We start from the raw sequence: 57,671 nt of genomic DNA, 5'->3' as shown, positions 1-57,671 counted from the left end.
GGACGCGTGAAGCTGCAAGCCGAGGAAGAAGGGCTTGACCGGATCTTCGAGGATGCCGGATTCGAATGGCGGGATGCTGGTTGCAGCATGTGCCTCGCGATGAATCCCGATGTGCTGACTCCGGGACAGCGCTGTGCATCCACCTCGAACCGCAATTTTGAAGGCCGTCAGGGACGGGGCGGACGCACCCATCTCGTCTCTCCGGAAATGGCGGCAGCGGCGGCAATTTCCGGACATTTCACCGATGTTCGCGAATGGCAGTTCCAATAAGGGAAGGGGTAACACGAACATGGAAGCATTTAATAGCCACACCGGTCTTGCCGTTCCCGTGGATCGGGTGAATATCGATACGGATGCCATCATCCCGAAGCAATTTCTAAAGCGAATCGAACGAACGGGCTTTGGACAGTTTCTGTTCTTTGAATGGCGTTGGGATGAAGACGGCCAAGTGATCGAGCAGTTCCCGCTCAATCAGCCTCGCTACCAAGGAGCTTCGGTCCTTCTTGCCCGTGCCAACTTCGGTTGCGGTTCTTCCCGCGAACATGCTCCTTGGGCGATTCAGGATTACGGCTTCAAGGTCGTCATCGCACCTTCCTTTGCCGATATCTTCTATAACAACTGCTTCAAGAACAGCATTCTGCCGATTCGACTCTCGGAAGAGGAAGTCGAGGAATTGTTCAAGCGCACGGACAAGGAAGTCGGCTACCAGCTTACCGTCAATCTCGAAGCGAAGACGATCACCGACGAGCACGGCCTTGTGATTCCGTTTGAGCTTGATGAACACCGCCGGCAATTTCTTCTGCTCGGTCTGGACGACATCGGACTGACGTTGCAGCATGAGGATGCCATTGCAGCCTATGAGGCAACCCATCGATAAGCGGATCAAGACAAAGAGGCAAGTGCTAGTAACACAACCAAAAAAGATGCAAGTCCTGCCGAACAGGACTTGCATCTTTTCATTAAGAAGCGAATAAGAAGGGGCATCTACAGGCTGCGGCAATCCGCATTCAAGCTTTCATGACCGTTTCCGCAAAATCGGCCCAACTGAGGAGTTTTCGATACTCCTCGGAAGGGGTCACGTCTTCGACGCTCCAACACATCCCCATTGCCGTTTCCACATAAAGGCATTTCTTAAGAATATCCGGCGGAATGACGAGTTCTTTTGCCAAAAAGGTAATGATGCCTAGAATCTTCTCGTGTAAGTCCTCCGTGATTTCATCGCCGAATTCGTTAAGGATGAACCGCGCAACATCAAAAATGGGATCGCCAACAACCCCTTTGGGGTCGATGATTCGATACTCTCCCTCTTTGCCCAGCAGAATATTATCATGATGAAGGTCGCCGTGCAGGAGCATTTGCCGCGAATACGAGCCGGCTACCGAGCCGCAGATCTCATTCGCCTGCCGCATATGGTGATATAATTCGGGGCAGTCCTGCCGGGTGCTCATGTAGTCGGTTATCCGGCCTACCCATTCCGTGTAAGTGGGAAAGCAGTCAGCATGTGTCGGGTTGATGTGCAGCCCCTTGTACAGAGAACAGAACACGGTGAGCCTCTGTTCAAGCGAGTTCTCGTCCCTTAAGGGAGTCCCGGGTTGAATCCATTCTTCTAGGATGACCCCGTTCTCACGATCATCGGCAAAGACTTGGCAATAGCGTCCGCCTCCGTATTGACACAAAGCATGAATCTCTGTTTTAATCTCCGGGTACGCGAGATTGCCGAGTTTGAGTACGGCGTCCCCAAAGGCTTCCGAATGGCAGCGAAAAACAAGGTTAGCCGAATAGGAGGGAATGAAGCGAATGGAGGATAATTTCCATTTTGCCGTATACTCTTCAATATCTCTCTTCACCTTATCGTAAAAATCGGTACCGAATCGATTTTGAATCGCATCGGCTTCATGTTGATGGAAATAAAAGGGTTCCTTCATCGTCAGGATCAACCTCCTCTTCCATGAAAGTAAAGGAGCCGCTTCGATTTGGCAAGTGTTCGGTTTCACTTTCTTCTCAAGCGGTCAATAACGGACATGTGGAAGTCCAATCCTGGAGGAAACTTGACCAATAAAAGAAGAGGCTCCAACCGTCGGTTGGATTTGAACCAGCCTTGTCAAACCATAACGTTATTGCGTCATGGAGATCGGATGGTCTACCATAAGGATGCGGCCGCAAATCCAATGGAATGGAGCTTAATCGCTATGTCCGAGCTTCGAATTCATGAACAGATCGCCTTTCTGCGCAAGCAAAAGGGGATCACGCAAGAGGAATTAGCCAAAGCACTCGGGGTCACGAACCAATCCGTATCCAAATGGGAATCGGCGATCTGCTGCCCCGATCTTCAGCTCTTGCCCAATATCGCGACTTATTTCGGCATTACGGTCGATGAGCTTCTCGGGTATAAGCCCGCCGATACTTTTGGCAGCGTATATCTAGGTATTAAAGGATTATTTGAAGCTTCGCCCGCTGAAGAATCATTCGCCATCGCCTACAGGCTGGCTGCGCTATTGCACGAAGGAGCTGTTTCAAGGGGCTATAAAGGGTTTGTGCCTTGGGAGACCGGCAAAAATCATGGAATGTCGGGAGTCGATCATGAATGGAACTATTCCGCCTGCTCCGAGCCGGAGGGGGCAACGATTCACATCGGCAGAGCTGTGTTTATTGCTGATCATTCGCTTGCCGCTCCAATCACTCCCGTAAAGATTCGAGAGATCTACAACACTATGGCTGTGTATCAAGAGAAAGACGTACTGACTGTCCTGTTCGGGCTCTATGAGTTAACCAAAAAGGACTTTGATCGGTTTGTCAGTTTAAAGGAGCTTGAGATCCAATGCAAGCTGCCGGAAACGGTCGTAGAATCGGCATTAAGTCACCTGCCTGTGCAAGTTAAGATCGAAGAGGACGGGCAGTGCTACTATCGGATCGAAGGATCCTCGATGCATATCCCGGACATTCTCCTGATGCTGAGGGACAAGTAGGAGAAGTACACAGCGAACACGCCTGCGATGGCGTGTTTTTTTGTTGGAAAGGTAGGAATATCGCAGTACCATGTCGAATCTCTGAGGGAGGCAAGAAAGGCGGCGATTCGCAACTTTTTTCCAAATCCCGCGTCTATTCTTGTATGTTCTTATCCCAATTCTTCGAGGTGGAAGATGAAAAAGCTTGTTTGCTCGCTGCTCTCCTTACTGTTGCTCTTCCTCATCCTGCCGCAAGTGTCGCATGCCGCCACGAGCAGCAGCGTATCGCTCGTTCTGAACGGCCAGACGTTGAAATCGGATGTTCCCGCTCAAAAAGTTAACGATTACGTCATGGTTCCGCTCAGGCTGATCTCCCAAAATTTCGGCGCTTCTGTCGAATACCGCGGAGTCGAGCAGAAGGTGATAGTGAAGAAGGATGGCAAGCTGATCGAGCTTTTCATTGGGAAAAAGACAGCTTTGATCAACGCAGAGCCGTTTGCACTGGATGCGGCCCCGGTTGTGATTGATGGCCGAGCGCTGGTGCCGGTTCGATTCGTTGCGAATGGAATGGGGATCAGCGTACAATGGATCAACAAGACCCAGACGGTGATTCTGACGACCGCTCAGGCGCCTGTACCGGTTCCCTCGCCTACTCCCTCGGCTACACCAACGCCGACACCGACACCAACAGCTACACCAAGCCCGACGGCTACGCCAACGCCGGCTTCGACGCCGACAGCTACTCCCAGCCCCACAAGCCCGACAGGGACGACCACCCCTGATCCCAACCTGTATGAACCGGGAACAACGCCCCCTCCATCCCAAGCAAATTCGGAGGCTGGCTACACGAAGCTGATGGGCATTGAAGTGACGGATAGCAGCTTGACTCTTTATGCCGACGGTCCCTTGGCTCCGAAGGTGAGCTATGTCAGCAGCCCGGATCGGCTTGTCATCGATGTGCCGGCTGTGACGTTCAGCGATTCGGTCCCGAGACCGATTTCGACCTCGGAGGGCCTGGTCGCCGTTGATCATCCGCTTGTGGCGAAGGTGCGATACTCCAATTTTGACCCGGTTACCCGAACCATTCGCATCGTGGCTGATTTGAAGGCGAAGACCAGCTATCATGTGGGAATGAACGGCACCGATGGGGCCTTCTCTCTGTTATTCTCGGACGCAAAGTACAAGATTGTGATCGATGCCGGTCACGGCGATACGGACCCGGGAGCGATCTCCATCACCAAGCGCAATGAAAAGGACTTTAATCTGGCGATCGCGCTTAAAGTGAATGAGCTTCTCGGCAATGTTAAGCAAGTGGAAACGTATATGACCCGTTCTGACGATACTTTTGTTTCCTTGGACGGAAGGGCGGACTTTGCGAACTCGCTCGGCGCTGATGCGTTCATCTCCATTCACGGCAACAACTTTACAGCATCGAGCCGCGGAACGGAGACCTATTACTGGAATTCGTACAGCAAGACTTTGGCTGATATCGTGCACAAGCATGTGCTGGCGGCAACAGGATTCCCCGACCGCAAAGTTCAGAAGAATGATTTTCGCGTTGTAAAAGCAACCAAGATGCCCGGCATTCTCATCGAAGTCGGATTTTTGAGCAATGCAGTGGAAGAAGCGCTCATGTACACTCCGGATTTTCAGTATAAAGTAGCGGCTTCCATTGTCGACGGTATCAAGGAGTATTTCAACATTCAATAAGGAGAGTGTTCCATGCGTATACGTACCATCCTGACGGTAATTCTTCTCGGTTCCATGCTCGCGGCTGCAGGGTGTTCGGCGAAAAACACTCCGAGCTCGGCCGACCCGAAACCGACCGAAGCCGCTTCACCTGCGGCGACCTCAACGATCAGCGAAGCGCCGACGGCAACACCCGAACAGAAAACAGAGACGATTAAAGCCTATTATGCGAATGCAGACGGCACCGAGCTTGTCGAGAAGACGGTGACGATTCAAGCGGACAAAGCCGATGATAAATATCTCAACACCTTGAAGGTTTTGACCAGCACCGATGACAGCAATCTCTTTCCTCTGGCCAAAGGGCTGCAATTCAAATCTGCTGAGCTGGAAGACGGAACCTTGACCGTGGATCTTTCGATATTGGATGAAGGAAGATTAGGCTCCGGCGGCGAAGTACTCCTCATGGATGCTCTCCAAAAAACGGTCTTTCAATTTGCAGAGATCAACGCTCTCGAGATCCTGGTGGACGGGAAGCAAATTGAAAGCCTCATGGGGCATGTGGAATTGGAGCATCCCATCAAACGACAATAAGGATAGGGAGCTTGCCTAGTAGAAGCGGCCTAAAATCGATTTGAAGACACGCTCTAATTGATACGATGATCCGGGAGGAAAAGAAGATGAAACGCATGACCCATTGGACGGCGAAGACAGCCTTGACCCTGGCTGTTCTTACCGGCTCCGTTATACCTGCGACCGCATTTGCTGACACTGCGGCGGGAACGGCGGCCGTGAGCTGGAAGATTCAAGCGGCAAACCAATTCTTGGATGTCAAAAGCACCTATTGGGGAGCGAAGGACATCGCCAAGCTTTCCATGTTGGGGATCGTCCAGGGCTATAACGGCAGCTTTACACCCGAAAAGGAAGTATCTCATCAGGACGCTATCGTCATGGCCGTGCGGATGATGGGGTATGAGGAGGAAGCTCTTACTATCAAGAATAGCAGCATTCCCCTTGTGTTCTCTTTTGGGTTAAGCGATTACGCCAAGCCTTACGTGAAAGTCGCCCTGGATCATAATCTGATCGGACTTGCGGAAATCCCGGAACACGATGCGAACTGGGGGATCTCCTCTGCGAGTCGGGAATGGATCGCAAGGGTGATTATCCGGTTGGCTGACAAGGATTCGGAAGCTTTGAGCAAAACGCTGGCTCCTACCGCCTTCAAGGATGGGGACAGCATCACGGATGAGCTCGTCGGATATGTCAATGAAGCCGTCGACCTGGGAATCGTCAATGGCTTTGAAGATGGGACGTTCCGTCCCGCCGTTGCGGTTACCCGCTCCCAGGCAGCCGCACTTTTGAACCGGGCTTCGGTTTTCCTCGCTGTCAAGCCGGGGAATGCCATTACCGGTACAGTCACTTATTTGGATTCATCCAAGCTTTCGCTTATGACGGATGAGGGGGTTGTCATTCAAGCCGATCTTACCGGACAAACGTTAATTTACAAGGATAAAACCCTTTTGTCGGCTTCCACCCTTAAGGTCGGAAATCTGGTTGATGTGATCGTCTCGGGTACGACGGCTTATTTCGTAGATTGGAAGAGCGATCAAGGGCCGGTGGTTGCGAACGGCGAAGGCATTGCCGTGTCGCTCAATGCGACGGATAAGAAAATATCACTTGCTGCTTCCACCGGACAAGTTGATTATTCCTTGACGGAATTGGCTTACGAATCCGTGAAGAACCTCGTCGCGGGCGACAAGATCCGTTATCAGCTGTACGGCACGAAGATGGTATCCGCCCAAATCGTTCCGGTCGTCAAGGGCGAGATCGTCACGATTGATCCGAAAGGGACGGATCCGCTGATCACGTTGAAAAAGTCGGACGGCAAGCTTGCATCCTTCTACTTAACTTCTCAGCCGAAGGTCACCAGTCCGCTGAAATCGAGTGCGACCCTCAGTGATCTGTATAAGGGGGATCAGGTTGCGATTGAACTCGATGCGAGTGGCAATCCGGTCAGCATCTCCGTTGTGATCAGTACGATGACGAATTATTACCAGGCCCGCATCGAAAGCTTCAATGCGACTTCCAAATACTTGACCGTTACCGTCAATGGAACGCCGAAGGTGTTCAAGCTGGATGATAAAACCGTCTTAATCAGCTCGGATGGGAAGGAATCGGTCTTTTATACGGCCCTTTACCCCATCCTTGTAGAAGGACGCAAGCTGGACCTGGTTGCTGCAGGCGATAAGCTCTTGAAGCTTAAGATCGCAAGCCAATATACTGCCACAGTGACATCCGTTGATCTGAATAGCGGAGACTACACGGTTAAGCTCGACGATGGTCAAACGCTCAGCTTCACTTGGAAGACGAATACGAAGGTACTCGACTCGGCGGGCAAAACCATCACCTTCGATCAAGTGGCGATTGGCAAAAAGGTCAAGTTGACCTATGAACAAAGCGTAGATCAAGTCACTCAAATCCAACTTGTGAATTAAACAGGATCAAGCGTCAAAAGTGTCGTTGAGACCGGTTTGGTTGAAGCCAGCCGGTCTTTTCCTATCTTCGAAACCGATTAACCCGAATAAAAGGGAAAATATAGGGGGCAGGTTCGAAAAATGTTCGGATTTTCTTGGCATGGGCCATTGATTATTACCCCTGGGTTCGATAGACTGAAATCTATTGGGATTCTCCGGTTGTTCAGGGAGGTGAGGAATATCCGGTGAATGAAAAGAAAATCCGCCGAATCCTCGATACCATGGGCATGATGTTTCCGGACGCTCATTGCGAACTGATGCACAGGAACCCCTTCGAACTTCTTGTCGCCGTGATGCTGTCAGCTCAAGCAACGGACGAATCGGTAAATCGGCTGACCCCATCCCTCTTCCACAAGTATCGTACTCCCGAGGATTACCTCAAGGTACCGCTTGCGGAGCTGGAACAGGATATTCGAACCATAGGCTTGTTCCGCAACAAGGCCAAAAATATTCAGAGCATGTGTCGGATATTGGTAGAAGAATGGAATAGCCAGGTACCGGAGGCACACGAAGCGCTTGTGGCGCTTCCCGGTGTAGGGCGCAAAACAGCTAATGTTGTCGTATCCAACGCTTTTGGTGTTCCGGCTTTCGCTGTTGACACTCATGTGGAACGGGTCAGCAAACGGCTTGGTCTTGCAAAACCTGATGATTCCGTGCTTGAAGTCGAGAAAAAGCTAAACCGGGTCGTACCGCGGGAAGAATGGACGCTTTCGCATCACCGATTCATCTTCTTTGGGCGGTATCACTGCAAGGCTCAAAGCCCCCGCTGCGCAAGCTGTCCGCTGCTTGATTTTTGCCCGGAGGGGAAGCGAAGAATGAAAGCTCCGGCAAGTATGAAAGCCGGTTCAAACAGGAAGAATGAGAGCTAAGCGAATGGCTGTGATGCTTCTTCATCGCATCGCTGAAGGCTCGAGGGAACGGGCAATAGAGGTAAATCGAACCAGTAGATATTGATAAAAGGATGGGATAGTGGATGAAATGCATCGCCGTTTACACGAAAAACTTTGAACAATTTTCCGATATTTACGAACAAGTGTTGAATACACCGCTTGCGGACAATGAAGAAAAAGAAGTCGAAGGCGTCATGATCAGCGAATCCGGTCAGGTTCCGGAAAACTACTTGAGCCGGATGAAGGCAAAGCCCGAAGTTGTCGTCATGAAAGTGAAGGGCCAGCCAATCACGATTCTCCAGCATGGAGATGTGTTCGAAATCTTGATTCCTGAAGAAGAAGAGCACGCTGTCCTGCAGTAATCCAGCAAGCTTGGTTTAGAAGACAACAGCCGATCGAATATGGCGTATACGATAGAACAAGGGAGGCCCCTGCAAGCGTTAGATGCTTGCAGGGGCCTCCCTATTCGATTTGGAGCGAGAAGATGGCGGTTAGTCCAGGACCACGGAAGGCTGGACCGCCTCCGCTTGTTCCTCTGGTTTGGCTGCGGAATGGTTGCTTGTGCGCAGCGGAAGCTCCTTCAGGAAGAAGACGAGGACGAAGGCGACGACCAGAACGAGAGTGCCGGTTAAGAAAACGGTCGATAGCGTCTGACCGAGCGCATCGCGGATGCTGGCAATCATATCCTTGAATATCGGTTGAACGTCAGCCGGAAGCGCCTTTTGCGTTTCGTCCAGAAGAGGCTTGTTCATCAGCGTTCTCGGATTCGCGAAGGCTGCCATCTTCTTGGCAATCTCCGGATCGAGCTGGGCAAAGCTGCCTGCCTTGGCTTGCAGGGCTTCCTTCAAATGCCGGGTAAGGTTGTTCGACATGACCGTCCCCATCACGGCGATGCCGATGGTACCGCCGAGGTTGCGGAACAGCTGGATGGATGCAGTGACGACGCCGAGCTCTTTATGGGAGACGGCATTCTGAGAAGCGATCGAAAAGACCGGCATGCCGAGTCCGAGACCGAGGCCAAACACGATCATGCTGATGACAGCTGTAGCCGTATTATCCATGAAAACCATAATCCCCATGCCGGCGATCATGATCGGAATGCCGATCAGGGCATACCGTTTGTATTTTCCTTTGCGCGATATCAATTGGCCGGTCATGGCACTCGAAATGACCATGACGATCGACATCGGCATCGTCACATATCCGGCATAAGTGGCGGATATCCCGAGTACGCCTTGGACGAAGAAGGACAGATAGATCAAGGCACCCATCATGCCGAAGTTCATGATGAAGCCGATAATGTTCGAGATGGTAACGACGCCGTTCTTAAACAGGCTGAGCGGCAGGATCGGATTGCTGGCCTTCGATTCGATGAAAACGAAGAGGATACCCGCAACGATGGAACCGGCGAGCAGTCCAATGATCTGCCAGGAATCCCAGGCATATTCGGTGCCGGCCCAGGAGAAGGCCAGGAGCATCGGAACGATGCAGAGGGTGAGCAATAGCGAGCCGATGTAGTCAATGCTCGCAGACGGACCGCGCTTGCCTTTGGGGAAAAGCGCTACAATCAAGGCAAAGGCAACAACGCCGAGCGGCAGGAAGATCCAGAACAGCCAGTGCCAGTCGAGGTGATCGACCAGGTAGCCGCCGAGTGTCGGGCCAAGCACGCTGGAAAAGCCGAAGACGGCGGTCAATAACCCCATCCATTTGCCGCGCTCACGCGGCGGGAACAAATCGCCGACGGCGGTGAAGGAGGTCGATTGAATGATCCCGGCTCCTACCCCTTGAATCCCCCGGTAAGTGATGAATTGAAAGACATCTGTCGAGGTACCGGTCAAGAAAGCGCCGACCATGAAGAGAAGAATACCCGCTAGTAGGAAGGGCTTGCGACCGAACATATCGGACAGCTTGCCGACAAGGACCGTCGCGATGGTGGAGGTCAGCATGTAGATGTTGATCGTCCATGTATAGTAGTCCATTCCATCCAGAATGGAGATAATGCGCGGCATAGCGGTGCTGACGATGGTCTGATTGATTGCAGCGAACAGCATGGCGGCCATGATCGCGATCATGATCGTGAGCTTTCGCTTTTGAGTTAAATGTTCCATATGGTTCTTTCTCCATCCGTTCTTTTAAATTTTCTCTAATTCTGCGTTCAGGATGCCAAAGATGCGCTTCAAATGCTGAATGTCCTCTTCGGACAGCACTTTGAAATGCGCCTCGATAACCTCACGCTGATTCTCTAAAAATTCCTTCACCAGCTTCTCGCCTTTATCGGAAAGGCTGATGGTGACGACTCGCCGGTCATCTTCATCGCGAGTTTTCTCTACATATCCTCCCGACAGCAGATAATCCGTCGCACCTGTGATGGCGGCTGAGGTGAGGGTGAGGCAGCAAGCGAGTTGGGATACATTTTGCGGACCGTGCTTATGCAGCATGTAAAGCACTCGAAATTGCGTTTGATTCATGGAATAGCCATGCTTGTTCCATTCTTGGGAGACCCCCTTCAGAAAGGTTCGAAACATGGAAGACAGTTCAATCAAATGATCATTATTGGACAACTGGGCACCTCCCCCCCTAACGAATTCCTAAAGCCGTGCAAACGTGCTTGTTCGAATCGTTAACTTCTAAATGATTTAGCTCTTAATGATTAAGCACTAAAATAATATAGCACCGTTCCCTTACCCCGTCAAGGTTTGGACACAATCTGAAAGCGCTCTTTTCTAGAAATGGTTGACATGCTACGATAAAGCTGTTATCACCCATTTCGGCAGACGGAGGAGAGAGATGGCAAACGAACAATGGACGGAACTCATGGAACTCGTACAGGAAGCGGGAGACGCCCGGTGCGCTCGGCAAATCGGGGAAGCAGCGGCCAAGAACGGAGCCTCTCCTCTTATGGTGGCCTTTTGCGGACATTTCTCGGCGGGCAAATCGACTCTGATCAACCGATTATGCGGAGGAGATTGGGTGCCCTCCGGCCCTGTTCCGATTAGCGCGAATACGGTCATTCTTCGGTATGGAAAAGAGGGGCAGGCCCGAGTCTACTGGAAGGCGACCGGGACAAAGGAAGAAGCGCTTGAGATGAAACAGGCGGACAATACCCGAAATAGGCTAAACGTCGGTGAAGCCGCTGCTGAGGTGTCGCCTGAGCAGGCAAGCATGCTTTGTGCAGACGGCGGAGTGGAGCGAGTGGAAATTGATGTGCCGATGCTCCGTTGGGGGAGTTCGGTTGCCTTCCTCGATACTCCGGGTATCGATTCGACGGATGATGCGCACCGGGAAGCGACGGAAGCGGCCCTGCATCTGGCCGATCTGGTGTTCTATGTGACGGATTACAATCATGTGCTGTCCGAAATGAATGCCCGTTTCACGAAACGGCTTGTAGAAGAAGGGAAGCCCTTTTACTTGATCGTGAACCAGGTGGATAAGCACCGCGAGGATGAGCTATCGTTTGAGCAGTTTCGGCAAAAGGCGGAAGACACATTCGCTGACTGGGGAGTGCGGTCGGACGGCTTTCTTTTCCTCTCTCTAAAGGAAGAGGGACATCCCTTACATGAAGGAGAACGCCTCTTCCGCTTGATCGATGAGCTTGCGGAGCATAAAGATTCTTGGATTCGGTGGAGCATGCGGCAGTCGGTGGAGGCCCTGGTCAATCGGCATGTGACGGAGCTTGAAGAGAGAGAAGCGGTCCGGGATGGGGAGCTGCTTGTGGCTCTTGCGGATTGGGAAGAGGAGGGGGAGCCGCTGATGGAGCGGATCGCCGCTCTGGAGTCCGAGGATCGAGCCTGGACCGAACGAACGGACAAGAAGCGGCAGGAGGGGAGAAAGACAGCGGATTCTCTCATCGCAAACACAAATTTTATTCCCGCCGATACCCGGGAGCTTGCCCGACTGTATCTCGAAAGCCGCGATTCCCGCTATCGAAAAGGGTGGTTTCGGAGAGCGGAAAGCACGGAAAAGGAACGAAGCGTCCGACTGGATGAGTGGCAGCGTGCTTTTCGTGAGAATGCGCAAGTCGAGCTGGAAGGGCATCTGACGGCATTGCTTCAGGAAGCCGCGGCCGAGGTTGGATTCTCCGCGGAGGAGAGCCGCTCGATTGCCGCCGACGTGGAGGGTGTGGGGGCTGGCCTCACCAGCCTGTGGCTGGCGGAGCAGGTCCAGGCAGGCGCGGTCTACTCGCCCGAGTACGCGCAGACCTATGCCCGCCAAGCCGCTGATGCGGCGAGGGCGGCTTATCGGCGCCGCGCGCACGACTGGCTCGAGCGCGCGGCTCCTCGCGGGCGTGCCCGGCATGGGCGGCGCTGTCGCCGCTATGCGCGGCAAGGCGGCCCGGCTCGCGGCGAGCCGATTTACGGTGGCGCTGTTCGGAGCCTTCAGCGCCGGGAAATCGTCGCTCGCGAACGCGCTTCTCGGCGAACGGCTGCTGCCCGTCTCGCCGAACCCGACTACGGCGGCGATCTGCCGCATCTCGCCGCCGGACGAAGCCCATCCGCACGGCACCGTTACGGTGCGCGTGAAAGCATCCGCCTTCCTCCTGGAGGAGGTGAACGCTTCACTCTCCCGCCTCGATCTTGAAGGCGGTGATTGGGCCACTTGCCTTAGAGCCATTGACCAGGGCGAAGTGATTTTTCAAAAGCATCCAGCCAAAACTCATTCCTCCTTCCTTCGCTCGGTGCGCCAAGGATTTAGCCGGATGGGAGAGCGGCTCGACAGTGAATTTACCGCTCGGCTTGATGATTTCGCCGATTATGCGGCGGATGAACGGCTCGCCTGTTATGTGGAGAGTCTGGAGGTCCATTACGACAATCCGCTCGCTCGCAGGGGAGCCATCCTGGTGGATACGCCGGGAGCCGATTCCGTATACGGAAGGCACACCGGCTTGGCCTTTCATTATATGAAGAATGCCGACGTCATCTTGTTCGTTACGTATTACAACCATGCTTTTTCCCAGGCGGACCGCGAGTTTTTGCTTCAGCTGGGGCGGGTGAAAGACTCCCTGACGCTCGACAATATGTTTTTTCTCGTCAATGCGGCCGATCTGGCTGGCTCCAAGCAGGAGCAGGCAGAGGTCCTTGCCCATGCGGAGAGCAGCCTCGCCAAGCTTGGCATCCGAAAGCCGCGCATGTACGCCATCTCCAGTCGGGAAGCACTCGCCGCGAAGCGGGAGGGGGATGAAGAAGCCCTTGAACGCTCCGGCTTCGGGCATCTTGAGCGCGACTTCACGGCATTCCTCTTCGAAGAGCTGGCGGGTCAAACCCAATCCGCCGCTGCCCGCGATATCGCACGGGCGCGAGGCAGCCTGGAGCAGCGATTGCGCATGGCGGAAGCGGCTGCGGAGGAACGGGAAGCAGTTGCCGCCCAAAGGGAGCTGGACGCGACAACGATCCTTCGTCTGATCGCCAATCTCCCGCAAGCCGAAGCACTCCTCGAGGCGCTGAACCGAGAAGTTCAGGAGCAATTCTACTACATTCGCCAGCGGTTCGATTACCGGTTCGGCGAATGGTATCAAGCCTGTTTCAATCCTGCGGCATTGCGCCGGGAGAACGGAGCGAACGAACGCCTCATCCTGCGGGCGGCTTGGCAGGAATGGACGGCGCTCGTATCCAGAAGCTTGTCTCAGGAAGCGCTAGCCGCTTCCTTAAGGATCGAGAAAGCGGCGCTTCTCCTACGGGACGATGCGCTTCGGGAGGTTCAGCGGAGTATGGAAGCGGGCTTTCCCGATTTTCCGTTTGAGGAGGCCGAAGAAGCCCGCCTTCCAACTCCTTCGGTCAAAGAAGACATCTCCTTCACGGACCGGCCGGTGCGCTGGCTGATCGGCTTCTATAAGAACAGCAAGCATTTTTTCGAAGGCGGAGGAAGCGATGAGCTTCGCAAGGAGCTAGCTGTCCAGGTTCGGGACGAAATCGGAGCTTATCTGAGTGAATGCCGTGAAACCATGACAAGCCATTACGTTTCCCTGCTTCGCAATCAGCTTCAAGAGGCATCGATTTGGCTGCGAGAGAATTTCGTCCGCTATCGCGAGGAGCAAGCCTCAAGCCCGCCAGCACAGGAGAAAAAGGCAGAGTGGAGCGCAGTTGTGCAAAAGCTTCGCGAGCTGGAGGAGGGCCTGGAGGGAGAAGTCAGGTCGGTATATGGTTGTGGTGAAGGGACAGGTTCACTTCAGGAGTAATCCCTCTGTTCGTCCACCGTGGCTCGTCTGGGCCGCTGAAGCAAGGATTGCGAATAATGGAAATCATTTCCTTCGATCAAGAAAGAGCCCGAGCCCGAAATTGACTCGGGCTCCCGTTTTTGGCATCCCATTCGCTTCACAGCCGCGGTTGAAAGCGCTCCTCCACTTGCGCTTTTTTTCGAGGGGGATGACTTCCTAAAGCCTGCCACTGCGAAACGTGAGCGGTTGCAAAACGGCAACCAAAGTTTTACTCTAAGAAGAGCGATTTTACGGCCGAAACGGGAGGGACAAGCATTGTTGTCGACAAAAGCCTTATGGAGAATCGCAGGAACGGCGGCGCTGGCGGCCACTCTTCTCTTGATTGCCGGTTTCGGCTACGCCGTACGGACCGTCGTGTTTCCGGGTCAAGCAAGCTCACCTTCAACGGCTCCTGTTCCATCGGAAACGCCAGTGTCGAGTGCCGCCAGCGGCGATCTCGACGCTGCGAGCCATATCAACATCCTGGCGGTAGGCGATTCGCTGACCCGAGGACTCGGTGACACGTCCGGGAAGGGTGGATACGTGGACCGGGTGAAGGATGGTCTCAAAACGGAGCTGGGCAAGGACGTCTATGTCTGGAATCTGGCTGTGTCCGGGGCGAAGACAGCCGATCTGCTTGAGCAGCTGCAAGGGAAGAGCGATGCCATCCCAGATGCGGCAAAAAAAGCAAATGTTATTCTCTTGACGATCGGCGGGAATGATCTTTTTCAGATGGGGATCACTGATCCGGAGGCTGCTGCAAATGCAGGCAAGCTGACCGTGGATTACGATTCCGTTCAGAAGAATCTACCCGATGCTTTAAAGCGTCTGGAAGCTGGTCTGACCCGGTTGTCGGAGTTGAATCCGAACGCCAAGATCGTCTACGTCATGTTTTATCATCCATTCCTTGATTACGACAAAGAGCGGATCGGCGCTCTGCTCGTGCAGCAGTGGTATGCGAAAGCGTTCGAGACGGCCAACCGGCTCGGCAATGTGACGGTCGTTCCGACATTCGATCTCTTTGATCAGACCCCGCAAAAATACTTGTATACCGATCACTTCCATCCGAATGCGGAAGGCTACGAGCGGATCGCCGAGCGGGTGCTTCAGACGCTGTATTGATGACCGGATTGTCTGTTAGAGCTAGCACGCTGTCAACTTGACTCGTATGGATATGATGTGGCGTCAATCGGTAAGAAAAGTAGTACGATAATCAAGGCTTTTGAGTTGACAGCGTACGAGACCGGGTATGCAAGCACGCGCTTGAAGGAGGCGGATGCGATGGGAGACAAGCCGACCGTTCTGGCGGTTCAAGGATTGAAGAAATCGATACGCGGCAAAGAAATCATTAAGGGGATTACCTTTGATGTGCAGGAGGGAGAGGTCTTTGGTTTCCTCGGGCCGAACGGAGCCGGGAAAACGACGACCATCCGCATGCTGGTGAATTTAATCCGACCGACGGAGGGAACGATAACCGTCTGTGGGCTGTCCGTTCAGAGAGAGCCGGAGAAGGCGCTGAGCCATATCGGCTGCATCGTGGAGAATCCGGAAATGTACGGGTACATGAGCGGCCTCGAAAACCTGGAGCACTTCGCCCGGATGTTCTCGGACGTAGGGGAGGACCGCATCCGCGAAGTGGTGAAGATCGTCGGACTCGACGCACGTATTCGCGATAAAGTGAAAACCTACTCGCTCGGTATGCGCCAGCGGCTTGGAATCGCGCAGGCTCTGCTTGGAAGGCCAAAGCTGCTCATTCTGGATGAGCCCACGAATGGTCTTGATCCGCAAGGAATCAAGGAGATGCGGGAATTCATTCGGGAGCTAGCCTCCACCGGGCTCAGCGTGTTCGTCTCCAGCCATCTCCTGAGCGAAATTCAACTGATGTGCGACCGGGTGGCGATTATCTCTCATGGAGAAGTGATCGCAGTGGGGGATGTCGACGAGCTCCTGCACGAAAACGGCAATCGCGTCGTCTGGCAGGCCGAGCCGCTGGAACGGGCGCTCCCGTTCTTTTCGGCTTATCTGGAGGATTCGAGTGGGCACTCAGTAGGACAAGCTTCGGGAGAAGATGGCAGCGCTAGAGAGATCGCGGTGCGAATGCCATTCGACCAAATCCCGGAGATGACCCGCAGGCTGGTGGCGGCGGGAGTGGACGTGTTCTCCATCACGGTGAAGACCCCGACTTTGGAAGAGCTGTTCTTGCAGCTGACGGAGGGTGAAACGATTGGTTAGTCTATATCCTCTCGTAAAGAACGAGACGATCAAAATGCTCCGGAAGCGCCGGTTTCAAGTGATCGTGCTCATCGTGGCGGCGCTCATTCCGATTTTTGTTTATGCGCAGGTGAAAGTAACCGAGAACAGCCGCAAGCAGCTGGGCGATGCGGATTGGCGCATACGCGCCGAAAAGCGGATCTCCGATATGAGCAACACCATGAACAGCAACATTCCCGAGGATTGGAAGGTGTACCGGAAGGTCGAGATTCAGCGGCTGCAGTATTCGCTGGAGCGGAATGTGGATCCCGAATCCCCGAATTCTGTCACGTTTACAAGCACCTTCATCCGCAACTCCATCGGCTTGTTCCTACCTTTACTTGTGGCGGTTATTGCATCGGATATCGTATCGTCGGAGCAATCGACCGGTACCATCAAGCTGCTGCTCACCCGTCCGGTGAGGCGATGGAAGATCCTGATGAGCAAGCTCTTGACGCTCGTGCTGTTCGTCTCGCTGATCGTCGTTACCACTGCGATCTTAACGTATTTGATCTCCGGGCTTGCCTTCGGCTATGGAGGCTGGCAAGCGCCCGTCTTGACGGGCTTTCAGGTGAGCGGCGATCAGCTCGATACTTCTCATGTGCAGATTGTGGAACAATGGCGCTTTTTGCTGATGGAGCTGGGGCTCGCTTGGTTTTCCTGTCTGGTGGTTGCCTGTCTCTCTCTGATGATCTCGGTGCTTGTGCGGAGCACGGCGGCGGGGATGGGGATCATGCTCGCAGTTCTCATCGCCGGGATGATTCTCACGAACATGGTGTCTTCCTGGGAGAGCGCCAAATATTTGTTTATGATCAATCTCGATACGATCTCGTTTCTCGCCGGATCGATACCGCCTGTTCCCGGATTGAGTCTTGATTTTTCCTTGACGGTTCTGGCGATTTGGGCACTAGCCAGCCTGGTTGTGTCCTTTGGAGTCTTTACGAGGCGCGATGTATTGGGGTAAAATAGAAGATATGCGCAAGAACGTTTGTTCTTATTTGATTTGATTAACGGTTTTGAATAACGATTTTGATTAGCGGAGGATTTCCATTGAACGAGCAGTTGGATAGGTTTAGAAGCGAACAAGCGCCGCTTGATAGCAGCTACGGAGCGGATGATATACAGGTGCTGGAAGGCCTTGTCGCGGTGCGTAAGCGCCCTGGGATGTACATCGGCAGCACGAGCTCCTCGGGGCTTCATCACCTCGTGTGGGAAATCGTCGATAATGCCGTGGACGAGCACCTCGCCGGACGCTGTTCGGAGATTCTGGTCACGCTGCACGCCGATCAGTCGATCACTGTCCTCGATAACGGGCACGGCATTCCTACCGGCATGCACAAAACCGGCATTCCCACCCCGCAGGTGGTGTTCACCAAGCTGCATGCAGGCGGCAAATTCGGCGGCGGGGGATACAAGAAGTCCGGCGGCCTGCACGGCGTTGGCGCTTCGGTGACGAACGCCTTATCCGAGTGGCTTGAGGTCGAGATCTACCAGGAGGGCAAAATTCATCGGATGAAGTTTTCCTACTGGGCTGATCCGGACGGGACCGAGCATGTCGGAGAGCCGGTGACCGGCCTGGAAGTTACGGGGAATACCCGCAAGACGGGCACGAAGGTCACATTCAAGCCGGACAAGCGCGTATTCCACGGCGGGATCGCCGTGAACTACGATACGCTGTCGGAACGCCTGCAAGAGATCGCGTTCCTCAACTCCGGCCTGAAGATGGCGATCAAGGATGAACGCAGCGGCAAAGAAGACATTTACCTGTACGAAGGAGGCGCCAGCCAATTCGTCCAGTTTCTCAACGAAGAGAAGACGGTCCTGAGCGACGTCATTCATTTCGTCGCCGAGAAGGAAGAGATCGAAGTCGAGATCGCTTTGCAGTACAACGACGGTTATACCGAAACGATTGCCTCCTTCGTCAACTCCATCCCGACCCGTGGCGGCGGAACGCATGAAACCGGCTTTAAAACCGCTTTTACGCGGGTGATGAATGATTATGCCCGTAAAGCGGGCATTTTGAAGGAGAAGGAGAAGAATCTGGAGGGCTCGGATCTGCGCGAAGGGCTGATGGCCGTCATCAACATCAAGATGTCGGAGGTTGAGTTCGTCGGGCAGACCAAGGACCAGCTCGGCAGCGCTTCGGCGCGAAGTGCGGTGGATGCGGTCGTCTCCGAGAAGATGACGGTATTCCTTGAAGAGAATCCGTCCGTCGGCCAAAGCCTGCTGAAGAAGGCGGTTCAATCCGCCAAAGCCCGCGAAGCGGCGCGGAAGGCTCGCGACGAGGTGCGCAGCGGCAGGAAGGGCAAGAGCGAAAGCTCCAACCTGAACGGCAAGCTGAGCCCGGCGCAGTCCAAGGATTACGCGATGAACGAGCTGTTCATCGTGGAAGGCGATTCCGCCGGCGGTTCGGCCAAGCAAGGGCGCGATTCCAAGCACCAGGCGATCCTGCCGCTGAAGGGCAAGCCGATGAATCCCGAGAAAGCGAAGCTCGGGGACATCCTCAAGAACGACGAGTACCGAGCGATCATCTCGGCAATCGGAGCGGGCATCGGTTCTGAATTTGAGCAAGCGGAGAGCAATTACGGCAAGATCATCATCATGACGGATGCCGATACGGACGGCGCGCATATTCAGGTGTTGCTGCTCACCTTCTTTTACCGGTACATGAAGCCTCTCATCGACGCCGGTAAAGTCTTCATCGCCCAACCACCCCTGTACAAGGTTACCAAGAAGGGCTCCCGGACGGCTGCTGCGCGCTATGTCTACTCGGATGAAGAGCTTCAGTCGGTCATCAAGGAGCTCGGCCGGAATGTCGAGCTGCAGCGCTACAAAGGGCTCGGCGAGATGAATCCGGAGCAGCTGTGGGCGACGACGATGGATCCGCAGGAACGCAAGCTGTTCCAGGTGCAGATCGAAGATGCGGCCAAGGCGGAGCGGCGCGTCACGACGCTGATGGGCGACAAGGTCGACCCTCGCAAGCGCTGGATCATCGAGAATGTCGATTTTACGGAGTATGAAGAATAAGGAGAACGTGTCTGATGGGGATTTCTGAGCAATTTTTGCCGGCTTTTCTGGAGGAAGTGGTCAGCGACCGCTTCGGCCGGTATTCCAAATACATTATTCAAGACCGGGCCATTCCCGATGTCCGCGACGGCCTCAAGCCGGTTCAGCGGCGCATTCTCTATTCCATGTACGAGGCGGGCAATACACCGGACAAGCCGTACCGCAAATCGGCGAAGACCGTCGGCGACGTGATGGCGAACTATCACCCGCACGGCGATTCCTCCATCTACGAGGGCATGGTGCGGATGGCGCAGCCCTGGAAAATGGGGCATGTGCTCGTCGACGGCCATGGCAACTGGGGATCGATGGACGATGACCCTGCGGCGGCGATGCGGTATACGGAAGCCCGGCTGTCGCCGATCGCCATGGAGCTGCTCCGGGATATCGAGAAGCGGACAGTCCTCTTCAAGGATAACTTCGACAATACGGTGAAGGAGCCGGTCGTGCTTCCTTCCCGTTATCCGAATCTGCTAGTAAACGGCGTTAGCGGGATCTCCTCCGGCTTCGCGACGGAAATTCCGCCGCATAACCTGATGGAGATCGTCGATGCCTGCATCCAGCTGATGGATAACCCAGATTTGACGCTCGATGAGATCATGAAGACGGTCATCGGACCGGACTTTCCCACCGGCGGCATCATCATGGGAGGCGACGGCATCCGCGAGGCATTCCAAACCGGCAAAGGGCGGATCTACATCCGTTCGCGGACGGCGATCGAAGACCTGCGCGGCGGCAAGCAGCAGATCGTCGTTACAGAGATTCCTTACGGCGTGGTCAAGAGCCGGATGGTCACCGCCATGGAGAACATCCGCTTGGAGAAAAAGGTGGAGGGCATCGCCGAAGTGCGCGATGAAAGCGGGCGCGATGGCCTGCGCATCGTCGTCGAGCTGAAGAAGGACGCAGATGCGGCCGGCATTCTCGCTTATTTGCTGAAGAAGACCGATCTGCAGGTCGCTTACAGCTACAACATGGTCTCCATTGTGGACCGCGCTCCGCAGCAGCTTGGGCTGCGCCCCATGCTGACCGCCTATATCGAGCATCAGAAAGAGGTTGTCACGCGCCGGACTGAGTTCGAGCTGGAGAAGGCACGCGATCGCGCCCATGTGCTCGAAGGGCTCGTCAAAGCGCTCAACATTCTCGACGAGGTCATCGCCGAGATCAAGGCGTCGAAGAACCGTCAAGACGCGCAGAAGAATCTGTGCGATCGCTTCGGATTCACGGAGCGGCAAGCGGATGCGATCCTGACGCTGCAGTTATACCGGCTGACGAATCTCGAAATCACGACGCTGGAAAAGGAACTGAAGGAAACCCGGCGAACGATCGATTATCTCGAAGGGATTCTGTCGAGCAATGCTCGTCTTCTTAAAGTGATCAAGGACGAGATGTCCGAAATCCGCGACAAGTACGGTGTGGAACGCCGTTCAGAGATTCAAGGTGAAATCGAGGAGCTGAAGGTCAATCTGGAGGTGCTGGTACCGGCGGAAGAGGTGCTGGTAGCCATCAGCCATCAAGGCTACATCAAGCGGACGAGCCGCCTCTCGTTCACCCGCTCAGGTGGTGAGCTGGCGGCATCGGGCACCAAGGAAGGGGATTACCTCCGGTTCCTGTACGAGATCAACACCATCGAGAATCTGTTGGTCTTTACCCAGCGGGGGCAGTACTTCCTGCTGCCGGTTCATCAGATTCCCGAGTACAAGTGGAAGGAGAACGGGACGGCCATCGTCAACGTCATTCCGCTCGCGAAGGAAGACCGAATTGTCACCGCCCTACCGGTGAAGGATTTCGAACAGCCGGAACGGTCCCTTCTGTTTGTAACCCGCAAGGGACAGGTGAAGCGGACCGAGCTGAAGGAGTACCATACAAACCGGTCCGGCGCGATCGTCGCCTGCAAAGTGGGGGATGGCGACGAGGTGATCCGGGTTCTGGAGACGCCGGGCGGAGCCGATCTGCTTCTGATCACCAAACTGGGGTTCAGCATCCGCTTCAAGGAAGACGAAGTGAGCCAGATGGGACGGGCTGCAGGCGGAGTCAAAGGAATAACCCTCAAGGACGGCGACGAGCTGGTCGCGGCGGAACGGGTATCCAGCGATGAAGGAGAGCTCTTGGTTGTGTCGGATCATGGCTATGTGAAGCGATCGCTGCTCTGCGATTATCCTGCGCAAGGGCGGGGAGGAAAGGGCATCGCCACCTTCGAATTTAAAGAAGGCAAGCGCGTTAAGCCGAACGGGACTGTATTGTCCGGAGCTTATGTCGTCCGAGAGCCCTTCGACGTAACGACGGTTACCGCCGGGGGAGCTCGGTATGACTTCCATACCGAGAAAGCGCCGATTGAGGAACGGAGATCGACGGGACGGCAGCTCCTGCCGCTGACCAAAGGCGAGACGGTGCGGGAGGTATTCCCGGCCTTATCGCTGCAACTGCCTCAATCATAAGTTTCCGACGGCGGATCAATCCGCTCCAATAGCTTTAAGGCGATATCCAGAACGACCCAGGCCGGCAATGGTTCCTCAAGAGAATCTTTCCAGCTTGGGTCGTTTTCTACAAGCCCCTCTTTTATCGCCAGACGAAGCAGCTCCGAACCGACATGTTGTCCCATCGTTTTGCCTCCTTCGGGATGTGCACGCTAACGGTGCTAGTATATGCGAATTGTCGCCTATGGTGACGAATGGGGGATGGCGAAACTTATCGATTAATGAATTAAAATATTAATCTGATTAACCTTTTATGTGCGGGAAACGGGTGCTATAATACGGGTAACCCGCAAGAATCCGGCAAAACAGGCTGAATAGAGGAGAGGTTTGATTTGTATTCTGCCGATTTTATCCGCCTGTGGCACAAGCTGTCCAAGGATATGAAACAGCATTTGGAAGACGAATTGGCGCCGCTGACCGAGGGACAGCTTCAGGTGCTGGAGCTTCTGCTTGGCGCCGAGAACCGAATGAAGCCGTCCGATCTCGTCGAGATTCTGGAGACGACTCCGGCTGCCGTCACGACGCTGCTCGACCGGATGGAGAAGGGCAGCCTCATCCAGCGGGAACGAGATGAGAAGGACCGTCGGCTGGTCTGGATCACGGTTACCGACAAGGGAAAATCCGAATGTGACCGCGGCATCGATGTGCGCAAGCGGTATGTCGAAGCTCACCTGGGAAATATCTCCAGCCACAATCAACAGCTGCTCGTCTATCTGCTTGGGAAAGTGGCAAATTAGCAAGGTTACTTACGACAGAAGAGTAAGGCCAAGGGAAGAGGAAAGCCCAAGGGAAGAAGAATGCCCAGGGAAGAATACCCAAGGAAGAGATAGGACGTTGAAGAGGGCTGGCCTAGACCTTTCGATCTTCAAGATTCCAACTATAGGGAAAGAGAACGCCTCAAATCCAAAAGGAGTCAATTGGATTTGAGGCGTTTTCAGCTATAAGCATAAGAAGGTTTTTGGAAAAATTCTCTTGATATGTGCAGGTCGAATGCGTTAGACTCATAATAGGTCTAACGCATTCGACTTTACAGGAGGATTTCAAATGGAACAATTGAAAATATTTGACGCCGAATACCGCTTCATGTGCTTGGTCTGGGAAAAAGAGCCGGTCAACTCGACGGAGCTTGTTAAGCTGTGTCAGGGCGAATTTGGGTGGAAGAAATCCACGACCTATTCGGTGATCAAGCGACTGTCAGAGCGAGGCGTGTTAAAAAACGAAAACGCGTTTGTAACAGCCCTCGTCAAACGCAAACAGGTACAGAAATTTGAGAGCGAGCAAGTGCTGGAAAAGACCTTTGACAACTCTCTGCCCAGCTTCGTCGCCGCCTTTTTGCAGGATAAGAAAATCACCCAGGACGAGGCTGAACAAATCAAGAAAATGATTGAGGAGGCGACGAAATGAGGGGCTTTTTTATCGAACTCTTGAACATGAGCCTGAGCGCCAGCTTCGTCGCGCTGATCGTCATGCTGATTCGATTGCCCCTGAGAAAAGCTCCGAAGATCTACTCCTATGTTCTGTGGGCTGTTGTCCTCTTCCGGCTCGTTTGCCCGTTTACATTCCAGTTGCCTGTGAGTGCCGTTCCCGTGCAGCCGCAGGCCATCCCGCATAACATCGTTTATTCGGAGAGTCCATCTATCCAAAGCGGATTGCCCGTTGTTGATCAGGCCGTAAATACTGCGATTGAAAGGTCTTTGCCCCCTGCGAGTCCCTCAAAGAGCGTCAATCCAATTCAAATCGCGCTGGAGATCGGGAGTTATCTTTGGCTGGCGGGTTTTCTCGCGCTTCTGATCTATGGAATGACCAGCTATCTGCATATAAAAAAGCGGGTTATGACCGCAATCCGCGTTCATGACAATATCTATGAAACCGATCTTATCCAAACGCCGTTCGTGCTGGGATTGATCCGACCCAAGATCTATATCCCCACAGGGCTTGGGGAACAAGAGCTGGAATACGTGATCGAGCATGAGCGGACGCATATCAAGCGCTTTGACTATCTGATTAAGCCGATTGCTTTCCTGGTCGCCTGCTTCCATTGGTTCAATCCCCTTGTCTGGATTTCATATGCCCTTATGGCAAGGGATATGGAGTTATCGGCAGACGAGAGTGTCATGAAGCGGTATGACGAGGATATCCGAGGCCGTTATTCCCATTCTCTTCTTGCGCTGTCGGTTAAAAAAAGCGGGCTGCTCAGCCCCCTCGCTTTTGGCGAAACGGGAGTTAAGAAGAGGGTGAAGAATGTTTTGCAATACAAAAAGCCCGCGTTTTGGGTAAGTGTAGTATCGGTTGTGCTCGTTGCTGCGGTCAGTCTTTCTCTTGTCGTTAGCAAGCAGAGGGAAGAGACGCCCGGCAGCATGCCCAATCAAGGCGCCACGCAAACCCCGTCCACAGACCAAACTCCAGCCAATCAAACCCCATCAGCCGAGCAAAGCGCAAACTCAGACAGTCCTACAAGTACACCGGAAGCGTCTAATCAAACGATGTATTCGAGTGTGAGTATTGAATTTCTTTCCGAGATGATCGGATTTAAAGCGACAACCGGATTTAGTACAACGGATCCCAGAACAATCGCATACATAGACACAATACTGAAAACCAGCCAAACGCCAACGGAAGAAAAAGACCTGAACAACTATTATACCAATCAGTATGCGGTAAAATTAGCTAATGATCATGGAGGCTATAGCTGTAAGCTTTACTACGATACGCTGTATGATAAAGCTTATCTTGTAAAAGACGGCGGTCTTTACGAAACAGATACCGATTTTGCGCGTTATATTGATTCATTTTTGGAGAACTCACACATAACCTTACCAATCGATAACCCGGACGCCGTCGCGCTGTTCAAGTCCTATGGATGGACGCTCGATTACCGGATAAACGCGATCACCAGCAAGCTGAGCGATATCAACGTCCTCTCCTCCTTTCAGCCAAATGCGTATTATTTCGCCTATAACAATGAGCTTTCGAAGGATATTGGCCTGGACATGAGCGAATACTCGAATACCTCAGACGTTAGGGTAGAGATTTACCGAATCCATGAGAGAATGCCGCAGGAATTTAATCCGATCAAGGACAGCAGAGGCATTGTACTGAGAAAAGGCGGTAAAATCATAGGCGCGTATATCAGCGCCGGACGGCATAGCGCGTTTAATGCGATCAGCTTGAAGGGAAATCGCTTCGAAAAGGTAACGGGCCGAACGGTAAATGAGTGGATGGCAGACAGGGTGAAAGCGGACGGAATGGAAGAGAGGCTGGCCAAGCTAAAACCGGAACAGGTGATCGAGGAATATTTCACGGCGCTGGAAAATAAAGATGCTGAGATGGCTGGAGCTTGTATCTCGAAGAAAACCCTGTTGGAGAATTTGACAGCAAATATGCAAAATGAGAATTTATATAACGAGCGGGTCGCATTGCCTTTAACGGATTCCGATCCTCAATCGAAATCAAGTTTTGATAACTTAAAGCTAGCAAAGCTGTCCAAGGTTGAACCGATTGACGAACGCGATAACAACGGGATAACCTACAGGGTAACCGTGAACCTTCAGTATAAGAATTTGTTGTCCGTCTTCAGCGGAGAGCAGTCATGGGATTGCAGCATGGTCTATGAATCTCCTCAAACCGGGTGGAAGATCGTTGGCTTTGGCCACTAGAGAGGATTGAATGAATGGACTTGCGGCAGCCGATACGGTATGATTTGGGATACCAGAGTCGTTCTGCCGCAAGCAAAAGTTGACGGGATGAAGAAAACTTACTTAAGCGGTGTGGGCATCCGGTCCGTCCACAGAGTCCACGGATAGTCGGCTGGTGGTGACGATTCAAAAGATAACCGCTCTGCACGGGTCGGATGATCAAAGGAGACCAAGACGGACCAGAGGGCGATCTGTTGGCCCGTTTTATTTCTTCCCGCACCATAACGCTGATCGCCGTAGAGCGGGCAGCCGATGGTAGCGAACTGGACGCGGATTTGATGCGAACGGCCGGTCAGGAGCATGACCTTTACCAGCGTGAGGCCGTCCGCTTGACCGATCACCTCGTAATCGAGAATCGCTTCTTTGGCTCCGGCTGTTCCCGCCGGAACAGCCGTGACCGTATTGGTCCGGCTGTCCTTGAGGAGATGGTGGACAAGCCTTCCGGCGGAGTGCTTCGGGCTGCCGTGGACGACGGCCAGATAGCTTTTGCCAAAGGTTCGGGTCCTGACCGCATCCGCCAGCCGAGAGGCCGCCTTGCTCGTCTTCGCGAAGACCATCGCGCCTCCAACGGGTCGGTCGAGCCGATGCACCAGGCCGAGAAAGACGTTGCCCGGCTTGTTGTGCCGGACTTTCAGATCGTCCTTCAAGGCGGTGAGGAGATCGCGGTCTCCGGATTCGTCCTCCTGAGTCGGCATATTGACCGGCTTGACCACGACGAGGACATGGTTGTCCTCATAGAGGACCGGAATGGCCGATTTCGGTTGGGTTGGCGCCATCGGCTTCAAGCCTCCCAGCGGCCCAAAATCCCGCATGGTAGCCTCAGGCCGCTCGCTGTAATCGGCAGGCCGATTTCATCGCTCATCAGCGATCCGCCGAAGCGGTCCTTGAGCGAAAGGGAGAGGATGTTCGTGAGGACGGTCGCCGAGATTCCGGTGGTGTACGAATTGATCAGGAAGAAGAGCGGATTGTCGCTCAGAATCCGCGATGCGCTCTCCACGAATCGGTAGAGGTCGGTTTCCAGCTTCCACATTTCGCCGTTCGGTCCGCGTCCATAAGAAGGCGGGTCCATGATGATCGCATCGTATTTGCTGCCTCTGCGCTCCTCGCGGGCGACGAATTTGAACACATCATCCGTGATGTAACGGATCGGCCGCTCCGCAAGCCCGGACAGAGCCGCGTTCTCCTTGGCCCACTGAACCATTCCTTTCGCAGCGTCGACATGAACCACCTCCGCTCCGGCGGCCGAGCAAGCGACGGTGGCGCCGCCCGTATACGCAAACAGATTGAGCACACGGATGGGACGGTTAGCGCTACGGATCTTGTCCATCATCCAGTCCCAGTTGGCCGCTTGTTCGGGAAACAGTCCCGTATGCTTGAAGCTCGTCGGCTTGATATGAAAGCGGAGCTCCTTGTAAGAGATCGTCCAGCGTTCGGGAAGCTTGACCTTTTCTTCCCATTGACCTCCGCCGCTAGAGCTGCGGTGATAGTGGGCGCTCACCTTGGTCCAAATTTCGGTTTCCTTCGTAAGAGGCCAGATGATCTGCGGATCGGGCCGGCGCAAAACAAACCCTCCCCAGCGCTCCAGCTTCTCGCCGCCGCCTGTGTCCATCAATTCATAGTCTTTCCAATTTTCCGCTACCTGCATGGTTCCCTTCCTTTCCGATATCTTCCCTATTCTACAACACCAAGTGCGAGAATATCCACCGCCCGTTTCTGTTTTGAATTGAACCGCAAAGTTTACTATCATTAGAGATACAAGACCGAAGGAGAGTTCGCCTTTGACATCTACCCTTATCTCTGAGCATGATCAATATCTGTTCCACCAGGGGAGCCTTTACCAAAGCTATCGGCAATTGGGCGCTCATCTCTGTCGCGAGAACGGCGTAGAAGGAGTTCGCTTCACCGTATGGGCGCCTCATGCCGTCACGGTGAGGGCAGCCGGAGATTTCAACGGTTGGGAAGCTTCCGGACACGAATTGGAACGGATTAGCGGCAATGGTCTTTGGTCCGGCTTTTTTCCGGGAATTGGGCCGGGTTCCTTGTATAAATATGAGATGGTCTCCAGGCACGGTCAAACCTTTCTGAAGGCCGATCCTTACGCCTTCCGCTCCGAGCTGAGACCGAATACGGCATCCGTCGTCATGAGCGGAACCTCCTTCAAGTGGACCGACCGGAAGTGGCTGCAAGCTAAGAAACGAAAGCCGATCTACGGAAAGCCAATGAACATCTATGAGGTGCATCTGGGCTCCTGGAAGTTCTATGGGCCGGAAAATTTTTATACATATGAAGAGTTAGCCGAGCACTTGGTTAATTATGTGGTGGAGATGGGTTACACGCATATCGAATTGCTTCCGCTTGCCGAGCACCCCTTCGACGGCTCCTGGGGGTATCAAACGACGGGGTATTATGCGGTGACAAGCCGGTATGGCACTCCCGAGCAGTTCAAAGCCTTCGTCAACCGCTGTCACGAGTCGGGAATCGGTGTCATCCTCGATTGGGTTCCGGGTCATTTTTGCAAGGATGCTCACGGGCTCCGGCTGTTTGACGGGGACCCCTGCTACGAATATGCAGATCCCAAACGGGCCGAAAAACCGCTCTGGGGTACGTTATCCTTTGATTTTGGCCGGCCCGAGGTGCTGTCCTTTCTCATCTCCAATGCGCTCTTCTGGTTCGATGAGTACCATGTTGACGGCATTCGCGTCGATGCAGTGGCAAGCATGATGAGCTACAACTTCGACAAACCGCGCTCCATGTGGACCTATAATCCCGATGGAGGCTCTGAGAATCGGGAAGCCGTCGCTTTCTTGAAAAAGCTCAATGAAGCCGTCTTCGCCTACTATCCGGAAGCACTCATGATCGCCGAGGATTCTTCGGATCGTCCGGGCGTAACCGCACCTACCACAAGCGGCGGACTAGGCTTTAATTACAAGTGGAACATGGGCTGGATGAATGATATTCTTCGGTATATACAGAAGGAACCGGGCGAGCGGAAGCATCATCACAACCTGATCACCTTCTCGATCATGTATGCGTTCAACGAGAACTTCATCCTGCCGTTCTCGCATGACGAGGTGGTTCATGGCAAGCGCTCGCTGCTGAACAAGATGCCCGGAGATTACTGGCAGAAATTCGCCAACTATCGCACCCTTCTCGCTTACCTGATGACTCACCCCGGCAAGAAGCTTCTGTTTATGGGCGGGGAATTCGCCCAGTTCATCGAATGGAAGGACCGGGACCAGCTCGATTGGCTCCTGTTCGATTACGACATGCACCGCCGTTTCCATGCTTTCGCGAAGCGATTGAACGCGTTGTACCGCGAGGAGAACGCGCTCTGGGAGGACGATCACCGGTACGAGGGCTTCGAATGGATTGATCCGGACAATGCGGAGCAGAGCATCATTTCCTTTATCCGCCGCGGCAAGAAACGCAAGGAGGAGCTGGTCGTCGTCATCAACTTTACCCCGGCTACGTATCATCAGTACCGGATCGGCCTGCCGGCTAAGGGAGAATACCGCGAGCTGCTCAATACGGATGACCGCGAATTTGGCGGCTCCGGTCAACTCAATGCATGGCCCATCTTGGCTGAGGCTACTCCGTTTCATGGCAAAAAGCATAGCGCCGAGATCACCGTACCGCCGCTCGGCACCGTGATTCTGAAGAGACTACCTACAGCGGTGCGAGAGAAAAGTCCAGAGAATGAAGCCGAGAAGGGTGTCAAAGAGGAAGCTGTGAACGAAGCCGAACATGAAGGAAGAGACGAAGTAGGGGAGGCCCGAGATGGAGTCCGGAATGGAGAGAGTGACGGGTACAGGGATATAGCGGAGCGCGAAGCAAGAATAGACAGCGAAGAATCGAACGCTACCCCCCCTCCACGCGGCGCCTCCCTAGCCAGAAAACGGCCTTCCGGCGGTTTGCTCGGAAACCGACGCCCGACCCGAAAATCGCCCGGCCTGCCCGACCCCAAACTGTAGCGAAGGGATGAATCCGTCATGCGCAGAAAAGAATGCGTGGCTATGCTGTTGGCCGGAGGTCAAGGAACCCGGCTCGGAGCGTTGACCAGCAACTTGGCAAAACCAGCCGTCCACTTCGGCGGGAAGTATCGTATCATCGATTTTCCGCTTAGCAATTGCGCAAATTCCGGCATCGATACCGTCGGGGTGCTCACCCAATATCAGCATCTCGTGCTTCATGCCTATCTGGGCATCGGAACTCCCTGGGATCTGGACCGCCAGGAGGGCGGAGTGATGGTGCTGCCTCCCTTCGTCGGGCAGGAGGGCGGGTCGTGGTACTCCGGAACGGCCAATGCCATCTATCAGAACCTCTCATTCATCGATCAATATGACCCCGACTATGTCCTCGTTCTCTCCGGCGACCACATCTACAAGATGGATTACGACAAAATGCTCTCCTATCACAAGAAAAAGCAGGCGGATGTCACCATCGCCGTCATCCCGGTTCCGTGGGAGGAAGCAAGCCGCTTCGGCATCATGAATACGGATGATGAGTATCGGATCGAGGAATTCGCCGAGAAACCGAAGGAACCGAGGAGCAATCTCGCTTCGATGGGGATCTATATTTTCAATAAGAAGGTATTGAAGGACTATTTACAGGCGGATGCACGGAAGGCAGGTTCCTCTCATGACTTCGGGAAGGATGTCATTCCGGCGATGCTGGGCGATGGGTTGAATTTGCAAGCCTATCCGTTTAAAGGCTATTGGAAGGACGTCGGCACGATCAAGAGCTTGTGGGAGGCCAGCATGGACCTTCTCGAGACCGAGCCGGACATGAACCTGAACGACCGCGATTGGCGGATCTATTCCGTCAACCCGGTTCAGCCTCCTCAGTTCATCTCGCCGGAGGCCAAGGTGAAAAGCTCGATTGTCAATGAAGGTTGCGTCCTGCTTGGCGAGGTGGAGCATTCCGTCATCTCGTACGGAGTCCGCATCGGTCGGAACAGCACGATCAAGGACTCGGTGCTGATGCCTGGCGCCAAAGTAGGAGATAACGTCACCATTTACCGCGCGATCGTCGGAGAGGGCTGCGTGATCGAAGACGGGCAGAAGGTCGGCAGTCCCGATTCGGATGACATCGCGCTCGTCGGCAGCTATGAAACGCTGATGTAACGACGGCGGATGCTTTCGCGTGAAACCCCTTATGGTTATCGAAGCAAGAGCCAATATACCGGTATAGGTGGGAAAACGATGAAGGACGTAATGGGTGTGATCAATTTAATCAATGAGCCGGACGATCTTGAGGAATTGACGTATCATCGCGCCGTCGCTTCTGTGCCCTTTGGCGGAAGGTACCGTTTGATTGACTTCATGCTGTCGAGCATGGTGAACTCCGGGATTCGTAATGTCGCCCTGTTCACTCATGCCAAGTACCGTTCGCTGATGGACCATGTCGGCTCGGGCAAAAGCTGGGATCTCGCGCGCAAGCGCAACGGCCTATTCTTCCTGCCGCCGTCCATCGAAGAAGTTCAGGAATCACTCAAAGGCGACCTCTTTCATTTTCATAAGAACAAGGACTATTTCCTGCGCAGCTCCTGCGATTATGTCGTACTAGCCCGAAGCCATATGGTGTGCAACATCGATCTGGCCGAAGTGGTGGAGGCTCACAAAGAAACGAAGGCGGACATCACCTTGGTGTACAAGGAAGATAAGACACAGGACACGGCCCGCTGCCGCCGGATTCAAACGAACGCCGAAGGAAGGATCACCGTGCTTCAGGATCATTTCGGCCGTTCGGAGAGCGATAAGGTCTCGATGGAGATCTATGTCTTGCGAAAAGACCTGCTGCTCGATCTCGTAGAGACGTCGCTTGCGCAGGGCTATGATCATTTCGTGCGCAATGCGGTGATGAAGAACCTCGAACGGTTGGATGTCCGCGGCTATCCATTTAAAGGGTATCTGGCTGTAGTCAACTCCATTCCGGCTTACTTCCGACACAGCATGAATTTGCTCGATCCGGAGGTTTACCAGCAGCTCTTCTTCCAGCCGGCTCCTATCCTGACGAAGGTAAAGGATGAGCCGCCGACAAAATATTCGCAGCGAGCGCGCGTGAAGAACAGCCTGATCGCCAACGGCTGCGTCATCGACGGCAGCATTGAGAACTGCATTCTGTTCCGGGGCGTGAAGGTCCACGCGGGTGCGCAGCTGAAGAACTGCATCATTCTGCAAAACGGACAAGTGATGGAGCGGGCGGTCCTGCAGAATGTCATTCTGGATAAGGACGTTCGCATCACCAACGACACGACGCTGATCGGCGATCCGAAAGCGCCTTATATTGCGGAGAAATCGAAGATCATATAATGAACAAAAGTGGAGGAGGAGCCTTGCATGAATGTGTTATTCGCCGCATCGGAAGCCGTACCTTTTGTCAAATCTGGAGGTCTTGCCGATGTCATCGGCTCCTTGCCGCGAGCCTTACAGGCATCCGGAGTGGACGTCCGCATCGTTCTGCCCAAGTATGAGGAGATTCCGGCCAACATTCGCGACCAGATGGTCACGGTCAAGGAATTCAGCGTTTACGTGGGATGGAGACAGCAGTACTGCGGTCTGCAGGAGCTGGTGCATGACGGCATCCATTATTATTTTATCGACAACGAGTATTACTTTAAGCGGCAAGGCATCTATGGGTATGGAGACGATGCGGAGCGATTTGTCTTCTTCTCCCGAGCCGTATGCGAAGCGATTCAACATATGGAATTCCAGCCGGATGTGATTCATTGCCACGATTGGCAGACGGGGCTGGTTCCGTTTATTCTGAAGGCCCACTATCATCACATCGAGTCGTATCGCAGCTTCAAGACAGTCTTCACCATCCATAATCTCAAATACCAGGGGCGATTCTCAAGGGAGCTGCTGCAGGATCTACTGGGAGTGGGCGACAGCTATTTCCACAAGGAAGGGCTGGAGTTTTACGGAGATGGAAGCTGCATGAAGGGGGCTTTGGTTTACTCTGACCTGATCACGACGGTGAGCGAGACCTATGCGGAAGAAATCAAAACCCCGTATTACGGGGAAGGGCTGGATGGCATTCTCCGGGCGCGCTCCGGAGATCTGATCGGCATCGTGAATGGACTCGACAATGATTTCTACGATCCGATGAAGGACCCGGCGATTGCGGTGAACTATCGCAACTCCCTCTCCAAGAAACGGTTGAACAAGACCGCCTTTCAGGAGGAATTCGGACTTCCCGTGCGGCCGGAGATTCCGGTCATCGGGCTTGTCTCCCGGCTAGTCGAGCAGAAGGGGCTCGATCTCATCGAGCATATCCTTCATGAGCTGCTGCAGGAGGACATCCAATTCCTGCTGCTTGGCACCGGCGAGTGGAAGTATGAACAGCTGTTCAAGGATGCGGCGGGGCGTTACCCGAATAAGGTATCGGCTCACATCCGCTTTCAGGAATCGCTGGCGCACAAGATTTATGCTGCATCCGATCTGTTCCTCATGCCCTCGCAATTCGAGCCGTGTGGGTTGGGGCAGCTGATTGCCTTCCGCTACCGGACGGTTCCCGTTGTACGAGAAACCGGCGGATTGAAGGATACGGTCATTCCTTACAACGAATTCACGGGAGAAGGCACCGGCTTCAGCTTCGCCAATTACAATGCGCACGAGCTGCTGTTCACGCTGAAGCAGGCGCTCGCGGTCTATGCCGAGCCAGAGAAATGGGGAAAGCTCGTCGGCACGATCACCAAGACCGATTTCGGCTGGGGGCAAGCAGCCAAGCCGTACAAGCAGCTGTATAGCCGGCTCGTTCAGCAGTGAAGAGATAATCGGCCGTTGGCTTCGGTTTGATCGCAATAAGGATCGCTGTCCTCTCCGAGGGAGTCGGAGGGAAGCGATCCTTTCTTGTGCTTGAACGTGGCTGAGCCGAACGTTATCAAGTACATCGTAGAGGCTAACCTCGGGTAAGCGCTGTATGCGCTCCGGGGATAGCCTCTTTTTCATCCCGCCGCCTATTCTTCCGCGAATGCCGTGCCGGGCATGAACCCATTGCGGGGATTCGCATATGCTGACAGTACGAACCAGCGAAAGGAGATTCCCGAGTGACCGATCAACGAAAAACGAAGTCAAACGTGATCTATCAGGCGAATCCTGACGTGATGAAGGCCGTTCGGACCATGCAGGATCAGCTCGCGGAGATTGGCCAGAAGCATCTGAATAAACCGGTGCGAGTCCAGACGGTCAAGGGTGAGGTCTATGACGGAATCATTGCCCACGTCGATGAAACCCACTTGTATTTGAATGCAGTTCAACCTTTGAAGATGGACCGGGCTTATTATCCTCCGTTTGGACCAAATCCGAATGTCATATTGCCGCTTGCCTTGTATAACCTGCTTGTTCTTACTCTCCTTATTTAACCTATAAAGAAAGCATGGTGAATCGAATGGCGTACGTTTATCCGGAGCATTTACCTGAGGAAGGAGAAACCCGGACCGTGACGGTTCCTTCCGCAGCGGGCAGCACATCTGGCTTCATGCCGCCTCCCCGCCCGGGCTGGAATCCGTGGAACCCATGGAATCCATGGAATCCATGGAACCCGTGGAATCCCTGGCAGCAGTGGAATCCTTGGCATCCGTGGAACCCCTGGCATCCTTGGCCAGGCGGCGGTCATGGCGGCCCCTGGGGTCCTGGAGGACCCGGCGGTCCCGGAGGTCCCGGAGGTCCTGGAGGACCTGGCGGTCCCGGTGGTCCTTGGGGTCCGGGCGGTCCTGGTGGACCGGGTGGTCCTTGGGGTCCGGGCGGTCCCGGTGGACCAGGAGGCCCTGGCGGGCCGGGCGGAGTACCTCGTCCTCCAATGGGAGGACCGCGCGAATAAGGCAGCCGAGAACCCTGTTATTCCCTTCCCTTGCGGAAGCTGGAATGACAGGGTTTTCGGTTTGAGATGCATCTCCGTTTCCTTTGATGTAAACTGGAAGAAGCTTCTGTGAGACGAGTTGGCGTAGAAGCGATCAATTGGCTGGAAGAAGAGGATTGCGAATGAACTTTGCCTATGTGGAGAAATTGTTCGAAATCTATGGATACGGTGTGTTGTTCGCCGGGCTGTTTCTGGAATTTATTGCCTTGCCCTTTCCCGGAGAAACGACGCTTACCTATTCCGGTTACTTGTCCTACAAAGGGATTCTTCATCTCGCCCCTGTGATCGGGATCGGCTTCATCGGGACAAGCCTGGGCATGACCTTAACTTATTGGATCGGGCGAAGCGCCGGCATGCCCTTTCTTAATAAGTATGGAAAATGGATACTCCTCACCCCCGCCAAACTGTTGAAAACCCGAAGATGGTTTTTGCGGTATGGCCCCAAGCTGCTGTTTATCGGTTATTTCATTCCGGGAGTGCGCCATTTCACCGGGTATCTGTCCGGAATTATGGGCATACCGTTTCGAACCTTCATCCTGTATACCTATTTAGGCGCCTTGTTTTGGGTTGCCAGCTTTGCGTTCTTGGGGTTTGGTTTTGGCCCGCGCTGGGAAAGCGTGTTTCACTTGATTGAGCTTCACGGCTGGAAAGTCTTTGTCGTACTCGGCACACTCGGGCTGCTGGTCGTTGTCTATCGAATGCTGCGGATGAAGAGAGCGGGGGGCAGCGCCTGAACCGGGATGAATCCCTTCCGCATCGAGATGGAAAGTCTCCCGATGAACAAGCGTGGATCGTGAATCATCAAGCGAAATCGATTAGAACAAGGCGCTATCCAGCATGAAATGGAAAGCGCCTTGTTCGTTGTCTGCTTCGGGATTATTGTTCGTTAAGCCGCTCGTCCTCCGGTATCCGAATGAAGGTTGGGAAGAAAGGTGCAATCGGGTATCCGAAAAAGAGAAAACCGTGATCTACACGACAAGCGTGTTCATCACGGTTATACATGGGCTTAAGCAGACAACAACCTGGAACCTGTCCGAATCGAGTAACAGCTTAGAAGGATAGCTTCTCGATCGCCGCTTTCTTCGTGTTGACGGAATGGAGCCAGGCCACGTCGAATTTGGGCTGCCGGTCGAAGTCATAGAGGCCGTTCTGTTCTTGCATGACATCGGTGAGCTGCGTATAGCAGAATGCGCAGATCTTCGAGTTATCCAGCAGGGCGTTGATCATTCCTTCATAGCGGTAGATGAATTCCTCCTTGTCCGCTGGCTTTTGGCCATACCCCCAACCACCGTCATCCCGGGTTTCGTTCCAATAGATTCCCCCGAATTCCGAGACGAAATAGGGCTGTCCCTCATAGGTTTCATGCTCAGGGAAGTTTTGGAACACCTCGCCGCCATTCACCAGCGCCTCATACCTCTTCGCGAACGTCACCGGGTCCTGATCATAATCGTGAACGTCATAAATGTCCGTGATCGCATGGACATAGCCGCTGGTGTCGATTACAGGTCGCGTAGGATCAATCGCTTTCGTTACGTCATAGACGGTTCGGAACAAGGAAGCGAGCCGCCCGGTTCCGGTTTCGTTAAACGGGCACCATCCGACGATGGCGGGGTGGTTATAATCGCGCTCCAATTCTTCGATCCACTCCGGCAGCATAGCCTGCAACGCCCGCGGATCACTCTCGCTTAACCCCCAATTGGGGTACTCCCCCCATACGAGATAGCCCTTCCGGTCCGCATGATAGAGGAGGCGGGGCTCGAAAATTTTCATGTGCAGCCGAGCGCCGTTGAAGCCGGCAGCCATGGCGAGGTCGATATCCTTCTCAAGCGCTTCATCCGAAGGGGCGGTATAGATGCCGTCGGGATAATAACCCTGATCAAGGATCAGCCGTTGGAACACCGGGACGCCATTGATCTCGATTGCTCCACCATGGATCTCCACCTTCCGCATTCCGAAATAGCTCTCAACTCGATCTTCGCCGATCTGCAGGACAAGGTCGTACAGCACAGGCGACCCTGGATTCCACAGCTTCGGATCGGCTATCGGCAGGGTGAATTCCACATGCGTTCCTGTTGTCTTGGCCTTCACGCTGGAGACGCAATTGCCATCAAGCGTTGCTTCCGCTGATAGAAGCTGACCGCCTGCATATTCGTTTAGAACCGCCAGCCCGCGCAAGCACTCGTTGTCGACATCGGGAGTCAGTCGCAGCTTTTGGATATAGAGGGAAGGGACGTGCTCAAGCCAAACCGTCTGCCAAATGCCGGTACTGCGGGTGTAGAGACAGCTGAAGTTGTGATATTCGGGAGATTGCTTCCCGGTGGGCTGCAACGGATTCTTCACATCATCGAAGGCGCGTACGACGACGACGTTCTCGCCGTCCTGTACCAAGGCGGTCACATCCAGCGCAAAGGGAGTATAGCCACCGTTATGAGTACCCGCCTTCTTGCCGTTGACCCAAACGTCGGCGGTATAATCCACTGCGCCAAAGTGGAGCAGGGTACGTCCACTTGTCTGCCATTCCGGCTTAACGGCAAAGGTGCGGCGGTACCAGACCGTCTGCATGAAGTCGGTATCCTCGATACCGGACAGCCTGGATTCCGGTGCAAACGGAACGATGATCTTGTCTTGTAAGGTTGTACGGTTGTAGAATTTGCGCTCGACACCGGAGTTTCCGGGATCTTTTTCAAATTCCCATTCTCCATTCAGGTTCATCCATTGATCCCGTTTCAGGTCTGGGCGGGGGTATTCTGGTCTTGGTATTGTCACGATCGTGCACCGTTCCTTTCTCTATATGGGTTTTGATTTCGCTTTCATTATCTCTCGCGTTCCCGTATAGTTGAATGAGGAAATCACGCGAAGAAGTGAGGAATATGCGCATGCATGAGGAAATCGTCTACTGTAATGCAAACGAGGGAGAGGCCTTCCTGCAGATTGAACTGGCAGGAACCTCTTACTGCGACGGAACCTATAGCATTCGTCGCGAGCGCTCCGGTTGTCATGTGCTGGAATACGTCGAGAGCGGTTCCGGCACGATTATCTGCGAAGGGCAAGCTCTGCATCCGGAGGCAGGCAGCGCTTATTTCCTGAAGCGGGATGAACCTCATTGGTACCGTTCTTCCGCCCATGACCCTTGGGTTAAGCATTTCATCAATGTTCGCGGGACGCTCGCTGACAACTTGATCGCTGCCTATGGCCTTCACAGCGGACTCTTCCCGCACTGCCGCGTTTCCGCTTGCTTTGAGACCATCTTCTCCCTTTTGCGCGGGGGCGTAGAGGAGAACAAGTCGCTCTTGCCCATCGCCTTTCATGAGCTGGTGGCAGCGATCGCGGCCAGTCGGACGAAGACGGAGTCATCCGATGCCGAAAAGATCAAGCTGTACCTGGATGAGCATATCCGCAGCCCCATTCGGCTTCCCGATCTTTCCCGGCTGGTGTTCAAGTCTCCGTCGCAGGTGATCCGCATCTTTAAGCGTGAGTACGGACAGAGCCCCTATCATTATCTGACCCAGCGGAGACTGAGCACCGCTTCTCTGCTTTTGCAAAATACGAATATGGGCATCCGCCAGATTGCGCTAGAGCTGCAGTTCGCGGACGAGCATTATTTTTCGAATGCGTTTAAACGATTTGCTGGACGTTCTCCGAGCCACTTCCGCAAGGAAAGCGGCGGACCGAGGTGAATGCAAGGCGTGTCGCGGAGATGACGCTTGATATAGATAACGATGAAGGAGGATGGTTGAAAACCAATCAAAAATAGTCATTTACAAATATATATGATATATATATTATAATTAATGATACAGCGCTCTTTTTTTGATCTCGATCACTGCCGCCCCGTCAGGGGTTGTATTGGCCAAAGCAAAAAAGAAGCGCTTTTTTCTTGAATGCCTACGTTTTGTTTGCATTAGGAGGCGATTCGGCTAAATAGCTAGGATTGCAGTGGAGCGGGTGGTTGTTAACGAAAAGGGGGAACTTCTGTTGAAAAAGTTTGCGTGGGCTGCAGCGGCTGCCATTCTGGTCCTTGCTGTCGTTGCCGCTTCTTTCATTTGGCCAAAGAAGACGTTGGGAGTGAACTGGCCCAAAGATCAGGCGCTGCCTTCCTTCAAGACGCCGGCGCCGACGCTGGATTTCGTGAACTACCAGGAAAAGCTAGTCTATGAAGGAGAGAATACCGATTACGAACACGAGACGGGGCAGGCGGACGGAAGTGCTTGGAAGGCTGTGACCGGGATCGACAAGCCGGGAGCGCTTCTGTTCGATGCCAAAACGATTACCGATCTCCCTGCAGGCGAGACGAAAGGTACCTTCGTCCTGAGCGTGGACCATTTTGCCGACGAGAACGGGGTAGTGGCGACGCTCGTCGTGAAAGATGAACAATCCGGTGTCGAGCTTGGCAAGCTGGACGTGAATGCCTGGGACTTCAACAATCTGAACAGCGGCCACTCCTTCGATGTCCCGTTTACGGTTCCCGAATCCGGTCACCCGCTTGAGTTCCAGGTGATCTGGACGGGACATTCGACTCTTGTCTTCGATAAGGTCGAATTCTCGTCACCGAGCCGGGCGGAAGAGGTAGCGATGTTCTACACCTTGCAGGGACTGGTGAATAAGACCGAACCGCGCATGTACAAAAATGACGGCTCGTCCACCGCAGCCTTCTGGCTGGATGCGCTCAAGCTGGACTACAAGCCGGTCAAGGATATTTGGACGCTGCTCGACAAGTACCGTTCCGCTAGTAAAGGGCTCGTCGTCTACGATCCCGATGTGCCGGACACCTATAACCTCGCTACGACGATCGCCGGCTTGAAGGAAGCGCTGGTCGTCTCGCCCTCCCTGGTCGAGAAGCTGTCTGGCGAGCCCTACCGCTATCCGATCCTAGACGATTTGCGCGGCAAATACAAAACGAACCTCGATGTTTACAGCGATCTCTACGACCATTATTGGAGCCAGACAACCCATCGGGTAATTGTCGGTCTCACGCCGGAGATGAAGACGAACCTGCGCGAATACGCCATCGCCATTCAAGCCTCTGTGATTTGGCTGAATCCCGATGTGCCGGAAGAAGAGAAGCTCCTCAGCAAATTCTTCGCCGATATGCCATCCGGGTCCGGGCTCTATCTCGGTTGGTGGCCGGAGGAAGGAGCCGGCGTTCGGGAGACTTCCAAGTTTGGATTGGCCACTGTCGCAGCCGATTGGTCCGCCAACCTGACGGTATTAAGCGGTACTTCGCGAGAGATCACACCGCCTAAACCGACGCCGACGAAACCTAAGCTGGAGAACAAAGCGTATGTAGCCTATTTCCTGAGCGACGGTGACAATCTGCAGTATATGGAAGGAGCCTTCCGAAGCTATTGGTCTTCTCCCGACAGGGGAGAAGTTCCATTGGGATGGACTGTCTCTCCTCTGATGGTCGATGCAATGCCCGGAGTGCTCGATTACTTGAATCGAACGGCCACGGACAACGATGTGCTCGTCTCCGGACCATCGGGTCTCGGCTATACCTATCCAGTCAACTGGTCGGACGATGAGGGGTTGGCTTCGTTTTACATGCGGACGAATGATTATATGAAGCGAGCCGGATTGCGGGTCTTGACCATCTGGAACGGCGTCACCGCCAAAATGGACGAACGATCGGCGAACGTGATCGCCAAGTATGCGCCATCGCTCCTCGGCTTCACTTCCCAAGGGAACACCGGCCAGATCAGCGTGTATGATCAATCCATGCCCATGCAGGAACTGAATAAGGGATATGGCTCCACCGAAGGAGACCTCATCAATCCGGTGCAGGGCGCGATGAAGAAATGGGATCGGAAGTCTCCTCTGTTTGTTGGCGTTCAGGTCGATCCCTGGCATACGACCTATGCGAATTTTGTCAACGCTTACCAGCACCTGAAGGATGATCCTGAGATCGTGTTCGTCCGACCGGACGTCTATTTCGAGTTGATTCGGCAAAGCAAGGGTCTCCCGGTCGATCCGGCCTCTTAAACTCGTTTGACGAAAAGCCATAAATGATATATGATTTTTCTTATCAATATCAATTACGGGAGCAAAACCATGTTAAACGATCGACAACCGCTTTACATGCAAATCCAAGACTATTTCAAGGATCAGATCAAGAACGGACAACTGCAGACAGGCGATAAAATACCGGCGGAAAAGGAATTGATGGAGCGGTTCGATGTGAGCCGGATCACAGTGGCGAACGCTCTCGTTCAATTAGCGAAGGACGGCTGGATTTATCGCATCCCCGGCCGCGGCAGCTTCGTGAGTGAGCCGACATTGGAGTCCAGGACTGTCCGCCAGGCGGATGCGGCCGTGATACCTTCGACCGATGCAGCGGTGCCTCTGCGGCCTACGCGAACGAAGAAGCGAATGATCGGGCTGATCATCCCGACGATGACGGATTACTTTGCCATCCGGCTCATTTCAGGCATCAGCCGAGTGCTATCCGACAGAGGCTATTACCTGTACATTGCGCTCACCCACAACTCGATTGAGACGGAGAAGATTCTGATCCAGGAATGCCTGGCCAACGAGACGGCCGGCCTGATCATTTTTCCGAGCGACGCGGAGACTTACAACGAAGAGATTCTGGCGCTCAAAATGGCCAATTATCCCTTTGTGCTGATCGATCGGTATATGGCGGGCGTGGAGACGAATTTTGTGTGCACGAACGGCATGAACGGCGCCAAGCTGGCGCTTAGCCATCTCTGGGAATTGGGTCACCGAGACATTGCCATCTGCTCGGACACACCCTTGCCGACGATTACCGTCAGCGACCGGATCAACGGCTATATGGAAGGGCTGAAGGAGCACGGTGCGCTGATTAATCCGGCGATGATTCTGACCGATTTTGCGGTCAACTACTCCGAGCTTGATCCCAAACATCCGCTGTATCGCTTCATTCGCAACCGCATGGCGACCGCCTACATCACCTTGAATGCTCGGCTCGGGGTTTACATTTCCACAGTTGCCAAGCAGATCGGGCTGCGTGCACCGGAGGATCTTTCGATCGTCACCTTTGACGATCCGTCTTCCGGCTTTGACGAATTCGGAACCTACACGCACATCTCCCAATCGGAAGAACGGATGGGGCGGGAAGCAGCCGAGATTTTGGTCGATCTTTTGGAAGAGAAGGCAAGGCCGGCCAAATACAGTAAAATCGTTCTGGAACCGGAGCTGGTGATGCGCTCTTCCACTGGGCCTGTACCCAAGGTGAAATGACAGCGTGCATTCGCAAAAGGACATACCGTTTCTTAGTGTAACTGTAACCAAAAAAAAGAGTCGATCCCCTCTAATCCTCAATTCTGCCTCCAGGCGGATTGAGGATTTTTTATTGACGTTATGATATAAATGACATATTATGATTATGTAATATAGTGCAGATAAGGAGAATGGCTATGCAAACGGAGCGACAACCGCTATACATGCAGATCCAGGACTTTTTTCGACAGCGAATTGTAAGCGGTCTCTTGAAGCCGAACGACAGGATTCCGCCGGAAAAGGAGCTGATGGAGCAGTTCGGCGTAAGCCGGATCACGGTCGCCAATGCGTTGACCCAACTGGCGGAGGAAGGGTGGATTTATCGCATTCCAGGGAAGGGCAGCTTTGTCAAGGAAGGTGCTGGAAGTGGTGAGCTCGCCGCATCCGGCAGCGTGAGGCTTATACCGGATGAGCTGGCTACGGCTGCAGAGGAACGGGATCGACAGTCCGGCAGAAGGAAAATGATCGGCCTCATCCTGCCGATGCTGGAAGATCACTTTGCTTTGCGTCTGATTTCCGGTATCGATGAGATCCTGAGCGCGAGAGGCTACTCTCTCTTTGTTGCCTTGAGCAACAACTCGATCGAGATAGAGAAACGTCTGATCCTGGAATGTCTGGAGAAGGGGACGGCGGGATTGCTCATCTTCCCGTCCGATGCGGAAACCTATAACGAAGAAATCTTGGCGCTGAAGTTAGCTAATTATCCGTTCGTGCTGATCGACCGGACGCTTCCAGGCATCGAAACGAATTATGTGTGCGCGGACAGCATGAGCGGGACGAAGCTGGCCTTCCATCACCTTTGGAGCCTGGGGCACCGGAAGATTGCGATCTGCTCTGATACGCCGCTTCCGACCATTACCGTAAGCGATCGCATCAACGGATATATGGAGGCGGCCAAGGAGCATGGAGCTTTGATCGATCCGGCGCTGATTCTCACGGACTTTCGGGTGGACTATTCCGATTTCAATGAGCAGCACCCCTTGCATCAGTTCATCCAAAACCAAACCGCAACCGCTTTCATAACGCTTAATGCTCGGCTCGGGGTTTACCTTTCTCATGCAGCCAAGCAAGTGGGACTGCGGGTTCCAGAAGATGTATCGGTACTAACCTTTGATGACCCGTCATCCGGATACGACGAATTTGGGACATACACGCACATTTCCCAGTCAGAGAAGAAAATGGGGCGGGAAGCGGCGGCGATTCTGCTTGACCAGCTGGAATCCTCACCTTCGCATGGACATCGCCCTTACAGCAAAATCATCCTGCTGCCTGAACTGGTTGTACGAAATTCAACCGCTCGCTGGCGAGGAGAGAAAGCTAGTCAAACATGACTGGAAAAATAGCATTGACCATTATAATAATATTATATATATTTAATATGCATAAATGATGATAGGAGGGAATCGAATGGAACCACTTGTTCCATTGCAGCACAAAACCCAATCCAAACAGAAGAGCTTTTACATTCGCCACAAGGACGCCATTGTGGCGGCGATTATTCTCGGACCGATGCTGGTATGGTGGGCTGTCGTCAGCCTTTTTCCTACGTTGTTCGGGTTTGTCCTCGGCTTCTTCGATTGGGTTGGCATTCAGTCCAAACCAAAATTCATTTGGTTTGATAACTACATCCGGTTCTTTCACGACCCGATGTATTACGAGGCTCTCTGGCGATCCGTCTGGATGGGCGGGCTTGTGACGGTCGTAACGCTGGCCGCCGGCTTCGGAGCGGCGCTGCTTATGAACATGCCGCTCTTCGGTAAAGGGATCTATCGTTCGATCTGGTATATACCGGCGGTAACTTCGACGGTTGCGACAACTCAGATCTTCAACTTTTTCCTCGATCCGAATAATGGAATCATCAACAACCTCCTCAAAAAGTTCGGCCACGAGCCGATCGTCTGGGCTTTTTCCGTACCATGGAGCATCTTCTGGATCGTCGTCTACTCGGCTTGGAAGGGCGTCGGCGGCTCGGCGCTCATCTGGCTGGCGGGCCTTCAATCCGTGGACGCGACCCTCTATGAAGCGGCTGAGATCGACGGCGCCAATAAGCGCCAAAAGCTGAAGCATGTAACGCTTCCCGGCTTGAAGCCGATCGCGACCTACATCATCATCACCAGCCTGATCGGAGCGATCCAGATCTACGAGCAGGTGATGTTCCTGACCGGCGGTGGTCCTTACGGGAAGACCGAGGTGCTCGTCTTCCGAATTTACCGAGATGCGTTCTGGGATTTCAACCTCGGGATGGCAGGCACGTCCTCGGTGGTCATGGCGCTGATCGTCATCTTCGTCACCGTCCTCTATTATCGCAAGCAGACGAAGGATGATCGCAGCATGACCATCCCGATCACGAGCAGGAAGGGGAGATAGACCATGGCAGCAACCGCTCTATCCACAAAAACCACCAGGCGCAGGATCAAGACCAGTCATCTGCTGGCTCATCTCGTGCTTGCCGGGGTCGGCTTCACCCTGCTGTACCCTTTGATCTTTATGATCATGGCCGGCTTTTTCACCAAGGATGAATTCGCGAGCCGCATTCTCGGCTTGTTTCCGATTGCTCATGAGCCGACCTGGTGGAACTTCAAGGTGCTGGTTATGGGCTCCTCGGATAGTCACATTCAGCTCTACGTTCGCAATTCGTTGATCCGGACGATCTACAGCACGATCTGCGCGGTGCTGACTTCCTTTCTGGGCGGTTACGCGTTCGGACGACTGCGCTTTAAGGGAAAGGAAGGCTTGTTTCTCGCCCTGCTTGCGACCCAGATGATTCCAGGCGTCGTGGCTTTGATGCCGACCTACCTGCAGCTCGCCCGCTGGCCGTTTGCTGGTGGAAACGACGTTTTCACTGGAGGAACGGGGATTTTGAACACCTGGTGGGTCTATTTGATCGGCGGACCGGCGATCAACATCATGGGTACGTTCCTGGTGAAGCAGTCCATGGAAAAGGTGCCGATTGAACTTGATGAAGCGGCAAAGGTCGATGGCGCGGGTCCCTTCCGCATTCTCTTCCAGGTGTTGTTCCCGCTACAGCTTCCTATTATGGCTTATATAGCGATTACGACAGCACTCGGAACCTGGAATGACTTTGCAACCCCCTTTTTCTATACCAGCAGCGACCGTTTGCAAACCTTACCCGCCGCCATCACGCGGTTGACGGCAGCGGCGACTGGCGCGTTCGGCACGCCCAACTACCCGCTGATCATTACGCTCGGACTAGGAACGACGATCCCCGCGCTCCTGATCTTCTTCTTCTTCCAAAAGTACATTGTGCAGGGATTGGCGAATACCGGTATCAAAGGATAAAAAGATTCAAATGACATATGTAAAACATATTGAATATTAAAATAATATATGATATGTTGTTTGTGTAAACGCTTTATCACAATAACTTGGAGGGGTTCTCATGAAGAAGAACAATGTGGCAGTTCTCGCCGTCACAGCCTTGCTGGCAACGAGTCTTGCCGGCTGCGGCGGAGGGACTAAGGAAAGCAACAGTCCGAGTCCAAGCGCGACCGATTCAACCTCACCCTCGGCTGCGGCGACGGATGCGGCGACTGCCTCGACAGCGCCTACGGCTGCAAGCGGCGCTCCTGTAACGATCACCGTTTTAAGTGAAGGCTCGACGAACATCGGTTCCGGTAACTTGGCCGATCTGTTTGCCCCGAAGGAAGAGGAGCTGAAGGGCAAAGGCATCAGCGTCGAATACACCCCGGGTAAATCGTTCGCGGTCGATGCTTTCGGCTACCTGTTCAACAAATCCATGTACAACCAACTGCAAGCGAAGAACATCAGCGTTAATTATGAAGACTGGGGCTGGGCCGACAATCTGATCCAGAAGGAAACGGCTGCTTTCTTGGCCCAAAACGTTCCTGATTTGATCGTAGGGGAAACGCAGATGCCGGGATTCGCCCAACAAGGGTTGCTTGAACCGTTCCCGGATGATCTCGCGAACGAGATTCGGGATAAGGTAGTAGAAGCGTCCTGGAAGCCAATGGAGTACAACGGCAAGATTTACGGTTTGGCCGCACAGCCAGGCGTCAGCAGCCTGTTCTGGAACAAGAAGCTGGTCAAGGAAGCAGGGATCGATCCCGATAAGGCTCCCGCGAGCTGGGAGGAACTGCTGGACAACATCAAGAAGGTCACGGCCGCAGGCAAAGGCAAGTATTACGGCGGCGGTGTCTATGCCGGAGCGAACGCCGGCGGGTATCTCCGTTTCGGTCCGTTGCTCGTCATCAATGGCGGCGGCTTCGCGACCGACGGACAGCCTGCCTTCAACACGGCCCAGAATGTGGAGACGGTCCAGTTCCTGCGCGATTTGAACGCCAACTTCCCTCCGGGCGTCATGGTCGCCACGAGTGAAGGAACTTTCTTCGACGCTTGGTATAAGGGACAGCTCGCCTACAACATCGACGGCCCTTGGGGAGCGCAGCAATCTCGGGATAAGGGAATTGATGTCGGAATGGCTCCAATCCCGCTCTCGCCGAACGGCAAGGCCGGGAACATCACGATCGGCGCGGCGTTCTATTCGGTTCCGAAGGACGCCAAGAACAAGGAAGCGGCGTTTGAATACATCAAAACGATGTTCAGCAAGGAAATTCAACAAATTGTCGCCGACTCCAACAACCGCTCGCCGGTCTTGAAGGAAGTTGCCGACAGCGCCGATTACAAGGCCCAGCATCCCGAGATGTATAACCACTACCTGGCGATGAGCGGCAACGTTCAAGGTCTGCCGACCTTTGCGAAGGACAATTCCAAAGCGTGGCAAACCTTTGGCGATGCGGTCGTCAAGTCCATCATGACAAAGGGAGATATCCAGGCGATTCTGGATGACGCCCAGAAGAAAGCGGAATCCGTAACCAAATAAAGAATGAAACGCGGGATGAGGAGAGCGGGCGGGTCCGCTCTCCCTTCTCACCACAGAGGATTGATATTGGAGGAGCTAGGGAGTGATGATCTGTGCCGTACGAGACAAGCAGAATCATGTTAGATAAGGCAAAAGCCATTTTGCCCCGGTTGCGGGAGGCCATCTATGAACCGGTCGGGGAACTTGCGATTGAGGCTTGGTTGACGAAGGAGCCGGTACCGTTTGCAGACCGAATGTCGGGAACCCCTATTGGTCTCCTGCGCACCGAGGATGAATGGGCGAGTCTGTGGGAATGCGCCTGGATGCATGTGACAGGGGAAGTGCCCCGGTCAGTTGCCGGGCATAAGGTGGTCGTATTGCTGGATGTGAACGGCGAGCTTTGTGTCGTGGACGACTGCGGAGTTCCCTATCGGGGACTGACAACGAAAAGATCCACTTTCGATCTGATTCTTGGATCGCCATGCAAGCGGGAGCTTCTGATTGGCAACCCGGCTGAAGGTGGAGAACGCATTGATTTTTGGGCCGATGCGGCCTGCAACGACCTGTTTGGGAAGTTTACAGGCGGGACGATCAAAGAAGCGACTATCGCGATCTGTAACGAAAGCTACAGACGTTTGTATTATGACTGGGAAGTCTTGACGGAGCTCATCGAGCAGTTGCCGGAGACGGGAGCGCGCAGAGCCCAAGTGCTGCAGACCTTGTATGAGGCCTCTCTTGTGCTGGCCGATCTCAATCCGGAATCTGCCGTCCGCGCGGCGGGTATGTTGGACAAGGAGCTCAGCCGCAAGAACGGCGATACGGCGCTCGAAGTGAGCGCCATCGGACACGCGCATATCGACCTGGCTTGGCTGTGGCCCATACGCGAAACGATCCGAAAGGGAGCACGTACCTTCGCCACCGCACTGCGCAACATGGAGAATGACCCGGATTACGTGTTCGGAGCCAGCCAGCCCCAGCTCTATCAATGGATGAAGGAGCGTTATCCGGGCCTCTACAAACAGGTTAAGGAACGGATCAGCGAGGGGCGCTGGGAAGCGCAAGGCGCGATGTGGGTGGAGCCGGATACCAATATCTCCGGCGGCGAAGCTCTGGTGCGCCAGATCCTCTACGGCAAACGCTTCTTCCGTGAGGAATTCGGGCGCGATATGAAGGTGCTGTGGCTGCCGGATGTGTTTGGTTACAGCGGCTCTTTGCCGCAGCTCTTGAAGAAGGCAGGCGTCGATTACATGATGACGCAGAAGCTGTCCTGGAGCGTCTATAACACCCATCCCCATCACAGCTTTTATTGGGAAGGAATCGACGGAACCCGGGTGCTCACCCACCTGCCGCCGGAGGACACCTACAACAGTCCAGCGGCACCGCGATCGGTAGCCAAGATCGAAAGTCATTACCTCGATAGCAACGTCTCGGAGCATGCGCTCATGCTGTTTGGCATCGGCGATGGCGGCGGCGGTCCCGGCGAAGAGCACCTGGAGCGGTTGTCGCGGATGAAGAATCTCCTCGGGTTGCCGCGCGTCGTACAGGAAAGCTCACTGGCCTTCTTCAGTAAGCTGGAGGAAGAAGCCCATCGTTTCCAGGCGTTCAAGGGAGAGCTATACCTGGAGAAGCATCAAGGGACGCTCACCACGCAGGGTCGCAATAAGCGGTACAACCGCAAGTTGGAAATCGCCTTGCGCGAGCTGGAGTACGCCGCATCGCTGCTATGGGTGCTGGAGGGCGATTCTTACCCAGCCGATAAGCTGGAGCGGATCTGGAAGGAAGTTCTGCTCTACCAATTCCATGACATTTTGCCGGGTTCCTCGATTACGCGCGTGTACACGGAATCGCTGGAGCGCTACGAAGCACTTGCCGAAGAGCTGTCGGGCTTGATCCGCCAAGCTTACGAGCACTTGGCCGCGCGATTCGGATGGAGCGGAGAGGCGGCGGTCTTTAACTCGCTGCCGTGGGACCGCAAGGAATGGATCAACCGGGATGGCAGCTGGAAACGGGTGGCCGTACCTGCGATGGGCTCGCTCACGCTCGCGGCGTCTGTTCAGTCGGAAGAGCTGCCTGCAGAACGGACCGCTACCGAACAGGTGCTGGAGAACGAAGCGCTATCCGTGCGCTTTGGCGCCGAAGGCCATATCGAATCGCTGTATGACAAGCGCAACCGGCGGGAAACCCTCTATCCGGGAGGCCGTGCCAATGTCTTCTCGATCTATCACGATGACGGCGATGCCTGGGATTTCCCGCAGGATTATCGCGAGCGTTTGGCCGGGATGATGCAGCTGACGGCAAGCCGGGCTTATGTGGACGGACCGCATGCGGTGCTTGAGCAGACATACGCCTTCGGCGATTCGAAGCTCACGCAGCGAATCCGGTTGTCAGCGGGGGAGACGGTGCTGCGGTTTGAGACGGAGGCGGATTGGAACGAATCGGGCAAGATGTTGCGCGTATCCTTCCCAGTGAACGTCTTCGCCGACGAGGTGACGTGCGACATCCAGTTCGGCTCGATCAAACGGCCGACCACGCGCAACAACCTGCTGGAATTCGCTCGGGACGAAATTTGCGCTCACCGCTATATCGATCTCTCGGAGAAGGATTACGGAGTGGCGCTCCTGAACGATTGCAAGTATGGACATAGCGTCCGCGGCCATGTGCTGGACCTGAACCTGCTGCGCAGTCCGCATTATCCCGATCCCGAGGCGGATCGTGCCCATCATGAATTTTGCTATTATCTGTATCCTCATGCCGGAGATGTGGTCGATGCCCAGGTTGGACGGCTCGGATATGAGCTCAATGTCCCGCTTGTTCTCGCAGAAGGCCCAGAGGGAACAGCAGGGCAAGTCCAGAGCAAGCAACCGATCGCCCTCGTAACCGTTGAGAATCCGAGAATCATGCTGGAAGCGGTAAAAAAGGCCGAAGACAGCGACCATCTGATCATCCGGTTGTATGAAACGGCAGGAGCTCACGCCAATACTCGCCTTTCCTTCGGCCTCCCTTGCACTACGATCGAAGAGGCGAATCTTATGGAGGAGCCGACCGAGCTGCTGGGCGAGAAGGTGTCCGAGCTTGAGCTCGCCTTCAAGCCGTTCGAAATTCGCACGCTGCGCGTCGAATTCAACAGCTGAGCGCTTAGGAGGGATAGGGTCATGAAGGAGATTCGGTTTCATTCGGCTTCTTTTAACATCCGCTATGATAATCCGGTGGACGGAGCAAACGGTTGGTTTTATCGGAAAACAGGGCTGCTGGATTTATTGAATTACTACGCTTGGGATGTGATCGGTTTTCAGGAGGTGCTGCACGGACCATTGGCTGAGCTTGCCGCTGGTCTGCCCGATTATTCATATGAAGGAGAAGGCCGGGAAGGAGGCAGTCTGGGGGAATACAACCCGATCTTTTACCGCAAGGATCGGTTCGAGCGGGTGGAGGGGGGCACCTTCTGGCTGTCTCTCACGCCCGACCGGCCTTCCCGCTCCTGGGAATCCGGCTGCTATCGCATTTGTACCTGGTTGAAGCTGCGCTGCCGGGAGACGGGCACGCTGCTCATGTTCCTGAATACGCATCTGGATCACGAGGTAGAGGAGGCGCGCTATCAAGGCGCCCTCTTGCTCGCGGAGAGGATCGCGAAGCTGCCAGCGGATATGCCGGTCGTTCTCTCCGGCGATTTCAACTCGCCCCGCACGGAGCGGGCGTATCGCATGCTGGCTGATGCGCTGACCGACGCACGGCTCGCGGCACAATCGCCTGCTTACGGTCCGGAGGGGACCTTTACCGATTTTCGCTCGGGTGCGCTCTGGAGTGAGCTCAAGCCGATCGATTATTTGCTGGTCAGCCACCCGGTACGGGTACTCCGTTTCCGAACGGTCACTGATCTGGCGGACCGGCTCTATTTGTCAGACCATTATCCGGTGACAGCGGAGCTTGCTGTCCCTGTCCCGGCTTGTCCGGAAGCCGAAGGGAGGGAACGCTTATGAGCGGACGCGAAATGGAACGCACCGGTTTTCAGGAAGGCGGAGCTTTTGGAGAAGCGTACGACCTACAGACGGATTTCGTCATGGTCTACGGAATTGGACCTTCCATGCCCGAACGCATCCGGGAGTGGGCGGAACGAGGGTATCGCGTACACCTCATGACCGGGGTATCCTGGGGAGGCTATCAGGATTACTTGAACGGACAGTTCGATGGGCGTCCGCATTGGGATGAGGCCCAGACGTACAAGAGCGGAGAAACGATCATTCACGGCACCTCGCAGGACATACCCTATATGGTGCCCACCCTCTCCTACGCCAATTACTTGATCGAGAAAATCCGCCCCGCCGTAGACGCGGGGGTGGACGCCATCCATCTGGAGGAGCCTGAATTTTGGGTGGAGGGCGGCTATTCCGAAGCGTTCAAGCGCGAATGGCGCAATTATTACCGGGAACCTTGGCAAGACCCGGATAGCTCGGAGGATGCCCAATATCGGGCATCGAAGCTGAAAGCCTATCTCTATACCCGCTGCCTTGACCGGCTCTGCTCGGCGCTGAAGGACTATTCGCTTCTCCGGTACAACCGGCCGCTGCGCTTCTATGTTCCGACGCATAGCCTGATCAACTACTCGCAGTGGCGGATCGTCAGCCCCGAATCACATCTGCTCGACGTGCCGTCGATTGACGGCTACATCGCGCAAATCTGGACGGGCACGTCGCGCACGGCCAATGTCTATGAAGGCACCCGCGCAGAGCGGACCTTCGAGACGGCGTTCCTCGAATATGGGATCATGCAGGAGCTGGTTCGGGGAACGGATCGCCGCATGTGGTTCCTTCACGACCCGGTGGAAGACGATCCGAAGCGGACCTGGAGCGACTATCGCGCCAATTACCGCAAGACGCTTGTGGCATCTCTGCTGCATCCGGCCGTCTCCCGGTACGAGGTATCTCCTTGGCCAGGGCGTGTGTTCACAGGCGAATATCCAAGCGACAGCGGGTCGGGCAAGGAGACGATCCCTTCGGATTATGCGACGGAGCTGCTGACCTTGATGCATACGCTGGCCAACATGGAGCAGCCTGATGTGGAGATGTCCGGGTTTGCGGGAACAGCGGGAGTTCTCTTAGCGGATTCCGCTATGTATCAGCGTAAATCGCCAGGCGTCCCGACAGCAGGCTTCATGCTGAAGTATGACGGAACCAATGAGGTCGAGCTGAGCGATGAATACGCCGTGAAGCTGCTCAATTTCTCTTCCTTCTACGGCCTGACGCTGCCGCTCGTCAAGCGCGGCTTGCCGGTGCGCCCGGTTCAGCTGGACAATATCCGTCGGCTTCCGGGGTATCTGGACGAGCATCAACTGCTCGTTCTAAGCTACGAGTTCATGAAGCCGGAGTATCCGGACATTCACAGCACATTAGCTCAATGGGTCCGCGACGGAGGCGCACTCGTCTATGTAGGCGACGACAGCGATCCGTATCACCAGGTGCGGGAATGGTGGAATCAAGGCAGCAAGCGGTATGCTTCCCCTCGCGAGCATTTGTTTGAATGCTTGGGGGTTACGGTCGATACCGATACCGATGCAAATGCTGATGCTGATGCCGATGCCGAGGGCGGAATCCATTCGGTCGGGAAAGGCGCACTCGTCTATTTGAAGGTGCATCCCGAGCAGCTGACGGGGAGCGCAGAAGCGGCAGATCGACTTCGATCGGCTGTGAAGGCTGCATTAGAGGCGATTGGGAAGCCCGGCGTATGGCAGGAATCCAACCGGTTCCTGCTGCGGCGCGGTCCTTATCGGATCGCATCCGTCATGGAGGAATCGGCCGACGCAGAACCGCTGGAGCTCACCGGCTGCTTTGTTGACCTGTTCGATCCGCAGCTCCCGATCAAGCACAGGTTGACAGTAATGCCGGGACAGCAGGCGCTCGTCTACGATCTGGATGAACCCGAACGCTCCTTGAACGCGGATACCCGCGTCGTACGAGGCGAGACAAGCCCATCGAAGGGCTTTGCGGTTATTGCCGCATCGTCACGCATCGAAGAGCTGGTCGAGCAAGGAACATCGGTTTCGTTCGAGGTTCGTGGTCCATCCGGCATTCTCGCGGCAGCCCGGCTGCGCTGCTCGTTCCGTCCGGTAAGCGTGGAATACACCGCAGGAGGGAAGAGCGAAGCCCTCGACTTCGAATGGGACGATGCGACCGAAACCGTATTGATTCGCTACCAACATCATCCTCAAGATGCGCGAATTCGCATATGCGGGATTGAACGCTGATCCAGGACGACATGAAGAGGGATGAGCGTTACCCGGCTAATGAAGGGTAGCGCTCCCCAGACCTGATGACAAGCGAGGCTTGCCGGTTAGGCTTGATCCAATTCCTCATCACGAATAGCGAAAGGAAGGAAGAGCGGTATGCAACTTCCCGAGAGTGTAAACCAGCATTTGGAGCTTGCCGAGAAAGCGCTGAAAGATCGACCCAAGCTGCTGGAACTGTACACGAACTGTTACCCGAATACGTTGGAAACCACATTGAACCTCGCCGAAGACGGCAGCGCGTTCGTCATCACAGGCGACATCGCCGCCATGTGGCTGCGCGATTCCAGCGCCCAGGTCAAGCATTACCTTCCGCTTGCGGCGAATGATCCCGAGCTGGCGCAGATCATCGAGGGCGTCATCACCCGCCAACTGCGCTGCATTCTCATGGATCCGTATGCCAACGCCTTTAACGAAAAGCCGATCAACGGCATATGGGAAGACGAGACCGAGCGGAACCCCTGGGTCTGGGAACGCAAATACGAGCTGGATTCGCTCTGCTACCCGCTTGAATTGATCTACAAGTATTGGAAAGCAACCGGCAAGGATTCCGTCTTCACTTATGAGTTCCAATGCGCCGCTCGAATCATCGTGCGAACGATAAAGGCGGAGCAGCGGCACATGCAGGCATCCCTCTATCGCTTCCAGCGGCTGGATGGCAACATCACCGATAGCTTGTCGGGCGACGGACTCGGGACAGCGGTGAATGACACCGGCATGTCCTGGAGCGGCTTTCGGCCAAGCGACGACGCTTGCCGGTTCGGTTATCTGATTCCTTCTAATATGTTCGCGGTGGTCGTGCTCGGCTATCTGACCGAAATTGCCCGCAGCGTGTTGAAGGATGAGGGACTTGCTCGTATGGCGCGGGGGCTCCAGATCGAGATCGATAACGGAATTCAAGCTTATGGAATCGTGGAGCATCCTGTCTTCGGTCGCATCTATGCCTATGAGACGGACGGATTCGGGAATTATAACCTGATGGACGACGCTAACGTTCCCAGCTTACTGTCCATTCCTTACCTCGGATATGCGCCAGCCGACGATCCGATCTATCTGAATACCCGAAGATTCGTCTTGAGCCGCTTCAATCCCTACTATTATGAAGGAGGTTGCGCGAGGGGAATCGGCAGTCCGCATACGCCGCCCGGTTTCGTCTGGCCGATCGCGTTGATCATGCAGGCGCTTACCGACATCGAAGGATTGGAAACCAAGGAAATTCTCGATGTTCTTCAACGGACAGACGCTGGCACCGGCTTCATGCACGAAGGCTTCCATGTGGATGATCCGAGGCAGTACAGTCGGCCTTGGTTCGCCTGGGCAAATAGCTTGTTTGCGGAGTTGATTGATCGGGAGATGGCGAAGGAACGGCAACGAAACTAATTCGTTTGGTTTGTGCCATGCCGGAGTGACGAATCGCTACTCGCGGTGTCGATCGAACGAAACCTAAGCGGTTCTATTTCCAGGTTGCGCAGCACAAGGTAAATCCATCCCCAGCGCAGTCCCAAAAGGAATTGCTCAATCATTGTCCCACTCTCATCAAAAGAAAAGGACCTCACCCTCCACTTACCTGTGAAGGATGAGGTCCTTTCGTGCATGAACGGGGTTGTTCCCGCCAAATGCAAACCCTTATGGGATGGCTTGAAAAGTCAAGTTCACTGTTTACTTAATAACTCGCGCAGCGTCAATATAGTGATTTTTCCAATAAGTGGAGTTGATATCGCTGATCACAACATCATTAGCAGGATTGAGGTTGTGAATGAATTTGCCATCTCCGATGTAGATCCCGACGTGGCCGATTTTGCCCGGGGTGCTTACCGAGAAGAAGACAAGATCGCCTTTACGAAGGTTGCTCTTGGAGACGTGCGGAAACGCGTCGTGCTGGAGGTTGGCTCCCCATTTCATCGTGATGCCGAGCGCCTGCTTGAACACATATTGTGTATACGAAGAGCAGTCGAGGATCAGTTTGTTCGGATTGTCGGTGTTGCGTCCCGAATACTTGTACTCTACCTTACCCACGAGGCTCTTGGCGTACGCAATCAGCTTGTCAGCCGATTTTTCCCAGCTTTGAGTGGGAGCCGGAGTCGGGGTCGGCGTCGGGGTAGACGAGGACGTGGTCGAAGACACTTTTATATAGTTGGATGATACCCAACCGGTGGTGCCGTTGTACACGATTTTGACCCAGTATTTGTTGGTGACTTCAACCACTTTTACGACAGAGCCTTTTTTGACAAAGCCCATCGTCGCTTCTCCGCTCTTGGGAGTTTTGTGGAAGTATGGACTTCCGTTAATAATGGTTCCCGTCTGAGATGCGGTGCTTGTTGCTGCATGAGCGGCCGGAATGGTAGGGAGCGCAATGCTTCCTGCTAGAAGGGACAGAGCGACAGATGCGGACAGAAGTTGTTTTTTCAAAAGCTACCTCCATGATGTGGGAGCATGACAATAATCCAAAGTTAGGAGAAATCATCATGCCCTTGGTTTTGTTGGAAACACCTTCTGCCCGTATTGTAACAACCCCATTTCCTCTAAAACTAGCAGTAAATCCTGGCAATCTCGGAAGCGGAAGCTAGAAACCCTTGCTGGGGGCGGGATTGGGGATGTCGAAAAAAATCAAACTTCCTCCTGAATGGAGGCTTGATTCACCTTCTGTAGGAGCATAATAAGCTCGACCTCTTCCTCCTCGGTAAGACCTCGAGTCAGCTTGCGGTTCGCTTGTTCGAGAAGAGATCGGAGGGTCGGATCGAACTGCAGCGCCTTTTCGGTTGGATGGAGCTGGTAAGAACGGCGATCGCCTGGATCAATCTTCCTGTCCACGTATCCCAATTCTTCCAGCTGTTTAATCGAGCGGGCTGTTGTCGCTTTGTCGAATTTTAACTCACAGGTTAACTGGTCCTGGTTAATTCCGGGTTTTTTGAGGACATTGATGAGGAAGATATAGTGGTGACCTCCGCCAATTCCATAGGGTTGAAGAAGCTTGGCGATATTCTTTTGATTTTGCCGGTGAATGATGGAAAGCAGTCGGGAGATCGGCTCTTTATAAGCTCGCTTTTTCATGGATTTCCCACCTTTGGATCGAATGCGTTCGGGTTTCTATCAAAAACAATAGCGCAAACCAGTTGCGTACGCAACTAATTTGGACTATACTGGGAACTGCAATTTGTTGCGCCCGCAACTAATAAGGGCTTCGTAGGTACGAGAAGATAACCCCTTGGAGCGCACAACGGTTGCTTAAGGAGAGATTACGGATATCCCGCATATAGAGACGGGAACCGGTTAGAATCAAGGATACGGAGGGGAACACCATGTCAACCACTTATCGCACTTATCAGGAAAATCCGGACATTCAACGGCGCCGCTGGGTCATTCTCGTGGTCATGAATTTGTTCACGTTCATGTCCACTCTCGACGGCAGCATCGTCAACATCGCGCTGCCCACTCTGTCGAAGGCTCTCAAGCTCCCCTTAGCCCAGATTGAATGGGTAACAACGAGCTATCTGATGGCGATCTGTGCGGCCATCCTCTTCTTCGGGAAGCTCGGAGACATCATCGGCAAAATTAAAATCTTCAAAATCGGCACCGTCATCTTCATTATCGGCTCGCTCTTGTGCGGACTCAGCGACAGCTTGACGATGCTGGTGGCTTCCCGGATCTTCCAAGCCATCGGAGCGTCGATGACCATGGCGAACAGCCAGGGCATCGTGACAGATATTTTTCCTTCTAATGAAAGAGGGAAAGCGCTCGGACTAGTTGGGACCTTCGTATCGCTCGGGAGTATCGCCGGACCAAGTCTCGGCGGCATTCTCGTCTCGAACTTGGGTTGGCAGTCAATCTTCTGGGTCAACGTTCCGCTTGGAGTCATCGCGCTTGCGTTCGGGTGGAAGTTCCTGCCGCCGGATTACACGAAGACGAAGACCCGAATCGATGTTCCGGGAAGCCTGCTGTTCAGCTTCTTCATTCTCGCCTTTTTCGCCGCTTTGCTGCTCGGTCAGCAGGTCGGGTATGGGGATATCCGCATCATCGCAGCGCTTGCGATCGCCATTGTCGCTTTCCTCGTATTTTTACGGGTAGAGGGGAAGAGGAGCGAACCGCTGCTTCATCTTCCACTGTTTAAGAATTCGCTCTTCACGATCAGCATTATTTGCGGGTTTCTCGTTTTCGTCGCTAACTTTTGCTTCAATATTATCGCGCCTTTCTATGCTCAAAACATGCTGAACCTGTCGCCGTCCCATGCGGGTCTCTTGCTGATGCTGTTTCCGATCATGATGGTGGTGGTCGCTCCACTGAGCGGTGCACTCTCCGACAAGATCGGGTCAGAGCCGCTGACCTTCGCCGGCCTGCTCGTGATGGTCGTCGCTCAGCTCGGCTTCGCCAACCTGCATGAAGGAAGCCCGATCGCTCTGGTTGGCCTCTGGATCGCCATGCTGGGTATCGGCAGCGGGTTGTTCCAATCGCCGAACAACTCGCTCGTCATGTCGAAGATTCCGCGCACTCAGCTCGGGCTGGCGGGCAGTGTAAATTCCCTTGTGCGCAATGTGGGAATGGTCGTCGGGATTACCGTGGCTACCTCGACTTTGTTCCATGTCATGAGTCTTCGTGCGGGATACCGAGTCACCGGGCTCATCCCGGATCGGCCGGATATTTTCCTCTCCGGGATGCATGTCGTCTTCCTCGTCTCCTCGTCCATCTGCGTAGTTGCCGCCGTGATTACAGG

46 protein-coding genes and 1 pseudogene (2 of these 47 running past the window's edge) are annotated in these 57,671 nt (G+C 54.2%); 38 read left to right on the top strand and 9 right to left on the bottom strand.

The window, feature by feature from the left end; genetic code table 11:
* Positions 1-270: the end of a 3-isopropylmalate dehydratase large subunit gene (gene leuC, locus BN2684_RS23690; protein WP_058304530.1), read on the top strand. The gene continues 1,131 nt to the left of window position 1, outside the view; the window shows 270 of its 1,401 coding nt (coding positions 1,132-1,401); its start codon lies beyond the left edge, outside the window; its stop codon occupies positions 268-270.
* Positions 271-289: 19 nt separating this feature from the next.
* A complete protein-coding gene (leuD, locus tag BN2684_RS23685) occupies positions 290-877 on the top strand; it encodes a 3-isopropylmalate dehydratase small subunit (protein ID WP_058304529.1) in 588 nt (195 codons plus the stop codon).
* Between the two features lie 130 nt (positions 878-1,007).
* Here the strand turns inward: leuD and BN2684_RS23680 are convergent, their stop codons facing one another.
* Positions 1,008-1,925 (bottom strand): aminoglycoside phosphotransferase family protein, encoded by a 918-nt coding sequence (locus BN2684_RS23680; protein ID WP_058304528.1) that lies wholly within the window; start codon positions 1,923-1,925, stop codon positions 1,008-1,010.
* Positions 1,926-2,189: 264 nt separating this feature from the next.
* Between BN2684_RS23680 and BN2684_RS23675 the strand changes: the two genes are divergently transcribed.
* From BN2684_RS23675 to BN2684_RS23650, 6 genes are all read left to right on the top strand, one after another.
* Entirely contained in the window at positions 2,190-2,966 is a 777-nt protein-coding gene (locus tag BN2684_RS23675; RefSeq protein ID WP_082652213.1) for a helix-turn-helix domain-containing protein, read from the top strand.
* A 174-nt stretch (positions 2,967-3,140) separates the two neighbouring features.
* Positions 3,141-4,655 carry an N-acetylmuramoyl-L-alanine amidase family protein gene (locus tag BN2684_RS23670; protein WP_058304526.1) on the top strand — a complete coding sequence of 505 codons (1,515 nt, stop codon included), beginning with the start codon at positions 3,141-3,143 and terminating at the stop codon, positions 4,653-4,655.
* Between the two features lie 12 nt (positions 4,656-4,667).
* A complete protein-coding gene (locus BN2684_RS23665; RefSeq protein WP_058304525.1) occupies positions 4,668-5,225 on the top strand; it encodes a GerMN domain-containing protein in 558 nt (185 codons plus the stop codon).
* A gap of 86 nt (positions 5,226-5,311) precedes the next feature.
* Positions 5,312-7,126, top strand: coding sequence for an S-layer homology domain-containing protein (locus BN2684_RS23660; protein ID WP_058304524.1), 1,815 nt, complete (start codon positions 5,312-5,314; stop codon positions 7,124-7,126).
* Positions 7,127-7,350: 224 nt separating this feature from the next.
* On the top strand, positions 7,351-8,034 hold the full coding sequence (nth, locus tag BN2684_RS23655) for an endonuclease III (RefSeq protein WP_058304523.1): 684 nt from the start codon (positions 7,351-7,353) through the stop codon (positions 8,032-8,034).
* 104 nt (positions 8,035-8,138) lie between these two features.
* On the top strand, positions 8,139-8,417 hold the full coding sequence (locus BN2684_RS23650; RefSeq protein ID WP_058304522.1) for a hypothetical protein: 279 nt from the start codon (positions 8,139-8,141) through the stop codon (positions 8,415-8,417).
* Positions 8,418-8,546: 129 nt separating this feature from the next.
* Here the strand turns inward: BN2684_RS23650 and BN2684_RS23645 are convergent, their stop codons facing one another.
* Entirely contained in the window at positions 8,547-10,163 is a 1,617-nt protein-coding gene (locus tag BN2684_RS23645) for an MDR family MFS transporter (RefSeq protein ID WP_058304521.1), read from the bottom strand.
* A 24-nt stretch (positions 10,164-10,187) separates the two neighbouring features.
* The gene (locus BN2684_RS23640) at positions 10,188-10,616 is read right to left on the bottom strand and encodes a MarR family winged helix-turn-helix transcriptional regulator (protein WP_234340309.1); all 429 of its coding nucleotides are present in this window, start codon (positions 10,614-10,616) and stop codon (positions 10,188-10,190) included.
* 226 nt (positions 10,617-10,842) lie between these two features.
* Here BN2684_RS23640 and BN2684_RS25140 point away from each other — a divergent pair.
* The 7 genes and pseudogenes from BN2684_RS25140 to gyrA form a co-directional block, all read left to right on the top strand.
* A pseudogene (locus BN2684_RS25140) lies at positions 10,843-11,466 on the top strand (dynamin family protein); the annotation flags it as partial.
* 883 nt (positions 11,467-12,349) lie between these two features.
* On the top strand, positions 12,350-14,227 hold the full coding sequence (locus BN2684_RS23630) for a dynamin family protein (RefSeq protein WP_159065840.1): 1,878 nt from the start codon (positions 12,350-12,352) through the stop codon (positions 14,225-14,227).
* A gap of 294 nt (positions 14,228-14,521) precedes the next feature.
* The gene (locus tag BN2684_RS23625; protein ID WP_058304518.1) at positions 14,522-15,367 is read left to right on the top strand and encodes a GDSL-type esterase/lipase family protein; all 846 of its coding nucleotides are present in this window, start codon (positions 14,522-14,524) and stop codon (positions 15,365-15,367) included.
* A gap of 159 nt (positions 15,368-15,526) precedes the next feature.
* Positions 15,527-16,477, top strand: a complete 951-nt coding sequence (locus BN2684_RS23620; RefSeq protein ID WP_058304517.1) for an ABC transporter ATP-binding protein — start codon at positions 15,527-15,529, stop codon at positions 16,475-16,477.
* The gene (locus tag BN2684_RS23615) at positions 16,470-17,459 is read left to right on the top strand and encodes an ABC transporter permease (protein WP_058304516.1); all 990 of its coding nucleotides are present in this window, start codon (positions 16,470-16,472) and stop codon (positions 17,457-17,459) included. Before BN2684_RS23620 ends, BN2684_RS23615 begins: the two co-directional genes overlap by 8 nt.
* An 86-nt stretch (positions 17,460-17,545) precedes the next feature.
* Positions 17,546-19,522: a DNA topoisomerase IV subunit B gene (parE, locus tag BN2684_RS23610; protein ID WP_058304515.1), complete on the top strand. Its 1,977-nt coding sequence runs from the start codon at positions 17,546-17,548 to the stop codon at positions 19,520-19,522.
* A 14-nt stretch (positions 19,523-19,536) separates the two neighbouring features.
* Positions 19,537-21,993 (top strand): DNA gyrase subunit A, encoded by a 2,457-nt coding sequence (gene gyrA, locus BN2684_RS23605; RefSeq protein ID WP_058304514.1) that lies wholly within the window; start codon positions 19,537-19,539, stop codon positions 21,991-21,993.
* Here gyrA and BN2684_RS24805 read toward each other — a convergent pair.
* Positions 21,984-22,157, bottom strand: a complete 174-nt coding sequence (locus BN2684_RS24805; RefSeq protein ID WP_187385798.1) for a hypothetical protein — start codon at positions 22,155-22,157, stop codon at positions 21,984-21,986. The two genes, gyrA and BN2684_RS24805, sit on opposite strands and share 10 nt — an antisense overlap.
* Before the next feature lie 207 nt (positions 22,158-22,364).
* On the opposite strand from BN2684_RS24805, the gene BN2684_RS23600 reads away from it, so the two are divergent.
* The 3 genes from BN2684_RS23600 to BN2684_RS23590 all read left to right on the top strand — a co-directional run bounded on the left by BN2684_RS23600 (position 22,365) and on the right by BN2684_RS23590 (position 25,688).
* Entirely contained in the window at positions 22,365-22,769 is a 405-nt protein-coding gene (locus BN2684_RS23600) for a MarR family winged helix-turn-helix transcriptional regulator (RefSeq protein WP_058304513.1), read from the top strand.
* Between the two features lie 307 nt (positions 22,770-23,076).
* On the top strand, positions 23,077-23,436 hold the full coding sequence (locus BN2684_RS23595) for a BlaI/MecI/CopY family transcriptional regulator (protein ID WP_058304512.1): 360 nt from the start codon (positions 23,077-23,079) through the stop codon (positions 23,434-23,436).
* Entirely contained in the window at positions 23,433-25,688 is a 2,256-nt protein-coding gene (locus tag BN2684_RS23590) for a M56 family metallopeptidase (protein WP_058304511.1), read from the top strand. Before BN2684_RS23595 ends, BN2684_RS23590 begins: the two co-directional genes overlap by 4 nt.
* Positions 25,689-25,786: 98 nt before the next feature.
* On the opposite strand, the gene BN2684_RS23585 is transcribed toward BN2684_RS23590, so the two are convergent.
* Positions 25,787-26,503: an RluA family pseudouridine synthase gene (locus BN2684_RS23585; RefSeq protein WP_058304510.1), complete on the bottom strand. Its 717-nt coding sequence runs from the start codon at positions 26,501-26,503 to the stop codon at positions 25,787-25,789.
* A gap of 5 nt (positions 26,504-26,508) precedes the next feature.
* Positions 26,509-27,372, bottom strand: coding sequence for a class I SAM-dependent methyltransferase (locus BN2684_RS23580; RefSeq protein ID WP_058304509.1), 864 nt, complete (start codon positions 27,370-27,372; stop codon positions 26,509-26,511).
* Between the two features lie 133 nt (positions 27,373-27,505).
* Between BN2684_RS23580 and glgB the strand changes: the two genes are divergently transcribed.
* The 8 genes from glgB to BN2684_RS24640 all read left to right on the top strand — a co-directional run bounded on the left by glgB (position 27,506) and on the right by BN2684_RS24640 (position 35,651).
* The gene (gene glgB / locus BN2684_RS23575; RefSeq protein WP_082652158.1) at positions 27,506-29,698 is read left to right on the top strand and encodes a 1,4-alpha-glucan branching protein GlgB; all 2,193 of its coding nucleotides are present in this window, start codon (positions 27,506-27,508) and stop codon (positions 29,696-29,698) included.
* Between the two features lie 18 nt (positions 29,699-29,716).
* Positions 29,717-30,850: a glucose-1-phosphate adenylyltransferase gene (locus BN2684_RS23570; protein ID WP_058304508.1), complete on the top strand. Its 1,134-nt coding sequence runs from the start codon at positions 29,717-29,719 to the stop codon at positions 30,848-30,850.
* A 78-nt stretch (positions 30,851-30,928) separates the two neighbouring features.
* Positions 30,929-32,038, top strand: a complete 1,110-nt coding sequence (glgD, locus tag BN2684_RS23565; protein ID WP_058304507.1) for a glucose-1-phosphate adenylyltransferase subunit GlgD — start codon at positions 30,929-30,931, stop codon at positions 32,036-32,038.
* Between the two features lie 27 nt (positions 32,039-32,065).
* On the top strand, positions 32,066-33,496 hold the full coding sequence (gene glgA / locus BN2684_RS23560; protein WP_058304506.1) for a glycogen synthase GlgA: 1,431 nt from the start codon (positions 32,066-32,068) through the stop codon (positions 33,494-33,496).
* A gap of 281 nt (positions 33,497-33,777) precedes the next feature.
* Positions 33,778-34,092: a hypothetical protein gene (locus BN2684_RS23555; protein ID WP_058304505.1), complete on the top strand. Its 315-nt coding sequence runs from the start codon at positions 33,778-33,780 to the stop codon at positions 34,090-34,092.
* A gap of 252 nt (positions 34,093-34,344) precedes the next feature.
* Positions 34,345-34,662, top strand: coding sequence for a hypothetical protein (locus BN2684_RS25135; RefSeq protein WP_058304504.1), 318 nt, complete (start codon positions 34,345-34,347; stop codon positions 34,660-34,662).
* A 49-nt stretch (positions 34,663-34,711) separates the two neighbouring features.
* Positions 34,712-35,323, top strand: a complete 612-nt coding sequence (locus BN2684_RS23545) for a DedA family protein (RefSeq protein WP_058304503.1) — start codon at positions 34,712-34,714, stop codon at positions 35,321-35,323.
* Between the two features lie 103 nt (positions 35,324-35,426).
* A complete protein-coding gene (locus BN2684_RS24640; RefSeq protein ID WP_148450064.1) occupies positions 35,427-35,651 on the top strand; it encodes a hypothetical protein in 225 nt (74 codons plus the stop codon).
* On the opposite strand, the gene BN2684_RS23540 is transcribed toward BN2684_RS24640, so the two are convergent.
* Positions 35,640-37,301: a glycoside hydrolase family 2 protein gene (locus BN2684_RS23540; protein ID WP_082652157.1), complete on the bottom strand. Its 1,662-nt coding sequence runs from the start codon at positions 37,299-37,301 to the stop codon at positions 35,640-35,642. The two genes, BN2684_RS24640 and BN2684_RS23540, sit on opposite strands and share 12 nt — an antisense overlap.
* A gap of 158 nt (positions 37,302-37,459) precedes the next feature.
* Between BN2684_RS23540 and BN2684_RS23535 the strand changes: the two genes are divergently transcribed.
* From BN2684_RS23535 to BN2684_RS23485, 11 genes are all read left to right on the top strand, one after another.
* Entirely contained in the window at positions 37,460-38,266 is an 807-nt protein-coding gene (locus BN2684_RS23535) for a helix-turn-helix transcriptional regulator (RefSeq protein WP_058304501.1), read from the top strand.
* Positions 38,267-38,564: 298 nt separating this feature from the next.
* Positions 38,565-40,568, top strand: coding sequence for a GxGYxYP domain-containing protein (locus tag BN2684_RS23530; RefSeq protein WP_148450062.1), 2,004 nt, complete (start codon positions 38,565-38,567; stop codon positions 40,566-40,568).
* Between the two features lie 69 nt (positions 40,569-40,637).
* Positions 40,638-41,807, top strand: coding sequence for a GntR family transcriptional regulator (locus BN2684_RS23525; protein WP_058304700.1), 1,170 nt, complete (start codon positions 40,638-40,640; stop codon positions 41,805-41,807).
* A 176-nt stretch (positions 41,808-41,983) separates the two neighbouring features.
* A complete protein-coding gene (locus tag BN2684_RS23520; protein ID WP_058304499.1) occupies positions 41,984-43,177 on the top strand; it encodes a GntR family transcriptional regulator in 1,194 nt (397 codons plus the stop codon).
* A gap of 76 nt (positions 43,178-43,253) precedes the next feature.
* The gene (locus BN2684_RS23515; protein WP_234340308.1) at positions 43,254-44,213 is read left to right on the top strand and encodes a carbohydrate ABC transporter permease; all 960 of its coding nucleotides are present in this window, start codon (positions 43,254-43,256) and stop codon (positions 44,211-44,213) included.
* 3 nt (positions 44,214-44,216) lie between these two features.
* Positions 44,217-45,146 (top strand): carbohydrate ABC transporter permease, encoded by a 930-nt coding sequence (locus tag BN2684_RS23510; protein ID WP_058304497.1) that lies wholly within the window; start codon positions 44,217-44,219, stop codon positions 45,144-45,146.
* Between the two features lie 100 nt (positions 45,147-45,246).
* On the top strand, positions 45,247-46,707 hold the full coding sequence (locus tag BN2684_RS23505) for a sugar ABC transporter substrate-binding protein (protein ID WP_058304496.1): 1,461 nt from the start codon (positions 45,247-45,249) through the stop codon (positions 46,705-46,707).
* Positions 46,708-46,823: 116 nt separating this feature from the next.
* Positions 46,824-49,817, top strand: coding sequence for an alpha-mannosidase (locus BN2684_RS23500; RefSeq protein ID WP_108722276.1), 2,994 nt, complete (start codon positions 46,824-46,826; stop codon positions 49,815-49,817).
* A gap of 21 nt (positions 49,818-49,838) precedes the next feature.
* Positions 49,839-50,663 carry an endonuclease/exonuclease/phosphatase family protein gene (locus BN2684_RS23495; RefSeq protein ID WP_058304494.1) on the top strand — a complete coding sequence of 275 codons (825 nt, stop codon included), beginning with the start codon at positions 49,839-49,841 and terminating at the stop codon, positions 50,661-50,663.
* Positions 50,660-52,924 carry a hypothetical protein gene (locus BN2684_RS23490; protein WP_058304493.1) on the top strand — a complete coding sequence of 755 codons (2,265 nt, stop codon included), beginning with the start codon at positions 50,660-50,662 and terminating at the stop codon, positions 52,922-52,924. Before BN2684_RS23495 ends, BN2684_RS23490 begins: the two co-directional genes overlap by 4 nt.
* A 138-nt stretch (positions 52,925-53,062) precedes the next feature.
* Positions 53,063-54,343 (top strand): glycoside hydrolase family 125 protein, encoded by a 1,281-nt coding sequence (locus BN2684_RS23485; RefSeq protein WP_058304492.1) that lies wholly within the window; start codon positions 53,063-53,065, stop codon positions 54,341-54,343.
* A gap of 279 nt (positions 54,344-54,622) precedes the next feature.
* Here BN2684_RS23485 and BN2684_RS23480 read toward each other — a convergent pair whose 3' ends face one another.
* Positions 54,623-55,372 (bottom strand): SH3 domain-containing C40 family peptidase, encoded by a 750-nt coding sequence (locus tag BN2684_RS23480; RefSeq protein ID WP_058304491.1) that lies wholly within the window; start codon positions 55,370-55,372, stop codon positions 54,623-54,625.
* A 198-nt stretch (positions 55,373-55,570) separates the two neighbouring features.
* On the bottom strand, positions 55,571-56,014 hold the full coding sequence (locus BN2684_RS23475; RefSeq protein ID WP_058304490.1) for a MarR family winged helix-turn-helix transcriptional regulator: 444 nt from the start codon (positions 56,012-56,014) through the stop codon (positions 55,571-55,573).
* 248 nt (positions 56,015-56,262) lie between these two features.
* Between BN2684_RS23475 and BN2684_RS23470 the strand changes: the two genes are divergently transcribed.
* Positions 56,263-57,671, top strand: partial view of an MFS transporter gene (locus BN2684_RS23470; protein WP_058304489.1) — the 5' portion only. 55 nt of this gene lie beyond the right edge of the window; the window shows 1,409 of its 1,464 coding nt (coding positions 1-1,409); its start codon is at positions 56,263-56,265; its stop codon lies beyond the right edge, outside the window.

It is taken from the genome of Gorillibacterium timonense (genome assembly GCF_001457415.1).
In the GTDB taxonomy this organism is placed as follows: domain Bacteria; phylum Bacillota; class Bacilli; order Paenibacillales; family NBRC-103111; genus Gorillibacterium; species Gorillibacterium timonense.
Note: the sequence above shows the minus strand (reverse complement) of the source record. Positions and strands in the feature narration are given on the sequence as shown.

What these genes read in the sequence shown, in the direction of transcription:
- leuD (WP_058304529.1), top strand. Translation starts at nt 290, where the DNA reads ATGGAAGCATTTAATAGCCACACCGGTCTTGCCGTTCCCGTGGATCGG.
- BN2684_RS23680 (WP_058304528.1), bottom strand. Translation starts at nt 1,925, where the DNA reads ATGAAGGAACCCTTTTATTTCCATCAACATGAAGCCGATGCGATTCAA.
- BN2684_RS23675 (WP_082652213.1), top strand. Translation starts at nt 2,190, where the DNA reads ATGTCCGAGCTTCGAATTCATGAACAGATCGCCTTTCTGCGCAAGCAA.
- BN2684_RS23670 (WP_058304526.1), top strand. Translation starts at nt 3,141, where the DNA reads ATGAAAAAGCTTGTTTGCTCGCTGCTCTCCTTACTGTTGCTCTTCCTC.
- BN2684_RS23665 (WP_058304525.1), top strand. Translation starts at nt 4,668, where the DNA reads ATGCGTATACGTACCATCCTGACGGTAATTCTTCTCGGTTCCATGCTC.
- BN2684_RS23660 (WP_058304524.1), top strand. Translation starts at nt 5,312, where the DNA reads ATGAAACGCATGACCCATTGGACGGCGAAGACAGCCTTGACCCTGGCT.
- BN2684_RS23650 (WP_058304522.1), top strand. Translation starts at nt 8,139, where the DNA reads ATGAAATGCATCGCCGTTTACACGAAAAACTTTGAACAATTTTCCGAT.
- BN2684_RS23645 (WP_058304521.1), bottom strand. Translation starts at nt 10,163, where the DNA reads ATGGAACATTTAACTCAAAAGCGAAAGCTCACGATCATGATCGCGATC.
- BN2684_RS23630 (WP_159065840.1), top strand. Translation starts at nt 12,350, where the DNA reads ATGGGCGGCGCTGTCGCCGCTATGCGCGGCAAGGCGGCCCGGCTCGCG.
- BN2684_RS23620 (WP_058304517.1), top strand. Translation starts at nt 15,527, where the DNA reads ATGGGAGACAAGCCGACCGTTCTGGCGGTTCAAGGATTGAAGAAATCG.
- gyrA (WP_058304514.1), top strand. Translation starts at nt 19,537, where the DNA reads ATGGGGATTTCTGAGCAATTTTTGCCGGCTTTTCTGGAGGAAGTGGTC.
- BN2684_RS24805 (WP_187385798.1), bottom strand. Translation starts at nt 22,157, where the DNA reads ATGGGACAACATGTCGGTTCGGAGCTGCTTCGTCTGGCGATAAAAGAG.
- BN2684_RS23595 (WP_058304512.1), top strand. Translation starts at nt 23,077, where the DNA reads ATGGAACAATTGAAAATATTTGACGCCGAATACCGCTTCATGTGCTTG.
- BN2684_RS23590 (WP_058304511.1), top strand. Translation starts at nt 23,433, where the DNA reads ATGAGGGGCTTTTTTATCGAACTCTTGAACATGAGCCTGAGCGCCAGC.
- BN2684_RS23585 (WP_058304510.1), bottom strand. Translation starts at nt 26,503, where the DNA reads ATGGCGCCAACCCAACCGAAATCGGCCATTCCGGTCCTCTATGAGGAC.
- BN2684_RS23580 (WP_058304509.1), bottom strand. Translation starts at nt 27,372, where the DNA reads ATGCAGGTAGCGGAAAATTGGAAAGACTATGAATTGATGGACACAGGC.
- BN2684_RS23570 (WP_058304508.1), top strand. Translation starts at nt 29,717, where the DNA reads ATGCGCAGAAAAGAATGCGTGGCTATGCTGTTGGCCGGAGGTCAAGGA.
- glgD (WP_058304507.1), top strand. Translation starts at nt 30,929, where the DNA reads ATGAAGGACGTAATGGGTGTGATCAATTTAATCAATGAGCCGGACGAT.
- glgA (WP_058304506.1), top strand. Translation starts at nt 32,066, where the DNA reads ATGAATGTGTTATTCGCCGCATCGGAAGCCGTACCTTTTGTCAAATCT.
- BN2684_RS25135 (WP_058304504.1), top strand. Translation starts at nt 34,345, where the DNA reads ATGGCGGCCCCTGGGGTCCTGGAGGACCCGGCGGTCCCGGAGGTCCCG.
- BN2684_RS23545 (WP_058304503.1), top strand. Translation starts at nt 34,712, where the DNA reads ATGAACTTTGCCTATGTGGAGAAATTGTTCGAAATCTATGGATACGGT.
- BN2684_RS24640 (WP_148450064.1), top strand. Translation starts at nt 35,427, where the DNA reads ATGAAATGGAAAGCGCCTTGTTCGTTGTCTGCTTCGGGATTATTGTTC.
- BN2684_RS23540 (WP_082652157.1), bottom strand. Translation starts at nt 37,301, where the DNA reads ATGAACCTGAATGGAGAATGGGAATTTGAAAAAGATCCCGGAAACTCC.
- BN2684_RS23535 (WP_058304501.1), top strand. Translation starts at nt 37,460, where the DNA reads ATGCGCATGCATGAGGAAATCGTCTACTGTAATGCAAACGAGGGAGAG.
- BN2684_RS23525 (WP_058304700.1), top strand. Translation starts at nt 40,638, where the DNA reads ATGTTAAACGATCGACAACCGCTTTACATGCAAATCCAAGACTATTTC.
- BN2684_RS23520 (WP_058304499.1), top strand. Translation starts at nt 41,984, where the DNA reads ATGCAAACGGAGCGACAACCGCTATACATGCAGATCCAGGACTTTTTT.
- BN2684_RS23515 (WP_234340308.1), top strand. Translation starts at nt 43,254, where the DNA reads ATGGAACCACTTGTTCCATTGCAGCACAAAACCCAATCCAAACAGAAG.
- BN2684_RS23510 (WP_058304497.1), top strand. Translation starts at nt 44,217, where the DNA reads ATGGCAGCAACCGCTCTATCCACAAAAACCACCAGGCGCAGGATCAAG.
- BN2684_RS23505 (WP_058304496.1), top strand. Translation starts at nt 45,247, where the DNA reads ATGAAGAAGAACAATGTGGCAGTTCTCGCCGTCACAGCCTTGCTGGCA.
- BN2684_RS23500 (WP_108722276.1), top strand. Translation starts at nt 46,824, where the DNA reads ATGTTAGATAAGGCAAAAGCCATTTTGCCCCGGTTGCGGGAGGCCATC.
- BN2684_RS23495 (WP_058304494.1), top strand. Translation starts at nt 49,839, where the DNA reads ATGAAGGAGATTCGGTTTCATTCGGCTTCTTTTAACATCCGCTATGAT.
- BN2684_RS23490 (WP_058304493.1), top strand. Translation starts at nt 50,660, where the DNA reads ATGAGCGGACGCGAAATGGAACGCACCGGTTTTCAGGAAGGCGGAGCT.
- BN2684_RS23485 (WP_058304492.1), top strand. Translation starts at nt 53,063, where the DNA reads ATGCAACTTCCCGAGAGTGTAAACCAGCATTTGGAGCTTGCCGAGAAA.
- BN2684_RS23475 (WP_058304490.1), bottom strand. Translation starts at nt 56,014, where the DNA reads ATGAAAAAGCGAGCTTATAAAGAGCCGATCTCCCGACTGCTTTCCATC.